The 55934-nt window shown below is 64.2% G+C and carries 56 protein-coding genes (1 of these 56 running past the window's edge); 25 read left to right on the top strand and 31 right to left on the bottom strand.

The features are described from left to right. Positions 1-303 carry the start of an adenine deaminase gene (ade, locus tag ASD80_RS05470; protein WP_413813362.1) on the bottom strand. Its footprint begins 1431 nt before the window's first position, so the window shows 303 of its 1734 coding nt (coding positions 1-303); the start codon lies at positions 301-303; its stop codon lies off the left edge, out of view. A gap of 90 nt (positions 304-393) precedes the next feature. Here ade and ASD80_RS18690 point away from each other — a divergent pair, with 90 nt between their 5' ends. Both ASD80_RS18690 and ASD80_RS05465 read left to right on the top strand, forming a co-directional pair. Further along, entirely contained in the window at positions 394-552 is a 159-nt protein-coding gene (locus ASD80_RS18690) for a hypothetical protein (protein WP_156460337.1), read from the top strand. Then, positions 552-1547 carry a DNA topoisomerase IB gene (locus ASD80_RS05465; RefSeq protein WP_056230068.1) on the top strand — a complete coding sequence of 332 codons (996 nt, stop codon included), beginning with the start codon at positions 552-554 and terminating at the stop codon, positions 1545-1547. The genes ASD80_RS18690 and ASD80_RS05465 overlap by 1 nt, the downstream gene beginning before the upstream one ends. A gap of 71 nt (positions 1548-1618) precedes the next feature. Here the strand turns inward: ASD80_RS05465 and ASD80_RS05460 are convergent, their stop codons facing one another. Beyond that, positions 1619-3844, bottom strand: a complete 2226-nt coding sequence (locus tag ASD80_RS05460; protein WP_056230064.1) for a putative bifunctional diguanylate cyclase/phosphodiesterase — start codon at positions 3842-3844, stop codon at positions 1619-1621. Positions 3845-3993: 149 nt separating this feature from the next. Between ASD80_RS05460 and ASD80_RS05455 the strand changes: the two genes are divergently transcribed. The 4 genes from ASD80_RS05455 to ASD80_RS05440 all read left to right on the top strand — a co-directional run bounded on the left by ASD80_RS05455 (position 3994) and on the right by ASD80_RS05440 (position 6913). Further along, a complete protein-coding gene (locus ASD80_RS05455; RefSeq protein ID WP_056230062.1) occupies positions 3994-5040 on the top strand; it encodes an NAD(P)-dependent alcohol dehydrogenase in 1047 nt (348 codons plus the stop codon). Positions 5041-5187: 147 nt separating this feature from the next. Further along, positions 5188-5973, top strand: a complete 786-nt coding sequence (locus ASD80_RS05450) for an SDR family NAD(P)-dependent oxidoreductase (protein ID WP_056230058.1) — start codon at positions 5188-5190, stop codon at positions 5971-5973. A gap of 54 nt (positions 5974-6027) precedes the next feature. After that, positions 6028-6348 (top strand): DUF2834 domain-containing protein, encoded by a 321-nt coding sequence (locus tag ASD80_RS05445; RefSeq protein ID WP_082555079.1) that lies wholly within the window; start codon positions 6028-6030, stop codon positions 6346-6348. A gap of 73 nt (positions 6349-6421) precedes the next feature. After that, the gene (locus tag ASD80_RS05440; protein WP_082555078.1) at positions 6422-6913 is read left to right on the top strand and encodes an MgtC/SapB family protein; all 492 of its coding nucleotides are present in this window, start codon (positions 6422-6424) and stop codon (positions 6911-6913) included. 289 nt (positions 6914-7202) lie between these two features. On the opposite strand, the gene ASD80_RS05435 is transcribed toward ASD80_RS05440, so the two are convergent. After that, the gene (locus ASD80_RS05435) at positions 7203-7649 is read right to left on the bottom strand and encodes a response regulator (protein WP_056230054.1); all 447 of its coding nucleotides are present in this window, start codon (positions 7647-7649) and stop codon (positions 7203-7205) included. A gap of 282 nt (positions 7650-7931) precedes the next feature. Between ASD80_RS05435 and ASD80_RS05430 the strand changes: the two genes are divergently transcribed. Then, on the top strand, positions 7932-9650 hold the full coding sequence (locus ASD80_RS05430; protein WP_056230051.1) for a hypothetical protein: 1719 nt from the start codon (positions 7932-7934) through the stop codon (positions 9648-9650). Positions 9651-9658: 8 nt separating this feature from the next. Here ASD80_RS05430 and ASD80_RS05425 read toward each other — a convergent pair whose 3' ends face one another. Genes ASD80_RS05425 through ASD80_RS05415 form a run of 3 tightly spaced genes read right to left on the bottom strand, consistent with a single transcriptional unit; the run spans position 9659 to position 12610 of the window. Continuing rightward, entirely contained in the window at positions 9659-9991 is a 333-nt protein-coding gene (locus ASD80_RS05425; protein WP_056230048.1) for an SMR family transporter, read from the bottom strand. Continuing rightward, complete coding sequence (gene murD, locus ASD80_RS05420; RefSeq protein WP_056230044.1) at positions 9988-11289, bottom strand: UDP-N-acetylmuramoyl-L-alanine--D-glutamate ligase; 1302 nt, start codon at positions 11287-11289, stop codon at positions 9988-9990. Before murD ends, ASD80_RS05425 begins: the two co-directional genes overlap by 4 nt. Further along, positions 11279-12610: an endonuclease domain-containing protein gene (locus ASD80_RS05415; protein ID WP_156460336.1), complete on the bottom strand. Its 1332-nt coding sequence runs from the start codon at positions 12608-12610 to the stop codon at positions 11279-11281. The genes murD and ASD80_RS05415 overlap by 11 nt, the downstream gene beginning before the upstream one ends. A gap of 146 nt (positions 12611-12756) precedes the next feature. Here ASD80_RS05415 and ASD80_RS05410 point away from each other — a divergent pair, with 146 nt between their 5' ends. Beyond that, positions 12757-13179: a YciI family protein gene (locus ASD80_RS05410; RefSeq protein WP_056230039.1), complete on the top strand. Its 423-nt coding sequence runs from the start codon at positions 12757-12759 to the stop codon at positions 13177-13179. 177 nt (positions 13180-13356) lie between these two features. Here the strand turns inward: ASD80_RS05410 and ASD80_RS05405 are convergent, their stop codons facing one another. The 5 genes from ASD80_RS05405 to ASD80_RS05385 form a co-directional block, all read right to left on the bottom strand. Next, the gene (locus ASD80_RS05405) at positions 13357-14136 is read right to left on the bottom strand and encodes an enoyl-CoA hydratase-related protein (protein WP_056230036.1); all 780 of its coding nucleotides are present in this window, start codon (positions 14134-14136) and stop codon (positions 13357-13359) included. 19 nt (positions 14137-14155) lie between these two features. Continuing rightward, a complete protein-coding gene (locus ASD80_RS05400; RefSeq protein ID WP_056230033.1) occupies positions 14156-14590 on the bottom strand; it encodes a Zn-ribbon domain-containing OB-fold protein in 435 nt (144 codons plus the stop codon). Then, complete coding sequence (locus ASD80_RS05395) at positions 14583-15725, bottom strand: thiolase family protein (protein WP_056230031.1); 1143 nt, start codon at positions 15723-15725, stop codon at positions 14583-14585. The genes ASD80_RS05400 and ASD80_RS05395 overlap by 8 nt, the downstream gene beginning before the upstream one ends. A gap of 25 nt (positions 15726-15750) precedes the next feature. Then, the gene (locus tag ASD80_RS05390; RefSeq protein WP_082555077.1) at positions 15751-17883 is read right to left on the bottom strand and encodes an acetate--CoA ligase family protein; all 2133 of its coding nucleotides are present in this window, start codon (positions 17881-17883) and stop codon (positions 15751-15753) included. Positions 17884-17960: 77 nt separating this feature from the next. Continuing rightward, positions 17961-19070, bottom strand: a complete 1110-nt coding sequence (locus ASD80_RS05385) for a LacI family DNA-binding transcriptional regulator (RefSeq protein WP_056230025.1) — start codon at positions 19068-19070, stop codon at positions 17961-17963. 203 nt (positions 19071-19273) lie between these two features. Here ASD80_RS05385 and ASD80_RS05380 point away from each other — a divergent pair, with 203 nt between their 5' ends. The 5 genes from ASD80_RS05380 (at position 19274) to ASD80_RS05360 (ending at position 24441) form a co-directional block, all read left to right on the top strand. Beyond that, positions 19274-20245, top strand: coding sequence for a Bug family tripartite tricarboxylate transporter substrate binding protein (locus tag ASD80_RS05380; protein ID WP_056230023.1), 972 nt, complete (start codon positions 19274-19276; stop codon positions 20243-20245). Between the two features lie 62 nt (positions 20246-20307). Continuing rightward, complete coding sequence (locus ASD80_RS05375) at positions 20308-20757, top strand: tripartite tricarboxylate transporter TctB family protein (protein WP_056230020.1); 450 nt, start codon at positions 20308-20310, stop codon at positions 20755-20757. A gap of 3 nt (positions 20758-20760) precedes the next feature. Next, positions 20761-22266, top strand: coding sequence for a tripartite tricarboxylate transporter permease (locus ASD80_RS05370; protein ID WP_056230017.1), 1506 nt, complete (start codon positions 20761-20763; stop codon positions 22264-22266). Between the two features lie 56 nt (positions 22267-22322). Next, entirely contained in the window at positions 22323-23180 is an 858-nt protein-coding gene (locus ASD80_RS05365; protein ID WP_056230014.1) for a fumarylacetoacetate hydrolase family protein, read from the top strand. A 70-nt stretch (positions 23181-23250) separates the two neighbouring features. After that, a complete protein-coding gene (locus ASD80_RS05360) occupies positions 23251-24441 on the top strand; it encodes an MFS transporter (RefSeq protein ID WP_162247321.1) in 1191 nt (396 codons plus the stop codon). On the opposite strand, the gene ASD80_RS05355 is transcribed toward ASD80_RS05360, so the two are convergent. Continuing rightward, complete coding sequence (locus tag ASD80_RS05355; RefSeq protein ID WP_056230008.1) at positions 24438-25331, bottom strand: metallophosphoesterase family protein; 894 nt, start codon at positions 25329-25331, stop codon at positions 24438-24440. The two genes, ASD80_RS05360 and ASD80_RS05355, sit on opposite strands and share 4 nt — an antisense overlap. Before the next feature lie 110 nt (positions 25332-25441). Between ASD80_RS05355 and ASD80_RS05350 the strand changes: the two genes are divergently transcribed. After that, complete coding sequence (locus ASD80_RS05350) at positions 25442-25918, top strand: NUDIX domain-containing protein (protein ID WP_056230006.1); 477 nt, start codon at positions 25442-25444, stop codon at positions 25916-25918. A gap of 145 nt (positions 25919-26063) precedes the next feature. On the opposite strand, the gene ASD80_RS05345 is transcribed toward ASD80_RS05350, so the two are convergent. After that, the gene (locus ASD80_RS05345; RefSeq protein ID WP_056230003.1) at positions 26064-27023 is read right to left on the bottom strand and encodes a glutathione S-transferase family protein; all 960 of its coding nucleotides are present in this window, start codon (positions 27021-27023) and stop codon (positions 26064-26066) included. A gap of 351 nt (positions 27024-27374) precedes the next feature. Between ASD80_RS05345 and ASD80_RS05340 the strand changes: the two genes are divergently transcribed. From ASD80_RS05340 to ASD80_RS05330, 3 genes are all read left to right on the top strand, one after another. Then, complete coding sequence (locus ASD80_RS05340) at positions 27375-27932, top strand: GNAT family N-acetyltransferase (protein WP_082555074.1); 558 nt, start codon at positions 27375-27377, stop codon at positions 27930-27932. 171 nt (positions 27933-28103) lie between these two features. Beyond that, entirely contained in the window at positions 28104-28790 is a 687-nt protein-coding gene (locus ASD80_RS05335; protein ID WP_200950243.1) for a CoA pyrophosphatase, read from the top strand. Further along, a complete protein-coding gene (locus ASD80_RS05330; RefSeq protein ID WP_056229998.1) occupies positions 28787-29956 on the top strand; it encodes a CCA tRNA nucleotidyltransferase in 1170 nt (389 codons plus the stop codon). Before ASD80_RS05335 ends, ASD80_RS05330 begins: the two co-directional genes overlap by 4 nt. Here the strand turns inward: ASD80_RS05330 and ASD80_RS05325 are convergent. The 3 genes from ASD80_RS05325 to ASD80_RS05315 all read right to left on the bottom strand — a co-directional run bounded on the left by ASD80_RS05325 (position 29953) and on the right by ASD80_RS05315 (position 31773). Then, a complete protein-coding gene (locus ASD80_RS05325) occupies positions 29953-30150 on the bottom strand; it encodes a DUF1059 domain-containing protein (protein ID WP_056230146.1) in 198 nt (65 codons plus the stop codon). The two genes, ASD80_RS05330 and ASD80_RS05325, sit on opposite strands and share 4 nt — an antisense overlap. An 87-nt stretch (positions 30151-30237) precedes the next feature. Then, positions 30238-31110 carry an oxygen-dependent coproporphyrinogen oxidase gene (gene hemF / locus ASD80_RS05320; protein ID WP_056229995.1) on the bottom strand — a complete coding sequence of 291 codons (873 nt, stop codon included), beginning with the start codon at positions 31108-31110 and terminating at the stop codon, positions 30238-30240. A 192-nt stretch (positions 31111-31302) separates the two neighbouring features. Beyond that, positions 31303-31773 carry a tRNA (cytidine(34)-2'-O)-methyltransferase gene (locus ASD80_RS05315; protein WP_056230142.1) on the bottom strand — a complete coding sequence of 157 codons (471 nt, stop codon included), beginning with the start codon at positions 31771-31773 and terminating at the stop codon, positions 31303-31305. A 246-nt stretch (positions 31774-32019) separates the two neighbouring features. Between ASD80_RS05315 and petA the strand changes: the two genes are divergently transcribed. The 5 genes from petA to ASD80_RS05290 all read left to right on the top strand — a co-directional run bounded on the left by petA (position 32020) and on the right by ASD80_RS05290 (position 35976). Then, entirely contained in the window at positions 32020-32544 is a 525-nt protein-coding gene (petA, locus tag ASD80_RS05310) for a ubiquinol-cytochrome c reductase iron-sulfur subunit (RefSeq protein WP_056229993.1), read from the top strand. A 14-nt stretch (positions 32545-32558) separates the two neighbouring features. Further along, complete coding sequence (locus ASD80_RS05305) at positions 32559-33809, top strand: cytochrome b (RefSeq protein ID WP_056230139.1); 1251 nt, start codon at positions 32559-32561, stop codon at positions 33807-33809. Positions 33810-33826: 17 nt separating this feature from the next. Beyond that, entirely contained in the window at positions 33827-34672 is an 846-nt protein-coding gene (locus ASD80_RS05300; protein WP_056229989.1) for a cytochrome c1, read from the top strand. Positions 34673-35213: 541 nt separating this feature from the next. Continuing rightward, positions 35214-35408 (top strand): hypothetical protein, encoded by a 195-nt coding sequence (locus ASD80_RS05295; protein ID WP_056229987.1) that lies wholly within the window; start codon positions 35214-35216, stop codon positions 35406-35408. Between the two features lie 34 nt (positions 35409-35442). Then, the gene (locus tag ASD80_RS05290; protein WP_056229985.1) at positions 35443-35976 is read left to right on the top strand and encodes an adenine phosphoribosyltransferase; all 534 of its coding nucleotides are present in this window, start codon (positions 35443-35445) and stop codon (positions 35974-35976) included. 179 nt (positions 35977-36155) lie between these two features. Here ASD80_RS05290 and ASD80_RS05285 read toward each other — a convergent pair whose 3' ends face one another. From ASD80_RS05285 to ASD80_RS05250, 8 genes are all read right to left on the bottom strand, one after another. Then, positions 36156-36560, bottom strand: a complete 405-nt coding sequence (locus ASD80_RS05285) for a GFA family protein (RefSeq protein WP_056230136.1) — start codon at positions 36558-36560, stop codon at positions 36156-36158. 90 nt (positions 36561-36650) lie between these two features. Beyond that, entirely contained in the window at positions 36651-37043 is a 393-nt protein-coding gene (locus tag ASD80_RS05280) for a VOC family protein (protein WP_056229983.1), read from the bottom strand. 95 nt (positions 37044-37138) lie between these two features. Continuing rightward, complete coding sequence (locus tag ASD80_RS05275) at positions 37139-37408, bottom strand: hypothetical protein (protein ID WP_156460335.1); 270 nt, start codon at positions 37406-37408, stop codon at positions 37139-37141. Between the two features lie 131 nt (positions 37409-37539). Next, positions 37540-38541 (bottom strand): TerC family protein, encoded by a 1002-nt coding sequence (locus tag ASD80_RS05270; protein ID WP_056229979.1) that lies wholly within the window; start codon positions 38539-38541, stop codon positions 37540-37542. A 258-nt stretch (positions 38542-38799) separates the two neighbouring features. Further along, positions 38800-39144, bottom strand: a complete 345-nt coding sequence (locus tag ASD80_RS05265) for a hypothetical protein (RefSeq protein ID WP_056229974.1) — start codon at positions 39142-39144, stop codon at positions 38800-38802. Between the two features lie 32 nt (positions 39145-39176). After that, the gene (locus ASD80_RS05260) at positions 39177-39734 is read right to left on the bottom strand and encodes a MaoC family dehydratase (RefSeq protein ID WP_082555072.1); all 558 of its coding nucleotides are present in this window, start codon (positions 39732-39734) and stop codon (positions 39177-39179) included. Further along, positions 39731-40210, bottom strand: coding sequence for a MaoC family dehydratase (locus ASD80_RS05255; RefSeq protein ID WP_056229973.1), 480 nt, complete (start codon positions 40208-40210; stop codon positions 39731-39733). The genes ASD80_RS05260 and ASD80_RS05255 overlap by 4 nt, the downstream gene beginning before the upstream one ends. A gap of 364 nt (positions 40211-40574) precedes the next feature. Next, the gene (locus ASD80_RS05250) at positions 40575-41447 is read right to left on the bottom strand and encodes a helix-turn-helix domain-containing protein (protein WP_056229970.1); all 873 of its coding nucleotides are present in this window, start codon (positions 41445-41447) and stop codon (positions 40575-40577) included. A gap of 103 nt (positions 41448-41550) precedes the next feature. On the opposite strand from ASD80_RS05250, the gene ASD80_RS05245 reads away from it, so the two are divergent. Continuing rightward, positions 41551-43005 carry an alpha-glucosidase/alpha-galactosidase gene (locus ASD80_RS05245; RefSeq protein WP_056229968.1) on the top strand — a complete coding sequence of 485 codons (1455 nt, stop codon included), beginning with the start codon at positions 41551-41553 and terminating at the stop codon, positions 43003-43005. Positions 43006-43318: 313 nt separating this feature from the next. Here the strand turns inward: ASD80_RS05245 and ASD80_RS05240 are convergent, their stop codons facing one another. The 6 genes from ASD80_RS05240 to ASD80_RS05215 form a co-directional block, all read right to left on the bottom strand. Then, a complete protein-coding gene (locus ASD80_RS05240) occupies positions 43319-44326 on the bottom strand; it encodes an ABC transporter substrate-binding protein (RefSeq protein ID WP_056229965.1) in 1008 nt (335 codons plus the stop codon). Between the two features lie 313 nt (positions 44327-44639). After that, a complete protein-coding gene (locus ASD80_RS05235; RefSeq protein ID WP_056229962.1) occupies positions 44640-46007 on the bottom strand; it encodes an alpha-glucosidase/alpha-galactosidase in 1368 nt (455 codons plus the stop codon). A gap of 9 nt (positions 46008-46016) precedes the next feature. Next, positions 46017-47687 carry an ABC transporter ATP-binding protein gene (locus ASD80_RS05230; protein WP_056229959.1) on the bottom strand — a complete coding sequence of 557 codons (1671 nt, stop codon included), beginning with the start codon at positions 47685-47687 and terminating at the stop codon, positions 46017-46019. A 10-nt stretch (positions 47688-47697) separates the two neighbouring features. Beyond that, a complete protein-coding gene (locus tag ASD80_RS05225; RefSeq protein WP_056230133.1) occupies positions 47698-48819 on the bottom strand; it encodes an ABC transporter permease in 1122 nt (373 codons plus the stop codon). Between the two features lie 56 nt (positions 48820-48875). Beyond that, entirely contained in the window at positions 48876-49886 is a 1011-nt protein-coding gene (locus tag ASD80_RS05220; protein ID WP_056229957.1) for an ABC transporter permease, read from the bottom strand. A gap of 220 nt (positions 49887-50106) precedes the next feature. Continuing rightward, positions 50107-52179 (bottom strand): ABC transporter substrate-binding protein, encoded by a 2073-nt coding sequence (locus tag ASD80_RS05215; protein ID WP_056229954.1) that lies wholly within the window; start codon positions 52177-52179, stop codon positions 50107-50109. A 161-nt stretch (positions 52180-52340) separates the two neighbouring features. On the opposite strand from ASD80_RS05215, the gene ASD80_RS05210 reads away from it, so the two are divergent. Together ASD80_RS05210 and ASD80_RS05205 are read left to right on the top strand one after the other, a co-directional pair. Beyond that, entirely contained in the window at positions 52341-53261 is a 921-nt protein-coding gene (locus tag ASD80_RS05210) for a helix-turn-helix domain-containing protein (protein ID WP_056229951.1), read from the top strand. A 68-nt stretch (positions 53262-53329) separates the two neighbouring features. After that, complete coding sequence (locus tag ASD80_RS05205) at positions 53330-54448, top strand: helix-turn-helix transcriptional regulator (RefSeq protein ID WP_056229948.1); 1119 nt, start codon at positions 53330-53332, stop codon at positions 54446-54448. Between the two features lie 104 nt (positions 54449-54552). Here the strand turns inward: ASD80_RS05205 and ychF are convergent, their stop codons facing one another. Beyond that, positions 54553-55650: a redox-regulated ATPase YchF gene (gene ychF / locus ASD80_RS05200; protein ID WP_056229946.1), complete on the bottom strand. Its 1098-nt coding sequence runs from the start codon at positions 55648-55650 to the stop codon at positions 54553-54555. Between the last annotated feature and the right edge of the window lie 284 nt (positions 55651-55934).

Below are 55934 nucleotides of genomic sequence, written 5' to 3'. Positions count from 1 at the left end.
GCAGCGATCGAATTCAAACGGAGTGACCAGCGAGGATTCGATATGCAGATGCGTGTCGATGAAGCCGGGCACCGCGAAGCGTCCCGTGCCGTCGATGACGGTTTTGCCCTCGTAGCCGGCATGGGTGCCCACGATCCGGTCGCCGACAATGGCGATGTCGGTCCTGGTTACGGCGCCGGTGATGACGTCGAGCAGTTGGACATTGCGGATCACCAGATCGGCCGGCGTTTTCCCCTGTCCGGCCATGATCATGCTTGTGAGGGTGGCGGCGTCGGTCATGAAGTGGTCCTTGGTCTCAGTCATGGCCGAAGGTCGGCTCCGGCGATGGCGCCGTCAAGGGCGGAACCACGGACGATGCTCGCCGTTGCCCTCTGACAACCACAGGAGAGCGTCATGGAAACCTATGACCCGCACAAGAATGCGACAGAGGTGCGCCAAGCCAGTCCGCGCAAGATGAACATGCGGGTGCTGGTGCTATCGATGATCGGCATCGTGGTGCTGTTTGCTGTCATCTACCTCGTCTATACGCTCACCCAGTCCAACCCCGCCTGATGCGGCTGGTCAGGGTAGGCCGCGATGAGCTGACACTTGTCCGCCAGCGGCGCGGCAAGGGCTTCTGCTACCGTGATGAGGCGGGCAAGCTGGTCGGCGATCCGGCAACGCGCGCGCGGATCAAGGCGCTGGGTATTCCGCCCGCCTGGCGCGACGTGCGCATCGCCCCCAGCCCCAGGGCCCATATCCAGGCGCTTGGTGTCGATGAGGCGGGGCGCGACCAATATATCTACCATCCGGACTGGGAATTGCGGCGCGACGGCAAGAAGCAGCGCCGGCTGGCGTCACTGACGGCGGTGCTGCCGCGCCTGCGGCGGAAAATCGCCGAGGCGCTGGACGCCGAAGCCGGCAGCCGCGAGCTGGCTTTGGCCATTGCCGTCGCGCTGATCGACAAGACCGCCATGCGGGTGGGGCGGGAGAAATATCTCGAAAGCAGCGGCACCCGTGGCGCCGGCACGCTCTATGCGCGCGATGTGCGGGTCATTGGCGACGAGGTCTGCATGGCCTTCGATGCCAAGGGCGGCAAGCGCGCCGAATACTGCCTCACCGACGCCAGGCTTGCCGATGCCGTCAGCCGCATCAAGGCGTTGAAGGGCAAGCGCCTGCTGGTCTGGCGCGACGACATGGGCAAGGTTCGCCCGATCAAGACCGGGGCGATCAACGCCTGGCTGCACGAACTGGCGGGCACCGATATTGCCGCCAAGGACTTCCGCACCCTGCATGCCAGCGCCATGGCCGGGGAGGCATTGGCGCAGATGGAGGCCGGCAGTTCGGAGACGGCGCGCCGCCGCCAGATGGCGCAGGTGGCCAGGCAGGTGTCCGACGTGTTGCGCAATACGCCGGTGATCTGCCGCAAGTCCTATATCGCGCCATGCCTGTTCAAGCTGTTCGACGCGGGCAAGCTCAAGCAGATGTGGGAAGCCGCCGGCAAGGGCCGCACGGGTTTGCTGGCTCGCGAGAAGCGATTGGGCGTGGTGCTGGCGGCAGTGGCGTGAACTCAGGTGACCCGGTCTGTGCCGACCCGGCTGGAAGTGCCCATTGGCTGACGCCAGCGCTCGAAGCCTTGTCACGCCGCCTTGGTGCGGCGGCGGCGTTCGGGACTGTTGGCCTTGTCGGTGAAGATGGCGGTGATGCGCTCGCCGGCCACGCCGCCCGAAAACAGGAAGCCCTGCAGGGTGTTGCAGCCCAGCCGCCCCAGGATGACGGCCTGCGCCTCGGTCTCGACGCCCTCGGCCGTTACCTCGATTTCCATGGCATGGGCCAGGGTGACGATGGCCTGGGTGATGGCGACCGAGACATGGCCTTCGCTCAACTGGCTGACGAAGGAGCGGTCGATCTTGATGCGGTCCACCGGATAGCGCTTGAGGTAGCTCAGCGAGGAATAGCCGGTGCCGAAATCGTCGAGCGCGATATGAATGCCCGCGGCGCGGAACGTGCGCAGGTTCTGCGCCGAGACATGCTCGTCGTCGAGCAGGATGGATTCGGTGATCTCGAGCTCCAGGTCCACCGGGCGCATGCCGGTCTGGTGCAGGATGTCGAAGACCTGCACCGAAAAGCGCGGATTGCGCAACTGGGTGGGCGAGATATTGACGGCGATGGTGCGGCCCGGCGCTCCGGCCCCCAATTCGCAGGCGCGGCGGAGCACGAACTCGCCCAGGGCTTCGATCAGGCCGGTATTCTCGGCGACCGGAATGAAGCGGGCCGGCGAGATTTGGCCATATTTGGGGTGGTGCCAGCGCGCCAGCGCCTCAGCGCCGATGACCTTGCGGCTGGCCTGGTCGATCAGCGGCTGGAAAGCCACCGAAAGCTGGTCGTCGCGCAGCAGCGCCTCGCGCAGTTCGCCCTCGATGGTATGCTGGAGCTGCAGCAGCTCGTTCATATGCTCTTCGTAGACCACGGCGCGGTTACGGCCGCCGGCCTTGGCCTCGTAGAGCGCGATATCGGCCTTGCGCACCAGTTCGCGTGGCTCGGCATTGCCGCCCGAGGCGTTGACGATGCCGATGCTGACGCCGACATGAGCCTTGAAGTGGTTGAGGTCAAAAGAGCGGCCGATGGCGTCGATGATTGCGGTGGCCATGGTGGCCACGTCCTGGCACCCATCGCGCGACACGGCGAGAATGGCGAATTCGTCACCGCCGAGGCGGGCGATCATCACACCGGGTCCGACAACGGCGCGGATGCGCTGGCCGACGGCACAGATCAGCTCGTCGCCCGCCTGGTGGCCGAGTGTATCATTGACCTGCTTGAAGCGGTCGAGATCGAGCATCAGCAGCGACAATTGCAGGCCGGTGTCCTGGCGGTCGGTCAGCACCCTTGCGAGGTGGACGTCAAAACTCATGCGGTTGGGCAGTCCGGTCAGCCGATCGTGCGCGGCCTGATGTTCGGCATGGCGGCGGCCCGCTTCGAGCGCGGCCGAGGAGCGGCGCAGTTGGCGCAGCAGCAGGAAGACCAGGATGGCGGCCACCGCGAAGGCCGCGGCCAGAGCCGGGCCGGTCTGGCGCAGCATCATCAGGCCGGGGCGATCGCGCTCCCAGTCGAAGAAGGCGATGAAGCGGCCGGCGGCATTGAGAATGGGATGGGTTGCCCGTTCGGGTCCGACGCTACGGGCGAGGCCGAAATGGCCGTCCTCGAACATATATTCGTTGTTGAACTGGCTGGCCGTACGGTCATTGAGGAATTGCACCGCGGCGATCAGCGGCTCGGTGCCGGCGGGCTGCACCACCGCGCCGGTATCGGAGACGATGGTCATGACGCTGACAATGGCGGGCACGCCCTCGACCACGGCGAAGTCGGAAACCGAAACCGGCCTGGGCGGGCCGCCGGGGACGATCGAGGCCGGCACCGCCGCGCGCACGCGATTGACCAATTGCTGCACCGGGCTCGAAATGCGGCGATAGGCCTGCGGCTCCACCGAAACGCCGTCTTCCATCATATAGAGCGGCTGGGCGAGGGCATCGAGCACCACGACCCGGTCGTGGCCGAAGAATTCGTGCATCCACCTGCCCAGGTTGCGGTGGACCCAGTTGACGTTGAACATCAGCCTGGTGTTGACCACGGTGTCGTCGCGTATGGCGACGCTGGCCAGTTCGTGCTCCAGCCGGATGCGGCGCGCCTCGATGACCTGCTCGAACATGGCGCTTTGCCGCTCGAGCGCGCGTTCGTCGATATTGGCCGTGGACCAGAAGATAAAGCCCAGCACCGCCGCGGCCGTGATGACCAGCGCCAGAACGACAGGCAGCAGAACGGCGGCGGAGAATTGCCAGCGTTCGAGTGTCGAGGTCTTGGGCTGCATCAGACGACCGGTTTGAGCTTAACGGAGGCCGACCATACCGTAGGTGAAATTGCGGACTGGTTACCAAGTGGGCCGTGGATTGCCGTGGCGCGGTGCGCTAGCCTGTCTAGGTGCCAGCCCGGCATCTGCTTTCAGCCCATGGAATCGCCATGACCAAAGTCCGCGCCCTCGTTCTTGAACGCCAGCATGAGCTGGCCCTGCGGGATATCGACCTGCCGCTCGATGTGGGGCCGGGCATGGTCAGGATCGCCATTCATACCGTGGGCGTGTGCGGTTCGGACGTTCATTACTACACTCATGGCCGGATCGGGCCCTTCGTGGTCGAGGCGCCCATGGTCCTGGGGCACGAGGCAGCCGGTACGGTGAGCGAGGTCGGCGCCGGGGTGGCCCATCTCAAGGTGGGCGACCGCGTCTGCATGGAGCCGGGCATTCCCGACCCGAATTCGCGGGCCAGCCGGCTGGGCATGTACAATGTCGATCCGGCCGTCAGCTTCTGGGCCACGCCGCCGGTCCATGGCGTTCTGACGCCCGACGTGGTGCATCCGGCCAACTACACGTTCAAGCTGCCCGACAATGTGAGCTTTGCCGAAGGCGCGATGGTGGAGCCCTTCGCAGTCGGCATGCAGGCGGCGGCCAAGGCCAGGATCACGCCCGGCGATACGGCGCTGGTGCTGGGCGCCGGCCCCATCGGCACCATGGTCGCGCTTGCCGCGCTGGCCGGCGGCTGCGCGCGGGTCATCGTGGCCGACCTGGCGCAGCCCAAGCTCGACATCGCCGCGCAATACCAGGGGATTATCCCGGTCAATATTCGCGAAAAGAACATCGTCGAGGAAGTCGGCCGCCTCACCGAGGGCTGGGGCGTCGACCTGGTGTTCGAATGTTCCGGTTCGCCACAGGCCTGGAAGACGATTACCGACCTGCCGCGGCCGGGCGGTGCCATCGTCATCGTCGGCCTGCCGGTCGAACCGACGACGCTGGACATTGCCGGGGCCTCGATCAAGGAACTGCGGATCGAGAGTGTGTTCCGCTATGCCCACCAGTATGACCGCGCCATCGCGCTGATCGCCTCGGGCAAGGTGGACCTGAGGCCGCTGATCTCGGAAACGTTCGCCTTCGCGGATTCCAAGAAGGCCTTCGAGCGCGCGGTGGAGGCGCGGCCGAGCGATGTGAAGCTGCAGATCAGGGTTGGGGGGTAGGGGTGCCACGCCCTCGTGGTTCGAGGCGCTGAAGAAGCGCACCTCACCATGAGGGCTACTCCTGGCGCGATATTCCAGTAGCCCTCATGGTGAGGTGCGAGCCCTTCGCGAGCCTCGAACCACGAGGGCGTGGCACGGAGAAACGACATGGACTTGAATCTGCGCGACAAGGTCGCCGTCATCACCGGCGGCACGGTGGGTATCGGGCTGGCGGTGGCCGAGGGGTTGGCGGCCGAGGGCGCCAATCTCGTGCTGGTCGGTCGCAACAGGCAGCGCGGCGATGACGAAGCGGCGCGCCTGGCCGAAAAGCACGGCATCATCACCACTGCCGTCGCGGCCGATGTGGCCACGGCGGATGGCTGCGATGCTGTTATCTCGGGCGTGGCCAAGGCCTTTGGCGGCGCCGATATCCTCATCAACAATGCCGGCACCGGCTCCAACGAGACCATTGCCGAAGCCGACGACGCCAAGTGGCAATATTACTGGGATCTGCATGTGATGGCCGCGGTGCGCCTGGCGCGCGGGCTGGTGCCGGGCATGAGGCAGCGCGGTGGTGGCGTCGTGCTGCACAATGCCTCGATCTGCGCGGTGCAGCCGCTGTGGTACGAGCCGATCTACAATACCACCAAGGCGGCGCTGATGATGTTTTCCAAGACGCTGGCCAACGAGGTCGTGGGAGACAATATCCGCGTCAACACCATCAATCCCGGGCTGGTGCTGACGCCCGACTGGATCAAGACGGCCAAACAGATTGCCGGCGAAGACGGCTGGCAGGCCCATCTGCAGGGCGTGGCCGACGAGGCCGGCGGCATGAAGCGCTTCGCCACCCCCGAGGAACTGGCGAATTTCTTCGTCTTCATGTGCTCGGACAGAGCGAGCTATTCCACCGGCAGCACCTATTTCGTCGATGGCGGTTGGCTCAAGACTGTCTAGCGCGTCGGCCGAGAATCGCCCATCTGCTGGGGGCAGGGAGTTCTGGAGGCGGTCGTGAAGCGAGCCTATCTGTTCGTCGCCATTGCCGGCGCCGTTGTCGCCTGGGCATTCTTCGGGTCGTTCTTCGCCGTGCATGGCCCCGATATTCCGGCATTCGTGCGGGCGTTGTTTGTGAATGGCGCTGCCGGCGGGTTTGCGGCCGATCTGCTGATGTCGATCGGCATTTTCTGGGTGTGGTCCTTTCTGGACGCGCGCCGGCATGGCGTGCCGCACTGGTGGGTGGTATTGCCGGCTGCCTCGTTTGTCGGGCTGGTGCTGGCCATGCCGCTCTATTTCTATCTGCGCCACCGCCACCTTGACGCGGTGGCAGGCTAGCGTCCGCGCGCCACGGAACCATGCGGCACGCTCCGGGTTGTGATCCAGCGTCACCAGCCCGGACACTTCCCGCATGGATGTCGGCAACGAATTCGGCTTCGTCCAGACTTATCTGCCCCAGCACATCATCGCCATCCGGCTGCTCATCGCCGCCGTGCTCGGCGCCATGATCGGCTTCGAGCGCGAATGGAGCACGGCCGAGGCCGGGTTGCGCACCCATATCCTGGTTTCGGTGGCGGCGGCCCTGTTCACCATTCTCGCCTTCGAGATATTTCACACGATCGGCCCCGACGGTGCCAAGGCCGATCCGATCCGCGCCGTCGAGGCAGTGACGGCGGGCATCGCCTTTCTTGGTGCCGGGGCAATCTTCAAGAGCGGTGGCAATGTGCAGGGGATAACCACCGGCGCCGGCATGTGGCTGGCCGGGGCTGTCGGCGTCGCCACATCGCTTGGCTACTATCTCATCGCGTTCGGCGCGGCACTGCTGGCGGTGGTCGTCCTGGCCGCCCTGCGGGCGCTGGCGCACAACGTCATCCGGGGCGAAGACGACAAAGAGGTGGAATAGGGCATATCGCGGTGGGCCGCGGGGAGAAGCAGAAGTCTTCGGTATCGGCGCTGAGGGACGAGCGCGCTGCCGATCTGCTTCTCCCCCCGTGCGGACGCGACCGGGAGGTGTCGCGACCGCGCCCATGCGCCGCCCCCTTGGAGTAGGGCGGACGCCCTCCTCAGCCGCGGTGCAAGCGGGCCGGGGAGGGATGGAGTGGCCGGAGGGACGCTTGGGAATGCAGGATCGGTCCGCAAACCGTCATGCAGCGCCCCTCCCGGCCGAGGCATGCAACCTGTGGACGCAGGAGCTACATGCCAACCGCATCGAGGCGCTGACTACGCGCCCAGAAACTGACGATGCCCGCCGCTTCGCGCCGGTAGGCGTCGAGTTCGGCATGGCGGAAAAACACGGCGGAGGCGCCGGCCTCGTGCAGGGCATCGCGGCCCGCGCGGTCCAGCGGCTGGGTCATCACCACTACCGGCACGCCTTTCTGGCGGGCCAGCGACTGGATGGACGCTACGAATTCGAGATTGGCCCCGCTATGGGCCTTTAGATCCACGATCAGCAGGCCGGGCCAGTTGGCGGTCGGGTTGGCCAGCACATTGGCCAGCATCAGCCTTCCGTCGGCAGCGCCGCCATACCACTGGATATCGGGCGAGCCATGGGCGAGCAGCATGCGCGTCAGCAGGTGCGCCGAGTGCTGGTCGTCGTCGACAAGCGCCACGAATGGCATGTTTTCCACATAATCGTTCAAATGCGCACCCCGTTGTTCCGGCTGGGGACGGAACAAGCCAAAAAAGGAAACACTCGCCTGCACACCGCGACGGGCGGCGGGCGTTTACTGTTCGAAACTAGGTGGTCAAGAGCTTCGGTCGGGGCCTAACCGAGCCGAAAAAGTGTCGCGTATTGAACGTCGACAACCGGCGTATGATCCAATCGCTGCCTTCGGCATAGGCAAAGTCAGGTAAAGTCGATGTAACACGCCCTTGTGTTTTACATGTAAATCGTCACAATCGATCCGGTTTGGGAGGTGCGGTTGACCGATCCTGCGCCGCAGCGTGAGGCGATCCTGACTGCGCTCGAGCGGCTGCTCGCGTGGCCGGAAATCGCGCGCTCTCCCCAGCTCGGCCGCTTCCTCGGCTATATCGTGCAGCGGACGCTGGAGGGGAGCGAACAGTCCATCAAGGCCTATTCCATCGCCGTGGATGTGTTTGGTCGTACGGCCGATTTCGATCCTCAGGCCGATCCCATCGTACGGGTGCAGGCCCGCAGGTTACGCGCCCTGCTGGATGATTATTATCGCGGGCCGGGCATGGGCGAGGTGATGCAGATTCACCTGCCCGTCGGCCGTTACGTTCCCGAATTTGCCGCGGCACCCGAGCCCGGACAGGTCGAGGCCGGGCCGGATGCGCCGGGGGGAGAGCCGGCACGGCCGGGCGCCTGGAGCTTTGGCGCGTCCTGGTTCATCCTGGCGACGATTGCCCTGGGGCTGGCCATGGCGGCCTATGCGATGACCGCCTGGCGGCCCAATGGACTCAGCCAGACCGGTGCCTTGCAGCGGCCCACCATCACCATTGTCGAGTTCCAGAACCTGGCCACGGCCATGACGCCTCAGGTGGCGGGCCTTGCCATCGAACTGGTCACCGATCTCGAGCAGTTCGGCAGCATCGGCGTGCGCTATGGCGGCGGTGGGGAAGCCAATGTCGCGGTGGCCGGCCTGCCGACCAGCGATTTCGTGCTGACCGGCATCGTCCGGCCCGATGGCCCGGCTGTGCAATATAGCGTTATCCTGACCAACAGCGTCTCCGGTGCCGTGGTCTGGAGCCATACCATTGCCGTGCCGACCAGCGAGGCGATGGGGCCCGATGTGCTCGACAGGGTGTCGAAATCGTTGAGCCTGGTGCTGGGCAGTCCGCGTGGCCCGCTGCATGTCGCGGCGCGGCAATTCCTGGCTTCGACGGCGCCGCTTGACGGACAGATCAATCTCTATCTCTGCCGGGTCTTGTTCGATCTTTATCGCGAAACCGGCAGCGCCAGCGAGGCGGCGCGGGCCGATGCCTGTTATCGGGCGCTGCCCGAGGCCGACAGGGACAGCGCCGCGGCGCTGGCCGCCACGGCAAGCCTGCTGGCCGAACAGGGCGGTGCGGAAGGCGGCGGCGATGCGCCTGCCGGCCGGTTCCGCCTGGCCTCCGCCAATCTCGAACGGGCCATCGGGCTCGATCCGATCAGCGGTTTCGTCTGGGAACAGCAGGGGCGCCTGCATGAGGCGGAGGGCCAGCCGGCGCTGGCCCGTGCCGATTTCAGCTCGTCGGTGCAACTCAATCCGGCCAGCGTCGACGCGCTGGCCGCCTATGCGCGGCTATTGGCGTTCGGCGGCAGTCTGAACGAGGCCGAGGCCATGGCGCTCGACGCGGCGAGGGGCTCGCCCAATCCGCCGGCCTGGTACGAAGGCGTGCCGGCTTTGCTGGCCTTGCGCGATGGCGATTTCGCCAAGGCCATCGACTATGCCGAACTCTATGCCCAGGCCGATCGTGAACTGGGGCCGATCCTGGCGATCATGGCGGCGCAGCGCTCGGGTGAGAGCGGCGTCGTCAACCGCTACCTGCCACAGGTGCTCGACGCAGCCGCATTTCGCGCCAAGGGCGTGCTGCCCCGGCTGCGCGAACGGATCAGCGACGACGGGCTGATGGATTCCATCCGCGACGCCCTGGTGCAGGCCGGCGTGCCGCCAACCGCACTGATCCGCTCATTCTAGCGGAAACCCTAATGCGCTGGTGACTGCGAGAACAGGTTGATCACCAGCACGCCGGCCAGGATCAGGCCGATGCCGATCAGTGCCGGCAGGTCCAGCGTCTGGCCATAGGCGAAATAGGCGATGACCGAGACCAGGATGATGCCGACGCCCGACCAGATGGCGTAGCCGATGCCCACCGGAATGGTCTGCAGGGCCAGCGAGAAGAAGTAGAAGGTGACGCAATAGCCCACCACCACCACGACTGAGGGCACCAGCTGGGTGAACCCCGCCGAGGCGCGCAGGAACGAGGTGGCGATCACCTCGCCGACAATGGCGATGGCCAGGTAGGCGGCGCCGTTCATGCGCCCTCCGAAGCAAAGATGGCCCTGGCCAGCTCGACGAAGCGGCGGCCGCGTTCCTCGAAATTCTTGAACTGGTTGTAGCTCGGCGCGCCGGGCGACAGGATCACCGCATCAAAGGCATCGCGATGTCCGTATAGTGCCTGCATGGCCGTTTCGAGGTCCGGTGCCTCGACGATAGTCAGTTGCGGCGCGGCGCTGCGGGTGGCCGAAGCCAGCCGCGCCCCGGTCACCGGCAGGCAGGCGAGCGTGGTCACACCATAGCCCGCCAGCAGGCCCGCCAGCTCGGCATAGTCCTGCTGGCGCTCATGGCCCCCGCCGATCAGCGCCAGCCGCTGGCCGGCATAGGCAGCCAGGGCCGCCTTGGTGGCTTCGGGCGTGGTCGAGATCGAATCGTTGACGAAGAGCATGCCGCCGACGCGATGCTCTTCCAGCCGGTGGGGCAGGGGCACGAAACCGGCAATGCCGCGCACCACGCCCTCAAGCGTGCCACCCGCCGCCAGCGCGATCTGGGCCGCGAGGTGGGCATTGTCGAGATTGTGCGCGCCCTTGAGTCGTGACGTCGCCACCGCCTTGTCGACGGCGCCGGCTTCGTCCCGCGTCAGGTCGCGGATCAGCCTGCGATGGTCGCGCACCGCCTGCGTCACCAGGCCACTGCCTTTGGCCGCGGTGCCCAGGGCCACCGGAAAGCCGCCGTCGCGATCGATCAGATGCAGCTTGTCCTGGTAGTATCGCTCCACCGTGCCATGCCAGTCGACATGTTCGGGATAGAGGTTGGTCACTGCTGCGATATCGGGCAGGAAGTTCATGTCCGATGTCTGGTAGCTGGAGAGTTCGAAGATCACCACCTGGTGGCGGTCGGCGATTTCCAGCGGGGCCAGGCCCACATTGCCGGCGAGCCCGGCATCGATGCCCGATCTCGATAGCATCAGGTGGACCAGCGTCGCGGTGGTCGATTTGCCCTTGGTGCCGGTGATGGCGATGACGGTGCGCCCGGTGCGATAGACGGCGCCCCACAGGTTGATATTGGAGGTCACCGGAATGCCGGCATCGCGGGCAATGCCGAAGATGTCCTTGTAGCGCGACACGCCGGGGCTCTTGACGATCAGTCCAAAGCGATGCGCGCGGATCGCTTCGGACAGGTCGGCCGGGGCGATGATTTCGGTTTCGGCAATATCGGCGGCGCCGCTGTCGACGGTGACAAAGACTTTCAGCTCGGGCTGGCGCGCCTTGAGGAAGGCGCGGGTCGAGATCGCCTCGCGGCCGGCGCCATAAAGCAAAACCGGCTCCTCAAACCGCATAGGCGGCCACCTTGGCGGCGAGGGCCGGGGGAATATGGTGGTCGTGGCTGTCGGTCAGGCATTCGGCCATGGCCAGTTGCAGCTTGGGCTCGCCATATTGCGCCAGCAGGTCGGCCTTCACCGCCCGCACCACCGCATCCTCGTGCCAGTCGGCGTGGCGGGTCAGCGTATAGAGGCAGGCCGCGGCCTCAAGGATTTCCCCGACGCATTCCCACGGCTTCTGGCCGGCCAGTCCTGCCAGTTCACGGAATGAGCCTTCGTTGGCCGCGGTGTCGAGCAGGTTCTTGCCGAAGATGGACAGTAGCCGATCCTTGGCCATGAAGGGCGCGAAGATCAGGAAGACGAAGTGGCACTTGGGGCATTCCCCACACCATAGCGGTCCGTCATTCCCCGTCAGGCGGAAGTTACGGTTGCAGCTCGAAAATACGCGGTCGAACTTGCTGTCGTGTGTGAATAGCGAGGCGATCCGCGCCTCCGAATAGGGCCGCAGCAGCGAGAAATATTTCAACGCGCCGCCAGTGGCGTCGCCGAGGATCGAGGCGATCAGCAGCTCGAAGCCCAGCGACTTGGAATATTGGTGATTGGTCTCGCGCCCGTCGAAGGTAACATTGCCCTCGCTGGCTGACCGCTCATTGCTGAGCACGATCTGGTTATAGCCATAGAGCAGGGCGCAGAGCGCCGCGATCATCGAATTGATCGCCGTGGACGGCACATGGCCATTGTAGAAGCCCGGCTCCTTGCCCAGCCGGATCATCTCGGCGTCGAGCGTACGGGTGACATAGACCGGCGGCGTGCCGATCTTGTCGACCGAGGTCAGGATCGGCCCCTTGGGATTGACCGCGAAGGGGGTGCAGTCCACTCCGGCATGGGCCAGCAGATCGACGCTGACCAGCGAATCCTTGCCGCCGCCAATGGGCAGCAGCGTGCGGTTGGGCAGCGTCGGGGGAGGTATGGCCTCGCCCGCATCCTCGGCAGCCGTGATGGACAGCTTGCCGAACCGCATCAGGTTGTTGCGGGCATAGAATTCGCCCAGCCCGTTTTCGTAGACGTCGATGGCAAAGGCGCGCTCGGCATCGGTCAGCGGAATGGCCGGTGCGACGATCTCGAACGGCGCCCGCAGCTTGAAATAGCTCACGCCCAGCACGACCGCCGTCAGGTCCAGCAGCTTGGCAAAGGCAGGACTCGCGGCGGCGGCAGCATCCGCGCCGGCCGGCAGGCCGAGGGTTTCGACGAAATGCAGGCCCGCCAGGCGATAGCCAAAGCTGGCCTTCCCCGTCGCCGGGTCGAAAGTCGGGCGCTCGATGAGAAATTGTTCGGTCAAGGCTTGGATCACTCGCGGCGTTCGTTGACCATATAGGTGATTTGCGGCCGTGGCGGGAGTGGGGCAGTTTTCGTGTCGAAATCGGCCGGCCTCGTTCGTCGCGGTATTACAGGGCCCGATTCGGGCCGCCAACACAGGAGCAGACCATGCGCGTGATCGTTTTCGTAAAGGCCACGGCGAACAGCGAGGCGAGCATCATGCCGTCGACCGAACTGCTGGAGCAGATGGGCAAATACAATGAGGAACTGGTCGATGCCGGCATCATGCTGGGCGGCGATGGCCTCAAGCCGTCATCGGCGGCCAAGCGCGTCGCCTTCGATGGCGCCAGCCGCATGGTGGTGGACGGACCCTTCGCCGAAACCAAGGAACTGGTCTCGGGCTATTGGATCTGGGAGGTGCGCGACATGGACGAAGCCGTCGCCTGGGTCAAACGCTGCCCCAACCCGATGATGGGCAAAAGCGAGATCGAAATCCGCCCGGTCTTCGAAATGAGCGACTTCGCCAACGAAATGAGCCCGGAAGCCGAAGAAATCCACAACCGCGTGCGCGACAAGGCCGAAGGCCGGTAGGCGATCAAACCGGCGCGACGGAATGCTTCAATCGTCTCCCTCCCCCTTGCGGGGAGGGATCAAGGGTGGTGGATGTTTAGCCCCGATATCCGGGCCAACCGCCACCCCCTCCCAACCTCCCCGTCAAGGGGGAGGAGCCGCGCGGTGGACGGGGTGAGGCCGTGCCGGCCGCGCCTATCAGCGGTTCTTCCAGATCGGCTTGCGTTTTTCCGCGAAGGCGCGGGGCCCTTCCAGGAAGTCTTCGGTGTCGGGCAGGGTCGAGTGGATGGGATAGCTTGCCCTGATCGCCTCCTCCAGGGTGGGCTTGTCCATCGAGGCATAGACGGCCTCCTTGGCGGCGCGAACGGCAATCGGCGCCTGCTCGAGGATCAGGTCGGCCCAGGCCAAGGCAGCGTCGAGCGCCTTGGATACAGGCACGACCTCGTTGACGAAGCCCAGCCGCCGTCCCTCTTCGGCGGTGACGCGGCGGCCCGTCAGAATGATGCCCAGCGCCTCTTTCTGCGGAATGATGCGCGGCAGCCGCTGCACCCCGCCACCCGAGGCGATCATTCCGACCTTGCCTTCGGGCAGGCCGAAATAGGCGTTTTCGGAGGCGATGATGAGGTCGCAGGCCAGCGCCAGTTCGAACCCGCCCCCCAGCGCCAACCCGTTGACGGCGGCGATGATGGGCTTGTTCAGATCGAAACGCATCGCCAGGCCGCCGAACCCGGTATGGGGCCGCGGTCCGCGCTTGCCGGCGGCCTGGGCCTTGAGATCGTTGCCAGCGGAAAATGCCCGGTCGCCCGCGCCGGTGATGATGCCCACCCACAGATCGTCATTGGCGGCGAAGTCGTTCCACACCGCCTCCAGCTCGTGGCTGGCCTCGCGGTTGAGCGCGTTGACGACCTCCGGCCGGTTGATGGTCACGATCCGGATATGCCCGCGATCCTCGACCTTGCTGTAGACCAGTCCGTCCATCTGATACCTCTCCCGTAGCCTAGGCCGGCGTGCCTGCCGGCGCCCACTGCATCAGCGTTATTTCCCCGTTCGGACCGATCGGCACGAACCTGCCTTCCAGCGCCATGCCGATTACCAGTTGCGATGGCTCGATGCCGGTAACCGAACCGATGATCCGGACATTGGACGGCGTATCGAGCGCCACGATGGCGACAGCATAGGGCGTGTTGGCATAGCCCTTGGTCGTCGGACGCCCGACAATCGTATAGGAATAGACGTGGCCTTTGGGCTCGACCTGCACCCATGTCACCGCGGTCGACCGGCAGTGACGACAGGTGGTCCGCGGCGGCCAGCGGTGCGTGCCGCAGTCTTCGCATTGCTGGATTCTGAGCTGGTGCTCTCTGGTGCCTTCCCAGAAGGGAACGAAGTTGGGGTCCGACAGGTCCGGCAGCGGGATCAGTTCCGGTTCAAACATTTTGCCCTCCAAGAACGGCGAAACTGCCGTCGCCCAATTGCCCCCATCCCGAAACGGCAATCAGCCTGGCATCCGCCACTTGCCGCGGCCCGCATTCGCTGCGGAGCTGACGCACGGCTTCGATCACGTGGTTAAGCCCGGCCTGATGGCCCTCCGAAAGCATGCCGCCATGGGTATTGACGGGCAGCTTGCCGCCCAGGCGAATGCCACCATCGGCGATCAGGGCAGCGCCCTGGCCATGGCCGGCGAAGCCGGCTTCCTCAAGCTGATGCAGCACTTCGAATGTGAAACAATCGTAGATCATGGCCGCGTCGATATCATCGGGGCCAACCCCCAATTCATTCCAGACATCGCTGGCGGCCTGGGTGAGGCCGATATCGAGGAAGGGCTCCCGGTTGGAGATGTCGTCGGGCGATACGCCCTGCGCCTCGGCCACCGACAGGATGCGGATATCGCGCGCCTCGTTGCGCTTCGAGACGATGACCGCGCTCGCGCCGTCTGTCTCGAGGCAACAATCGAACAGGGTATAGGGGTCCGAGATAAGGCGCCCGGCCAGGTACTCATCCATGGTCAGGTCCCGCCCATACATCTGGGCATCCGGATTGAGGTTGGCGTGAGCGCGGGCGGCCAGCGCGATCTCGCCAAGCGTGCGGCGGTCGAGGCCATACTCGTGCTTGTAGCGCTGGCAGAGCAGGGCGTAGCGCTGGGCGGGCGTGTTCAACCCATGCACATGCTCAAGATGACGCCTGAACGGCTGTCCCGGCAGAAATGAAGGGCGATCCGCCTTCCGCAACCCGGAACTCCCCTTGAGGCCCCGGAAGAGCAATACGTGTCTGGCCGCCCCGCTCGCCACGGCGTGCGAAGCGATCCGCAGCGCCGAAACGGCGCTGCACCCGCCCATGTCCACAGTGGTCCTGAACCGTGGCTTGAGATCGAGCTCGGCCTGCAGGACGTCGTCGCCGATATGCCCCGGATAGGGGATCAGGCCGTCGATCTCTTGCGGGTCGATGCCCGCATCCTTCGCCGCGCTCACCACGGCGTCGATCGCGAGCAGGCCCGCCGATCGATCCGCCTTCTTGCTGTATTTCGTGTTGCCGACCCCCGTTATCGAGGCCGTATGGCTTCCACCGAGCACAGTGTCCCTCCTTGTTTTGAGCGCTTCAGTTCCAGATGGCGCGGGCATCGACGATGGAGATGCGACCGCCCGATATCATGACCGGGTTCAGGTCGACCTCCTGCAGCCTGGGGCCCTGGTTGAGCGCCCATTCCGAAAATTTCGTCAGGAACGACACCAGGGAATCGCGGTCCGCCGCCGGTTGACCGCGGTAGCCGGCAAGAATCAGCTTCAATCGATCGTTCCGCTCCAGCAGCGCATTCAGCACGGCTGGTGTCGTCGGCAATGCCGTCGCGGCGACCTCGCCATGGAGTTCCGCCAGGGTGCCGCCCAGCCCGACCACCAGCACGGGGCCGAACGAGGCATCCCGCTTGATGCCGACCAGGATTTCTGCCCCGCGCTCCATGCGCTGGATCAGGACCGAGACGTTGCGGAGCCGCTTGCGATTGGCGATGTCCGTGAATTTGGCAACCGCATCGGCAACCGCCGCCGCATCCCGCAGCCCCACGGCGACGCCGCCATCGTCCGATTTGTGATTCAGGTCGGACGAGCTGAGCTTGAGCACGATCGGAAAACCGATTTCGGCGGCCTGCGCGGCAACCTGTTCGGCGTCGAGACCCGCGACGACCGCGAAATCCGCGCAGGGCAGGCCGGCCTGTCTCAGCTCTTCCAGCGTTTCGGTGACGGTCCACAGGCCGGTCGCGTCGCTGCGGTTCATGGCGATATCGCCCAGGGGGCGGGACAATGCGGCGCTCAGGTCTGTCGCCTCCTGCACCCGCTCCTGGTCCATGCTGAACTGTGCGCACGCCTCGGCCGCCCTTACCGCCAACGGCAGGTCGGCGAATGCCGGAATGCCGCCTTGATCGAGAATGCGGGAAACGCTGTCCGACATGCCGACCCAGGCGACGAAGACGTCCTGCGTGATGTCGGCAGCCGCTGCCACGATTGCCTGCCCCACGGCCTCGCCGAACACGCCCCCCGCGCCCAGGGAGATGAAGAGTGTGTCGATATCGGCTTCCTGTGCCAGGGCGGACATGGCGCGGGAGATTTTCTCCGGATCGCGCCAGACGCCGCCGATATCGGCCGGGTTGCGCAGCCCATGCTGCCCGGTCGCGGCCTCAAGCGCCTCGAGGCCGACCGGCGAGAATTCCGGCAGCTCCCAGCCGATCGCATAGATCTGGTCGGCGCCCAAAGATGCGGCGCCGCCCGAAACGGTCAGCATGGCTGCCCGCCGGCCACGCCCAAGGCCATCGCGCCTGTGCGGGTGTTGCGACAGCGCCTTGGCCGTGCCGAAGAATTCCACGAAACTTTCCGTCTCGATGATGCCGGTTTCGCGCGCGACGCCGGTGAAGACCTCGCGTGTCCCCGCAACGCGCCCGGTATGGGAGGCGACAGCCTCCCGGCCCTTGGCGGACTTCCCGACCTGAAGCAGGATGACCGGCTTGCCGGCAAGCCGCGCGTTCAGGGCTGCTTTTCTGAAGGCGATGCCATCGGCAACGCCTTCCAGGAACAGCATGATGGACTGCACGTCCGGATCGTCCGCCATCGCCTGAAGCAGGTCTTCGGTCCGGGTGGCACTCTCGTCGCCCGTGCTGATCAGCCAGGAAAAGCCGACGGACGATTCGCCGAACCACTGCAGCATGGCCGACAAGGTGGCCCCGCTTTGCGACAGGCAGGCCATGGTGCCGGCGGGTACCTTGCCGCTGGCCGTGCCGGAGGCGAAACTTCCATTGAGGCTCAACTGCCCATTCATCAGCCCCATCGAATTGGGCCCGATGATCCGCATGCCCGATGACTTGGCAAGCTGGGCGATCCGATCGCGGAATGCGCGGCGCTCCTCGTCATTGCCAGCCTCCGCCGAGACGACCACGCAACTGGCGACGCCGAGCGTCGCTGCTTCTTCCAGCGTATCAAGGACGAATTTGGCCGGCGTGACGATGAAGACGAGATCGGGCACCTCGGGAAGGGCGCCGAGAGACCCGAAGACCGGTCGATCGTATAACTGCGTCCCTACAAGCCGGGGGTTTACCGGGAAGACCCGGGCGCTCGTTCCGCCCTCCACCAGGTTGGCGAGGATGCGGGCGCCGTAGTAGTTGCCCCCGGCAATGTCGGATGCTCCCACCACCGCAATGGCTTTGGGTGATGGCAGTGCGGGGCCGGCGGATCGTGCGTGGGTCATGTTGGCTCTGAAGATCGTAGACAACGTTGTCTGGCGTTTATGATGCGGCGCGTCGGGTGTCAAGGGGCGCCCGGCTCTCAGTCGGTGGCGCGCGGCGTTTCGGCCCTCTCCGAACCGGGTCCGGCCGGCGTCTCGATGCGGGCGAAAGAGTCGCCGATGACCAGGGAATGTGGGATGATCTCGCCGGGCGATTGCCCCGACGCAGCGTCCTCCGACATGATGAAATCCAGCGCCGCGTTACCCGCCTGGGCGAAATTCATCTCGACGGTGGTCAGTCGGGGCGAGCTCAGCGTTGCCAGGCGGGTATTGCCCAGGCCCATCACCGATATGCGTCCGGGAATGTCGATTCCCTCGGCGCGGAGATGGTTTACCGCGCCGAAGGCGATGGCGTCAGATCCGCAGATCAAGGCGCTGAAATCGGGGTTGCGCGCCAGCATTTCCGCGGCGCCGATCGCGCCCGCCTCTGCCGTCGAATCGATGTTGGCGATCGCGTAGTCGACCGCGCATCCGGAAAGGTGGCTCGTCAGGGCCTGCATGCGCAGCTTGGTCATTTCGTTGCGGGCCGGCCCAAGCAGGATGCCGATCTTGGAATGTCCGTTTTCGACGATGAATTTGGCGACCGTCATGCCGATTGCCTCATTATCCGCAGAGAATATGGGGACTTCGAGTCCCCTCGGCATCAGTGACGCAACGGCGGTTCCGGTGCGTTTGAGTTCTTCAATGGCTTCGGTCAGGGCCTGATGATGCGTCCATTGGTCGAACCCGCCGCCGGCCAGAATGATGCCGTCGACGCGATATTCCAGCAGCCTGTGCAGGTATTTTATCTCGAGGAGGGGGTCGCGCTGCATGTTGCAGACGATGGCGAAATTTCCGTGCGCGCTTTCGGCGCGCTCGGTCACCGCCTCGGCGATAATGCCGTAATGGGCGTCCATCATGTCCCCGATGATCAGCCCGACCACGCCCTGCTTGCCGCCCCGCAGGCGCCTGGCCACCATATTGGGCACGTAGCCCAGCAATTTCGCCGCGGCTTCCACCTTGTTCTTGAGGGTTTCGTCTACCGGATAGTTCGATTTGCGGAGCACGCGGGCTGCCGTGGCCAGCGACACGCCGGCACTTTGCGCCACGTCGTTGAGGGTCGGGTTCTTCGTTCTCTTGTCTCCAGCCACCTGTACGGTCGTCCACTTCATTGCTGTATGCCGCAAGTCCCGCGCGTCGGGCCGGGCGGCGGCTTGAACCATGCACGATTTGATCGTCTCGAAACAGTATAGACAACGTTGTCCTGCTTCGCTAGAGTCCATCCTCGGCAGGCAGGGACAAAGGGAGCGTTTCGAACTGCCAGCGGATCGACGCGGCATCGCGGATCCGGCATGTATCCAACGGGAGGACCATCATGAAGGGCTTACACCGCGCCTTGGCGCTGGCAACGACACTCATCGCTTTTTCGGGCGCATCCATCGCAACGGCGGCGGCGCAGGATTACCCCACCGGGCCGATCAAGCTCATCATCCCATATGCACCAGGCGGCGGTACGGACGCGGCGGCCGCTGTATTTTCCGACAAGCTGGGTCAGATTCTGGGGCAGCCGATCATCAAGGAAAACCATCCTGGTAGCAACGCGGTCATCGGCACTACGCTGTTGGCCGAGGCGGCACCTGATGGCCAGACGCTCATGGTGGTGACCGGCGCCATAGCCAACAACCCGTATCTCTACGCAAACCTGCCTTTCGATACCGAAGAATTGGTGCCGGTATCCATCCTGACGACCTATCCCTATGTTCTGGCTGTGCGAAGCGATCTGCCGTTCAACACCATGCAGGAACTGATCGACTACGCCAAGGCCAATCCCGGCGTGCTCACGGCAGGCACGCCAGGTCGGGGCGCGGGCGCTCAGCTCGTTCTCGGCCTGCTGAACGAGAGGGCCGGCATTGACATTCGTGACATTCCCTTCAAGGGGGCCGGCGAAAGCCTGAACGCCGTGGCGGGCGGGTTCGTCGATGTCGTCTTCTCCGGATATGAGACGGTGCGCCCTTTCGTGGAAAGCGGGAAGATGAAATTCTTCGCCCAGAGCGGGACTGTGCCGCTGGGTGAGGAGCAGATACCGCCGATCGCCGACACGCTGCCCGGTTTCGAATATCAGAACTGGCTGGCGCTCATCGCGCCTCCGGGCACACCGGAAAATATCACCGACACTCTGAATGAGGGGCTGACCGCGATCTTCTCCGAGCAGGAGGTCAAGGATCGACTGGCCGGCCAGAACATTCAGGGCATTGCGAGCACCGCTGAAGAGGCCAAGGCCTATCTGTCCCGTGAAATGTCAACCAGCCGGTCGATTATCGGGACTCTTGGGCTTCAGCCTGAGTAAAGGCCTGTCGCCCGGGCCGGGGTCCGGGCGACACTATCTGAACCGCAATCCGGGGTATCCAAGTGTTCTCAAAATCGAGCGGCCGCGCGGATCTGGAGGCCGGCCTGTTCTTCACGGGATTCGGCGTGCTCACCGCGGCACTGTCCCTGCAATACCCCCTGGGTACCATCGCCATGATGGGGCCGGGCATGTTTCCCTTCATGCTGGGCACGATCCTGGCGATCCTGGGCCTGGTGATGCTGCTGTCGGGCCTGAGTGGCATGGGCGAGGAATCGCGTTCGCTGCCGCTGGTGCCGACCCTTCTCATTTCCTTGTCGATCCTGGCTTTCGCCGTGCTCCTCGTCAGGGTCGGGCTGGCGGCGGCGATCGTGGCGCAGGTCTTCATCGCGCTTTGGGCGTCCGAGCATTTTTCCTGGAAGCGCGCCGTGGCGTTGAGTCTGGGCCTGCTTGCCTTCTGCTATGTCGTCTTCGTTTATTTCCTCGGCATTTCGGTGCCGCTGCTGGCTGTTTGACCCATGGATCTGCTGACCAATCTGGATATCGGTTTCCAGGCGGCGCTGTCGCTGCACAACCTGACCTTCTGCTTCATTGGCGTCCTTGTCGGTACCGCGATCGGCATGTTGCCCGGCCTCGGGCCGCTGGCGACAATCGCGATGCTCCTGCCGCTCACCTACGCTTTGGAGCCCGTATCCGGCCTCATCATGATCGCGGGCATCTATTACGGCGCGCAATATGGTGGTTCGACAACCGCCATCCTCGTCAACCTGCCTGGTGAATCCTCCTCGGTGGTGTCCTGCCTGGATGGCCATCAGATGGCGCGAAAGGGGCGCGCAGGTGCGGCGCTGGCGATTGCCGCGCTGGGGTCGTTCTTCGCCGGAACGGTCGCCACCCTGCTGATCGCCGCCTTCTCGCCGGTCCTGGCGGAAGTGGCATTCCTGTTCGGCCCCGTCGAATATTTCGCCATGATGGTGCTGGGCCTGACCGCAGCGACCCTGCTCGCGCACGGCTCCTTCATCAAGGGCGTGGCGATGGTGCTGACCGGCCTGATCCTCGGCCTCGTCGGGGCGGACGTGAACAGCGGGACCTATCGGTTCACCTTCGGATCGTTCTCACTGACCGAAGGCATCGAATTCGTCGCTGTGGCCATGGGGCTTTTCGCCTTCACCGACATTGTCGCCAATATCCGAAGCAACCAGGCGCGTGACGTGGCCTCGCCATCGCTTCGCAACCTCATGATGTCGGCAAAGGAATTCAGGCAGGCCGTTTTCCCGGTGATCCGAGGCACGGCGATCGGATCGATGCTGGGCTTGCTGCCTGGCGGCGGCGCGATGATTTCGTCCTTCGCCTCCTATGCAGTCGAGAAACGTGTGTCGAGGCATCCCGAGGAGTTCGGCCAGGGGGCCGTCGCCGGCCTGGCTGGCCCCGAAGCGGCCAATAATGCGGGCGCGCAGACATCGTTCATTCCCATGCTGACGCTGGGCATTCCCAGCAATGGCGTGATGGCACTGATGATTGGCGCACTGATGGTGCACAACATCGCGCCGGGCCCCTTCGTCATGGTTTCCAACCCCGAGGTGTTCTGGGGGCTGATCGCATCGATGTGGATCGGCAATGCCATGCTGGTCGTGCTCAACCTGCCGCTCATTCCGCTCTGGGTTCGGCTCATCCAGGTCCAGTACTGGGTGCTGTTCCCGATCATCCTGGTGGTCTGCTGCGTTGGCCTGTTCAGCATCAACAACAATGTGGTGCCGATCTATTTCGCCGCGGGCTTTACCGTCCTGGGTTGCCTGTTCTGGCGCATGCGTGCCGAGGCCGCCCCCTTGTTGCTGGGCTTCATCCTGGGGCCATTGATGGAGGAGCATTTCCGCAGGTCGCTCCTGCTTTCCAGGGGCGACCTCTCCATCTTCTGGCACAGCCCGCTCTCGGTCGCGATGCTCTCCATCGCCGCGGCCATGTGCCTGGTCATCCTGCTGCCGCAAATCCGCAAGGGCCGAAAGGCTGCCTTCGAGGAAGAAGCGTAAGGGCAGCCGAGTTCTTCGGTATTACCGCCTGCCCCGGCAGGTTCTAGGAGCATGAAATGAGGTTCGTGAGTTTCGACCACCAGGGCCAGCACGGTTTCGGCCTGTTGCGCGGCGAAAAGGTCGTCGACCTGACCGGCAGGCTTTCGCCCGGCGTCGTCACCCTGAAACAGGCGATCGCCGCCAACCTGCTTGCCAAAGCCGCCGATTGGACGGCCTCGGATGGTATTCCCCTCGACCAGGTCCGGCTGCTGCCGGTGATCCCGGACGCGGCCAAGATCCTCTGCGTCGGGCTCAACTACGAGGACCATCGCAACGAGACCAAGCGACCGAATTCAGACCATCCGACGATTTTCACCCGCTTTGCGGATGCTCAGGTCGGTCACGGCCAGCCGCTTGTGAAGCCCACCGCGTCCGATCGCTTCGATTATGAAGCCGAACTTGCCGTGGTGATCGGCAAGCCGGGTCGCGACATCGATGCCGCCCTGGCACTGGACTATGTAGCTGGCTACGCCTGCTTCAATGATGGCTCGGTTCGCGACTGGCAACGGCATACGAGCCAGTTCACGCCGGGCAAGAATTTTCCGGCGAGCGGCAGCTTTGGCCCGGCGCTGGTGACACCCGATGAGGTCGGCGACTACCGCAAGCTGCCGATCCAGCTTCGCCTCAATGGCCAGGTCATGCAGAATGCGAGCCTGTCAGACCTCATCTTTCCCCTCGAAAAATTGATTGCCTATTGCTCCACCTTCACCGCCCTGGCGCCTGGGGACGTCATCGTCACCGGCACGCCCGGCGGCGTCGGCGATCGGCGCGAGCCTCCGGTTTATCTGCAGGACGGCGATCTGGTGGAGGTCGATATCGGCACGGTGGGGCGTCTCGTCAATCGGGTCGTCGCGGCAGCGACGCAGGCTGGATGATGATGCCGGCGCGTGCGCTTTGCCTGACGCCGCCGGGCGCTGGGGGCTATTGCAGATGGGAAAGCTGAGCTTGCGGCTGCCGGCCCCCGACCTCGCCGCCAGCGCCTTCGTGCTCCATGTCCTGCTCCATCAGGTGGTGATCATCGTGGCGCGGGTGACGACGTCCTATCGGGCCGTCGAGATGGGGCTCTCGGACATCTGGATCGGCGCGGTGGGCGCCACCTTCTCGCTGCTGCCCCTGTTTCTCGCGACCCAGGTGGGCGCCAGGATCGACGAGAAGGGCGCGCGGGGCGCGTTCCTCGTGGGGACGGGCGGCGTGCTGGTATCGGCTCTCGGGCTGCTGACCACCGGCAACTCGGTCATTGCGCTTCTGGGGTGGACCGGTTTGCTCGGTACGGGCCATCTGCTCTGCTTGCTGTCGCAGCACGCAACGGCGGCCGATCAGGCGACCGATGCCGCTCGCGGGCGGATGTTCGCCTATTACACCGCGCTTATTTCCTTCGCACAGATACTGGCTCCCCTGGTCGTCGCAGTTTTCGCCGGGTCGGGAGCCCTGCCCGACACCGGGCGGCTGTTCGCCGCCGCGGCAGTCGCAGGGCTTATCAGCCTTGGCTGCGTCCTCTTCATGCGCCATCCCGGCAAACCGGCGCGTGACGGCAAATCGGCGGCTCAACTGCCGATCCGGCAGCTGCTGCGGCAAAAGGGTGTCGTCCCGGCCATCCTGGCTGGAGTGGGGGTCATCTGCGCCATTGACCTGCTGGTGATCTACCTGCCGGTGCTGGGGGCCCAGGCGTTGATCCCGGCCAGCGCCATCGCCGCTTTGCTGATGGTGCGGGCGCTGGCTTCGCTCCTGTCGCGCCTTTGCTTTGGCTGGCTGCTGTCCCGGCTCGGCCGCCGGGTCATGTTGACCGGTTCGCTGCTGGCGACCGGCCTGGGGCTTACGGTGCTGGGTATACCGGTGCCCGGATGGGCGCTTGCATTGGCGATGATATTGATCGGAATCGGCATCGGGATGGCCACGCCCATATCGATGTCGTGGGTCACCAGTGCCGTCCCGCCGACGAGCCGCGGCCTGGTGCTGTCCTTGCGCCTCACCGGCAACCGGCTGGCGCAGTTCCTGTTGCCGATGTCGGTGGGCGTTGTTGCGACGGGCGCGGGCGTGTCGTCGGTGTTCCTGCTCCTGGCGGCAGGGTTATACGGCTCCGCCTATTCGAGCTACCGGGCTCTCCGCCCCAGCGCAGGTTCGGACGCCGCCGGCTAGCAGATCCGCATCTGCAGCCGCATGACGATGTCGCTGCCCAGCCGCTGGAAGCCGTATTCGCGCATGGTGCAGCTCCAGCCGCCATCCCCCGTCCGCTCGATGCGGAACAGGTTGTAGCGCGCCGGATCGTCCAGCGTGCCGCCCTGGGCGGCGCTGGCGGCGGCGACGCCGACCACCGGCACTTCCTTGTCCTTGCCGGGGATGGAATGGATCGAGGAGCGATGGGTATGCCCGTGCAGGATCAGCTCGGCGCCGTGCTCGGCGATGACCTGACGGAACAGCTTGTGCCCTTTGAGCCCGAAGGAAGGGTGCTGCAGTTCCGGATTGGGCGGGTGATGGATCAGCACGGTGCGGAAATAGCCGGCCTCGCCCATGATCCGCAAAATCCGCCCCAGCCGCTCGGCCTGTTTCTCATCGAACCGCCCGATGGCGAGGAAGGGCCGCGTCGGCACGGCGCTTGAACACGAGATGACGGCCAGTTCCCCCACGCGCCGCACGAAGGGAAAGGCGGCATCGTCCAGCGTCTCGCCTTGCAGGTACTCACCCCAAATCTTTTGCGCGGATTCCAGGGCGCCAGGCACGTAGGCGTCGTGATTGCCTGGGCAGGCGGCGACCTTGTCGGAGGCGCCCAGCGCCTTGAGCCATTTGCCGGCGCGATCGATCTCGAAGGGCAAGGCCAGGTTCACCAGGTCGCCGGTAACGGCGGTGAAATCGGCCTTCTGCGTCTGCAGGTGAGCGACGAGACTCGCCAGCGTCTCGCTGTTGAGCTCGTCGTGGCGGCGCAGCTTCCAGTTGAGATAGCCGGTGAGGCGCTTGCCCAGCAGGTCGCGCCAACCGACCTCCGGCATGGGCGACAGATGGATGTCGGAGATGTGGGCGAGGGTGATCATCGGGGGCGTAATGCCAGAAGGGGAGGCGCAAGAAAACGGTCAATCGGGCCCAGGGTCAATTTTGTCGCCATCAAGTCTCTGCTACCGGTAACGGCGCAAGGAGTGTTTCGATGCAGATGAATCGCAGGCAGCGGCTGACCGCCAAGGTGTTCCTGACCCTCAAGGGCCTGTGGCACCGCATGACGCTGGGGAGCCGCGTCATGGTGGTCGATGGCGACAAGGTGCTGCTGATCCGGCACACCTATGTTCCGGGCTGGCAGTTCCCCGGCGGCGGCGTCAGCCCGGGGGAAACGCTCGAACATGCCGGGGCGCGCGAAACGCTGGAAGAGACCGGCTATCGTGTCTTGGGGTCGATGGAGTTGTTCGGCATCTACCACAATTCCAGTCCGGTTACCGACCGGGACCATGTCGCCTTCTACGTGGCGAAAAGGTTCGAAAAGGCCTTCGACCGCAAATCCGACCACGAGATCGCCGAAGTGGGCTGGTTCGACCGCCGCGCCTTGCCCGAAAAGGTGACGCCCGCCACCAGCCAGCGCATCGACGAATATTTCGATGGTGTAACGAAGCGGGATGTGTGGGGGTATTGAGGGTCTTTACCTCTCCCTTGGGGGAGAGGTCGGCGCGCAGCGCCGGGTGAGGGGGCCTTTTCTTTGGCTCGGCGCAAGGGGAAGGCCCCCTCACCCGCCTTGCTTCGCAAGTCGACCTCTCCCCCGAGGGGAGAGGTGAAGAGACTCATTTCAAAAACGGCAGCTCCGGTCCGATTGGAATGATCCGGGTTGGATTGATCGTGATGTGGCTCCAGTAATAGTGCGTCGTGATATGGTCGAGATCGACCGTTTCCTTCACCCCCGGAACCTCGTAGAGCGCCTTGAGGTAGTGGCTGATATTCTTGTAGTCGGCGATGCGCCGCCGGTTGCACTTGAAATGCCCGACATAGACCGCGTCGAACCGGACCAGCGTCGTGAACAGCCGCCAGTCGGCCTCGGTGATGCTGTCGCCCGTGAGATAGGATGTCTCGCCCAGCAGGCCCTCGACCCAGTCCAGCGCCTCGAACAGTTTTGCCACCGCGCCGTCATAGGCCTGCTGCGTCGTGGCGAAACCGGCCTTGTAGACACCGTTGTTGATGTCGTCATAGACGCGGGCATTGATCGTATCGATCTGCCCGCGCAGGGCCTCGGGATAATAATCCTCGCTATTGCCGGTCAGCTCGTCGAAGGCCGAGTTGAACATGCGGATGATTTCAGAGCTTTCGTTGGAAACGATGGTCCCGGTCTGCTTGTCCCACAGCACTGGCACGGTGACGCGGCCGGTATAGTCGGGCACGGCCTCTGCATAGACCTGCCACAGGAAATCCTTGCCGAGCAGCGCGTCGCCGGTCGATCCGGTTTCCGTGTCGAAGCTCCAACCCGTTTCGTCGGGCATCCTGGGTGACACCACCGAGACCGAGATCAGGTTTTCAAGCTCCTTGAGCTTGCGGAAGATCAAGGTGCGATGCGCCCAGGGGCAGGCCAACGACACTAAGAGATGGTAGCGCCCAGCCTCGGCCTTGAAGCCGCCAGTGCCCGAAGGCCCGGCGCTGCCGTCAGCGGTGACCCAGTTGCGGAAGCCGGCTTGGCTGCGCTTGAATTCGCCACCGGTCTTGCTGGTATCATACCATTGGGTGGACCATTTGCCGTCGATCAATTGTCCCAAGATCGAACCCTTTCCGTCATGTTATCGACTCGTTGTGGGGATCAGGTCACCCCCTATCGGTCATTGATGCCTCTCACATAGTGCGGGGCAGCGCGAGCGATAAGGCGGCTCCGCCGTAACGAAGTGTTGTGCATTTCGGACACAGCCGATCTGCGCATCTTGTATTTTGGCCGGTGATCCATGATTTTCGTTTTACGCGAGGCCCCCATGGTGCTAATGCGAATTTCAGGCGTGGAGGCGCCCAGGATGGTGAAGGTTCTGCTGGTGACACGACGACCGTAAGCGGTCTTTCGAAGCGGTGCTCGTTGGGGCGCCGGGTTTGTCCTACGCATTCCATCCTGGATCATCGTCATGACCCTCGTTTCTGCGCCTTCGGCTGCAACTGCTGCTGTCTCCGCTACTCCGCTGCGCGTCCCCACCGTTCGCCCCGCAACGCCTGCCGATGATGGTTTCATCGAGGAATTGCAGGCCATTGCCTTCGGCCCCGGCCGTTTCTCCAAGACCGCGTATCGCATCCGCGAGCGCTTCCCGATCGATACCAGCCTCAGCCTCGTCGCCGAAGTCGATGGCACGGCCTGCGGTTCGGTGTGGATGACCCCGGTTTCCATCGGCGGCTGCAATGGCTGGATGCTTGGCCCGCTGGCCACCCACCCTAATTTCCGCAAGTTGGGCGCCGGCAAGCTCCTGGCCCGCGAAGTCACCAGGCGCGCCCTGGAGCGCGGCGATGGTCTTTTCGTCATGCTGGTGGGCGACCGCGATTACTATTGCCCGCTGGGCTGGGAACCGACGACGCTGGGCAATATCGAATTCCCCGGCCCGGTCGACCCGACCCGCGTGCTGCTATTCGCCGAAGACAAGAGCCTGGCGGCGACGCTGAGCGGTCCGATCGAGGCCTGGCAGCAGGGATGATTTGACGCATCCTGCCTAAACCACCCCCACCCTCATTCCCTCCCCACAAGGGGGAGGGAGGCGATGAACACTGGCCTCTGAGCTGGCGCCTCCCTCCCCTCGATGGGGAGGGACCGAGGGTGGGGTGGGCCGCGAGCACTATGCTCGGATCAACCGCCAAGGAGTAAGGGGGTGCCATTCGCGGGCATCCTCGCCTATCCTCCCCCTCCCGAACCCTTTTCCGGTGCCTCCTTGTCGTCCGATGACGCCATCATCACCCGCCTGGCCACGCGCCTGCTCACCGTTCCACCGCCTTTGCCGGCGGCGGATGCGCTCGTGCCGGATTGGGCGCCCGACCAGCCCTTCGCTCGTCCGCCGGTGCCGGCGGCGGTGCTGATCGCCCTCGTCCGGCGGCCCGAGGGCCATACCGTGCTCTATACCGAGCGTTCGCCGGACCTGCGGGCCCATTCCGGCCAGGTGGCTTTTCCGGGCGGCAAGGTGGATGCCACCGATGCCGATGTTGCCGCCGCCGCCCTGCGCGAGGCCTTCGAGGAAGTGGGCATGGAAAGCGCCGATGCGACAGTGATCGGCTTCATGCCGACCTATTTCACCGGCACCAACTATCTCATCACCCCTGTCGTCGCCACGGTAGAGCCCAGCGGCCCTTTCGTGCCCAATCCGGGCGAGGTGCATTCGGTATTCGAGGTGCCGCTGCAGCGCATCCTCGCCAACGAGGCCTATGGCCAGTTTCGCGTCAAGCGCAATGGCGAGGAACACCGCACCTGGCAGATCGACCATGACGGCCACCGGATCTGGGGCATTACCGCCAATCTCACGCGCCGCCTTCGCGACCTGGCGATGAGCGAGGCCGTGCCGTGAGCGACGGTTTGGCCCAGGCCGAGTGGCTCAACCGACCTGAAACGCAGGCGATCCTTGCCGCGCTGGACGGCGGCAGGCGCCGGACCCGCGTGGTGGGTGGCGTGGTGCGCGACACCATCATGGGCCGGCCCCATAGCGGCGATATCGACATGGCGACAGAGCTGCCGCCCGACGAGGTCATGGTGCGGGCGAAGGCCGCTGGTATCGCTACCTATCCCACCGGCATCGACCATGGCACGGTCACCCTCAGGCTCGGCGATACGCTGGCCGAGGTCACCACCTTGCGGCGGGACGTGCAAACCGACGGCCGCCACGCCGTCGTCGCTTTCGGCACCGACTGGGTCGAGGACGCCAGCCGCCGCGACTTCACCCTCAACGCCCTCTATTGCGCCGCCGATGGCACGCTTTATGATCCGCTTGGCGGCGTCGACGACGCTCGCAGCGGCATCATCCGCTTCATCGGCGATCCCGCCCGGCGCATCGCCGAGGACGGGCTGCGCGTCTACCGCTTCTTCCGTCTCTCGGCCAGCCATGGCGATGAACGGCTGGACCCCGACGGATTGACCGCCTGTGCCGCTGCCGTGGGTCATCTCGGCCACCTGTCGCGCGAGCGCGTCGGCGGCGAGATCATGCGCATGCTGGCTCTGCCCAAGGCGGCGCTGACGCTAGCCGTGATGTCGGAAATCCGCCTGCTGCCGCTCGGCGAGGCCACCCAGCGCGCGCTGGTCGCCTATGAGAGCATTGGCGGGCACAATGTTGCGGCCCGGCTGGCGCTGATCGGTAGCGATGACCTCGATGCGCTGCAATCGGCTTGGCGGCTTTCCAACGAGATGCTGGCCACCGCCCGCTCCATCATGCGCGCCGCGAATCTGCTGGCCGATGACAGGATCGCCGAAGCCGCCTACCGGCACGGCGAAGCCGCCGTCGAAGGTCTCGCGGCTGCCGCGTCCCTCAACCATTGGGGGCCAGCCCGGCTGGCCGAAGCCGCCCGCGTGCTGGGTGCCACGGTCGTCCCGCCATTTCCGGTCAGCGGACACGACCTTGCCGGCCTCGGCGTGGCGCCGGGACCGGCCCTTGGTCAGGAACTGGCCCGCCTCGAACGAGCCTGGATCGAGAGCGGCTTCGCTCTCGGCAAAGGCGAGCTACTGGCGCTTGTCGAGCGCTAGTGCTTCGTCTTCTTGCCATCGTCGGTGTCGACGATGCGCTCCTTGATGCGCTCGATCATATCGGGTCGCACCTCGGTTTCGCCGTGATAGGTCCTGAGATTTTCGACGGCGCGGCGAACCACTTCAGCTTCGCTTTCCGCTTCGGCATGCCAGGTGGCGCCGGGGATCAGCGAACCGGATTCAAATCGTTTCATGTCCATCTCCCTCCGTTCGTGTGCCTGGGCACAACGTCAGGGGAGGGCAGGGGTTCCCTCCCCTTCCTTCCTTCTCCCGGAGGGGGCTTATGGCCAGCGCACTTCCGGCGGCATCGACGACAATATCGAGTTCACATTACCCCCGGTCTTGAGCCCGAACATGGTGCCGCGGTCATAGAGCAGGTTGAATTCCACATAGCGCCCGCGACGGACGAGTTGCTCGTGCCGGTCCGCTTCGGTCCACTCAGTCTCGAAATTGCGCCGCACCAGCTCGGGATAAATCCCCAGGAAGGCCTCGCCGACCGCCTTGGTGAAATCGAAGTCGGTGTCCCAGTCGCCCGTATTGTGGTGGTCGTAGAAAATCCCGCCCGTGCCGCGATGCTCGTTGCGGTGTGGCAGGAAGAAATACTCGTCGCACCAGTCCTTGTAGCGCTGGTAGTCGACGCCCGGCCGGCCCGCGCAGGCGGCCTTCATCGCGGCATGGAAATCCACCGTATCGCGATCGTCCTTCGCCCGCCGGCGATCGAGCACCGGGGTCAGGTCGGCGCCGCCGCCGAACCACTGCTTGCCGGTGACGATCATGCGCGTGTTCATATGGACCGCCGGCACATGCGGGTTCCAGGGATGGACGATCAGCGAAATGCCCGAACTCCAGAATTTCGCGCCTTCTTCGGTGCCTGGCATCTGCTTGGCGAAGTCGGCGGAGAATTCGCCATGCACGGTCGAGATATGCACGCCCGCCTTCTCGAACACCCGGCCATGCAGCATGCCCATTTCCCCGCCGCCCCCCGCCGCGCGGTCCCACGGGGTGATCTCGAATTTGCCAGCCGGCAGATGGGCGTTCGGCCCCTGCACATCGGCTTCTATGGCGTCGAACGCCGCAAAAATCCGGTCGCGCAGCGCGCGGAACCAGGTCTGGGCTGTGGCCTGCTTGGCCGCGATATCGTCTGGAAGTGTCATGGTGGAGGTGGAATGAGAAGTGTCATGGTGGAGGTGGAATGAACTGTCATTTGCGCCCTGTAAACCCGTTGGTCTGTGTTTTCCGCGTCAGCATAGACCCTGACGCATCGCAGGCGTTGATCCAGCGCAAGTCCTCCGGTCGGCCCCGCAAAGCCTCGCCGCCTACGCCAACGCCTTCCTGGGCCAATAGGATCACCGCAGGCCGGCAAAGCCGCCGGTCTGCCGCCTGGCCTCCCCGAGTACCAATGTTGCCGCCAGCGCCACGTTGATCGAACGCATAGCCTCGCGCATGGGAATGCGCACCAATAGATCGCAAGCGTCGGCCACTGCCTCGGGCACGCCGGCGCTTTCGCGTCCCACCATCAGGATGTCGCTGTCCCGGTAGTCAACCGCATAGCTCGAACACTCGGCCTTGGTCGTCAGCAGCACCAACCGCCGGTTCTCCGCATGCCGCCAGGCGTCGAAGGCGCTCCAGCTCACATGCTCCTGCACCATTGCATGGTCGACGTAGTCCAGCCCCGCCCTGGCCAGCGCCTTGGGCGAAAAGGGGAAGCCGGTTGGGTGGATAAGGTGGATCGTCACGCCCAGGCAGGCCCCCAGCCGGATCAGCGTGCCGGTATTGTTGGCGATGTCGGGCTGGTAGAGGGCGAGATCGACCGGCATGGCGGATTCCATCGGTTTTCAGGGCGTCTGGCGATGGTCGGGGCGGGCCGGGACCGTGCGGAGTCGGGTATAGTGTCGCACTTCTTCGGTGTCACCCTTGGGCGCACTGGACAAGTTCCTGTGACAGTGCAAAAAGAACCGCAACTGACGGGCCGCTTGAGGGCGGACGACTGCTGATTCCGCCTATGCGCGGAATGGTATGCTTCGCCGGCCGCGTCTGAAGTGATTGTACGGGGATACGGGACCTTGGCCACGCAAGCTCATCATTCAACATCACGGCGGGATTTCATCTTCGTCGCAACCGGTGCTGTTGCCGCTGTCGGTGCCGCCGCCACGGCCTGGCCTCTGATCAACCAGATGAACCCCGATGCTTCGACGCTGGCGCTGGCCAGCATCGAGTTCGACCTGGGCGCCATCGAGGAAGGCCAGTCGGTGACCATCCTGTGGCGCGGCCTGCCGGTTTTCGTGCGTCATCGCACCCAGGCCGAGATCGACGAGGCCAAGGCGGTGCCGATGAGCGACCTCAAGGATCCGGCGACCGATGAGTCCCGTACCAAGGAAGGCCACGAACAGTGGCTGATCATGATCGCCAACTGCACCCATCTGGGCTGCATCCCGGTCGGCGAATCGGGCGAGTTCGATGGCTGGGCCTGCCCCTGCCACGGCAGCCAGTTCGATACTGCCGGCCGCATCCGCAAGGGTCCCGCACCAACCAACCTGGTCGTTCCGCCCTATGAATTCATCAGCGATACGCTGGTCCAGATCGGTTAGTGGGGGCTTTTCCGATGTCAGAACATTCGACTTACACGCCCGGCTCCGGCATCGAGAAATGGCTCGATGAACGCCTGCCGATCATCCGGTTCTCCAAAGAGCACCTGATGGATTTCCCCACGCCGAAGAACCTCAACTACTGGTGGACGTTCGGCGCGATCCTGGTGATGTGCCTGGGTATCCAGATCGTCACCGGCGTCATCCTGGCGATGCACTACACGCCCAATATCGGCATGGCCTTCGATTCGGTGGAGCATATCCGCCGCGACGTGAATGGCGGTCGCATGATCCAGTCGTTCCACGCCGTGGGCGCCTCGATGTTCTTCGCGGCGGTCTATATCCACATCTTCCGCGGCATGTATTTCGGCTCCTACAAGGCGCCCCGCGAGATCCTGTGGATCCTGGGTGTGCTGATCTTCCTGCTGATGATGGCGACCGCCTTCATGGGCTATGTGCTGCCCTGGGGCCAGATGTCCGGCTGGGCTGCCACCGTGATCACCAACATCTTCGCCGCCATCCCCATCGTCGGTACGCCGCTGCTGGAATTGCTGCGCGGTGGCTTCTCGGTGGGCAATCCCACGCTCAACCGCTTCTTCTCGCTGCATTACCTGCTGCCCTTCGTCATTGCCGCCGTGGTGGCCCTGCATATCTGGGCTCTGCACGTACCGGGCAATAACAATCCCATCGGCGTCGATGTGAAGGACACCAAGCGCGACACGCTGCCCTTCCATCCGTATTACACGATGAAGGACGCATTCGGCATGGTGCTGTTCCTGATCCCGTTTGCCTGGTTCGCCTTCTTCGCGCCCGACATTCTGGGTCATCCGGACAACTACATCCAGTTCAACAGCCAGGTGACGCCGGCCCATATCGTGCCCGAATGGTACTTCCTGCCATTCTACGCCATCCTGCGCGCCATCGACTTCAACCTGCTGTTCATCGACAGCAAGCTGCTCGGCGTCATCTTCTTCGGCGGCTCGATCCTGATCCTGTTCTTCCTGCCCTGGCTGGATACGTCCAAGGTGCGCTCGGGCAATTTCCGCCCGATGTTCAAGTGGTTCTACTGGCTCTTCGTGGTGAACTTCGTGGCGCTCACCTATCTGGGTGCGCAGCCGGCGGAGGGCATCTATGTGATCCTGTCCAAGATCTGCACCGCCTACTACTTCATCCACTTCATCGTCATCCTGCCAGTTCTTGGCCGCATCGAGACGCCCCGGCCCCTGCCGACCAGCATCTCCGAGAGCGTCCTGGGCAAGGCACATTGACGGAAGGGATAGGAACCATGTTCAACACCAAGACTATCCTTGCCGCCGTCGCGCTGGTCGCCAGCCTCGCCCTCCCTGCCGCAGCGCAGGAGGGGCACTCGACCCCGCATATCGACAAGCAGAGCTGGTCGTTTGCCGGCATCTTCGGCACCTATGACCAGAACCAGCTGCAGCGCGGCTTCCAGGTGTTCCGGGAAGTCTGCTCCAACTGCCACAGTGCCCGGCTGATCGCCTTCCGCACCCTGGCGGAAGAAGGCGGCCCCGGTTTCTCGGACGAGCAGATCAAGGCGCTTGCCGCCGAATATGAAATCGCCGACCCCACCGCCGATGGCGGCGTCCGCAAGGGCGTGGCCGCCGATTTCTGGCCCTCGCCTTTTGCCACCGAGCAGGATGCCCGTGACGCCAATGGCGGCGCGCTGCCGCCCGATTTCTCGGTGCTGGCCAAGGCCCGCGGCGTCACCGACGCCTTCCCGTTCTGGATTTTCAACTACTTCACCGGCTATTCGGAAGGCGGCCCGGATTATATCCACGCGCTGCTCAACGGCTATCACGAGGAAGCGCCCGAAGGGTTCGAGCTGGCCGAAGGCAAGTATTACAACGACTACTTCCCCGGCCATGCCATCGGCATGGGCCCGCCGCTGGCCGATGGCCTGGTGAGCTACGAAGTTGCCGAGGGCGAAGCCGAAGTGCCGCTGACCCTGCAGCAATATTCGACCGACGTGGCGGCCTTCATGATGTGGATGGGCGAGCCGCACCTGGCCGGCCGCAAGCAGACCGGTTTCGTCGTGCTGCTGTTCCTCGTGCTGTTCGCCGGCCTGATGTATGCCACCAAGCGCCGCATCTGGCAGGGCATCGAGCACTAAGGCCGCGGCATCCGATTTTATTGAAAGGGCCCCCTAGCGGGGCCCTTTCTGTTTTTGCCACAAGCATCGGACCCCTCCCTCCTCGATCCCTCCCCTCAATGGCAGGGCTATCGCATATGAAAACGGGCAGGCCGCAATGTTTCAGTCGTCTCCCTCCCCCTTGCGGGGCTTGGAGCGACCCGGAGGGTCAAATCGCTCCAGTGGAGCGATTTGAGTGAACAAGGCCATGAGGGCTGTGCCCGAATGGCTGGATTAAGGGTGGGGGGATGTCTGGCCCCGATATCCGGGCTAAACGACACCCCCTCCCAACCTCCCCCGTCAAGAGCCTGCGCTCGGGAGCGCGCAAGCGCTACCCGAGTGGGGAAGAGCCGCGCGGTGGTCGTGACGAGGTCGTGCCAGCCCATATGCGATAGCCCTGCCGTTCAAGGGCGAGGGAAGGACGGCTGAAGCGCCCGCGTCATCACGCGCGCTTCACCCCCCTTGCCATTCACGCTTCGGCCCGCAATATTCCATTGTGCAAATCAGTGACGAGGGAGCCGACATGTCCGCCATTCGCATTGCCGTCACTGTCGTCGGCGCCGCCATCACCATGAGCCGGCATCCGGCCGTTCGTGCCGGCATCAATGCCGTCGCTGCCAATCCCAAGGCGCGCGAAACCGCGATCAGCGTGACCCGCAGCGCTGCCTATAATGCCGGGGTGATCGCGCGTCACATCGTCGGCCGCCGCCCGAGCTGAACCACCCTATTTCCACCCCTTTGACAGGTTTGCCATGCCGCTCGACCTCAAGGCCCTCGTGCGCACGATTCCGGATTATCCCAAGAAGGGCATCCTGTTCCGGGATATCACGACGCTGATCGAGCATCCCGAAGGGTTTAAGGAGAGCATCGAGCGCATTGCCAGCCGCTATCGCGGCCAGGGCATCACCCATGTTGCCGGCATCGAGGCGCGTGGCTTCATCTTCGGGGCCGGCGTGGCCATCGCGCTGGGTGTGGGCTTCATCCCGATCCGCAAGAAGGGCAAGCTGCCCGGCGAGACTATCGGGCAGAACTATGCGCTCGAATACGGCGTCGACACGATCGAGATTCACGCCGATGTGCTGGACAGGAACGACAAGGTGCTGCTGGTCGATGACCTTATCGCCACCGGTGGCACCGCCATCGCCGCCGTCGGCCTGTTGCGCCGCACCGGCGCCGTGGTGAGAGACGCCGCCTTCGTCATCGACCTGCCCGATCTGGGCGGCGCCGACAAGCTCAAGGCCGAAGGCGTCGATGTCAACGCGCTGATCGAGTTTGCGGGGCATTGACACCAGGAGTGGAGCTACCCCTCGCCCCTTGTGGGAGAGGGTGGAAATCCGCGTTCAGTGGATTTCCGGGTGAGGGGTCTGCGCCATCCTATGCTTCAAGGTTGGGGGATAACTCAGCGCCCCTCATCCGGCGCTGCGCGCCACCTTCTCCCACGAGGGGAGAAGGTGAGCCAGTGCCCCTACCAGCTGCTCCGCCCGTCCACCTTCTCTACCGCGATCCCCGACCAGTCCAGGTCGTCCACCAGCCGCAGGTTCACCGCATAGCTGCGCTGGGTGGGCATGCTGCCGGGCGCGAACCCTTCCTTGGTCGTGCCATCATTGTTGTACATCGAGGCCCAGTCGGGTGAATCCCCCCAGGTCTGCATGCCGCAATTGCCGCAGAAATGGTGCCGGTTGATGCCGTCGCTGGCCGAATAGGTCTTTTCGCCGTCCTGCGAGAGGAATTTCATCTCGCCCTGGCCGTAATAGCCCCAGACCGCGCCGGTGCGGGCGCAATAGCTGCAATTGCACTCCTTGGCATGGGCCGGGGGATGGGGCAGCTCGATCTTGGTGGCGCCGCAATGGCAGGAGGCGATGAGGGACATGGCAATGGCTCCGTTCTGGTATGGCCAGACCATCGCGCAGGCGTGCTGACAGGGCCTGTCAGCATGCCGTCGCGGTTTGTTGCGGGCCGATCAGGCGGCCATCGCCTCACTAATATCGACGAGGCAGAACTGGTTGCCTTCGGGGTCGCGCATCACCGTATAGGTGGGCAGCACGCGCACGGTTTCGGCGCCCGCTTCGCGTAGGCGGTCGACGGTTGCGGCGCGATCGCCGACCTCGATATCGAAATGCACGCGATTATTGTCATAGCGCCGGCCCTCGACATTCTGGAAGCAGATGGAGGGGCCAGGGCCATCGACCATCACGGTCGGGTCGGTTTCGGGCGTCAGGCCCAACGCGGCGAGCCGCGCGATCTCGGCCTCGTCATAGGCCCGGATAGCGTAGCCATCGAGCAGGTCGACCCAGAAGCCGGCCAGCTTGGAGGGTTTATCGCAGTCGAACACGATCTCGTGGATCTTGCCCATCGTCTTCTCCTTCTTGTCCTTGCCTGTCTGGCTAGAACGCAAATGCGGCAAGACTGGTGCAGGGGCGACGACCTGCGGGCAGGACGGGGATCGGGTCAGGCGTCGACTGCCGCCAGCGTATCGGGGTCGAAATACTGCATGATGAGCTTGCCATCCACCTCGACATAGGCGCGGACCAGGCCATTCCATTGCTCGACCGAGGTGGCGGCGACGCCCCGGTCCTGCAGGCGGCGCAACACGCTATCGGCGTCGAAGTCCAGCCGGTCCTCATGCTGCTCCATTGCCATGGCCGTAGCGCTCATGGTTGGCAGCGCGGCGACCGCGCCGATGGCCGACAGCAGGACCAATACGGTTCTCGAATTCATCTTGGGGTTCCTTCCTTGCACAGGCAGAAGTCGGGTGCGGGCCGATAAGTTGCAAGGCGCCGCCGGCACGAAGAATTTGCCTTGCCACCCTTGCAAATGGGTCCGGCGCCACCGGGCGCCGGACCGGCGTGTCAATGCGGCGCCTGTTCGGCCCCGATATCGGGCTCATTGCGGGTTTTCCACAGCGAGAAGATCACCCCGCCCGCCAGGATCGACAGCGTCACGATCAGGCTCAGCAGCGTGTCGATATGGATATGCAGCGGCACGAGGAAAATCTTGATGCCCACCAGCACCAGGATGATGGCCAGCGAGGTCTGCAGATAGCGGAAGCGGTTCATCGCGGCGGCCAGCGCGAAATAGAGCGCCCGCAGGCCGAGAATGGCGAAGATGTTGGAGGTGTAGACGATGAACGTATCCTGCGTCACCGCGAATACCGCCGGCACCGAATCCACGGCGAAGATCAGGTCGACTGCTTCCACCATGATCAGCGCCACGGCCAGCGGGGTCAGCCAGGTGACCAGCTTGCCGGTCCTGGCATCGGGCTGCTTCACCGTAAAATTGCGGCCATGCAATTCCCTGGTCACGCGGAAGCGCTTGGTCAGGAACTTGAAGACCGGATTGTTGGCGATATCGGGCGCCTCATCCTGGTGGCTGAACATGCGGATGCCGGTAAAGACCAGGAAAGCGCCGAAGCCGAACAGGATCCAGTTGAACTCGTTGACCAGAGCCGCGCCCAGCCCGATCAGGATGGCGCGGAAGGCGATGACGCCCAGAATACCCCAGAACAGCACGCGGTGCTGATAGATGCGGGGAATGGCCAGGAAGCCGAAAATGGTGGCGATGACGAACATGTTGTCCATCGCCAGGCTCTGCTCGATCAGGTAGCCGGTATAGAATTCGAGCCCTGCCTCGGCGCCGCGCTGCCACCATACGAAGCCGCCGAAGGCGAGCGCTATGGTGACATAGAAGCCGTAGAGCGTCAGGCTCTCGCGCGCGCCGATCTCGTGCTCGTCGCGGTGCAATATGCCCAGGTCGAAGACCAATAGGGCAATGACGATCGCGACGAACGCGACCCAGAAATAGACGGGAGTACCCAGAAAATCGCCCATAAGGGCGCCAAGAAGCGATTCCATCGCCGGACCTTTCTCCATGAAGTTTGGAGCAGCTCCGACATCACGAGGACATAAGTCGTCCTCGCCAGAGGGGCCCGGCGCCGCACCCCTAAAATGCCTGATCGGCGGAAAAGTTCAAGCGGGGGCGGCGGAATGTCGCTTGTACCCATCTCCCTCAAGGGGAGAATCTGGCGCTTGGTGCAATGTGTTGCCACACCCACCAGCCGGATTCCCCCTGTTCGGGGGGAGGTTAGGAGGGGGTATCCTCTAAAAACCACCCTACCGCGGCGTACACAGCATCACGATGGCCTCGGCCGTCTCCAGCTGGATCGCCGTGCCATAGGTGGGGTCGGGGATGATGCGCCCGGCCTGGATGGCTTTCCCTGTGCGCAGGTTGCCGTCGTCGAAGCTCACGCCGTCCTGGTAGCCGGTAATGGTCCCCGTGCCCGAGCTACCGTCATTGGCCGTGGTCGAGGCAAAGCCATAGACCTCGCCATAGATGGTCAGGATCCCCGCCTTGGCGGTGGTGGCATCGCGGCAGGCCCAGTTGCCCGTGAAATTCTGGGCGAAAGCCGGCGAAGCGGTGAGGGCGGTGACGGCGGCTATGAGGGCGATTCGGCGCATGGCCGACAGAGTGCCGGTGCGCCCGCCTGCTTTCAAGAGCCGCGCTTGAACAGCGGCCCGATGAGCGGCTGGCTGGTGAGCCAGAGCAACAGTTTGAGCCGGGCCGGCATGGTGTAGTCGCGCAATTTGGAAAAGCCCACGAGATCGGCGCGATAGACCAGTTCGCCCCGCTGGTTGGTGGCCGTCAGCTTGTTGAACAGCAGGCCCCAGCCGGGAATGGAGTTCGAAGCGCGCTTGCCGGTCACCACCAGTTCATAGGTCACGGTGTCGCCGGGGCGCACCGGCACCTTGAAATCCATCGAATTGACCCCGGGGGAGGGGCCGGAAACGCCGGGCTCCTTGCCCAGCCCGCGCAGGCGCTCCTCCTCGGCAAACAAGGCGTCCACCATCTTGCGGTGGCCGACGCTTACCGTGTGCCAGCCGCTGGCCACCAACCCGCCGAAATGGCTGCTCTGGGCCGCCGCGGCGTCGACGTGGAAATATTGCGGATCGTAGAGCGAGGCGAAGCGGATGATCTCGTCGGCGCCGAACGTGTGGCTGCCGAGCGGGAACACCTCGTCGATGACGATATCCTCGAACCAGCGGGTCATGCCTGTGCTCCCGGCTCGCGCGTATCGATCAGGTTGGCCAGCCGCATGGTCAGCACCGGCTGCTCCTTCTGGTTCCGCACGTCGAAATCGAGCGTCATGATGCCCCATTGCGGATGGCTCTCCGAGCGGCGCAGGTCGGCAATGGTCACCGTGCCGCCGATGGTGTCTCCCACCATGACCGGGTTTTTCCACTTGAGGTCGGTAAAGCCCAGGCCGCCCGCCGAGGCGACCGTGTTGAGGAAGCTGTTGACCAGCATGCGCAGGCTCAGCGCCCCGGTCTGCCAGCCGCTCGATGCCAGGCCGCCCAACAGGCTCGCCTTGGCGGCGGCTTCGTCGAGGTGGAAGGGAAAGGGATCGAATTCGCGGGCAAAGGTGACGATCATCTCCTTGCTCACGCTGGTATGGCCGAGATCGATGACCTCGCCAATGCGCAGATCCTCGAAATGCCGTCGATCCTTGGTGACAGGATTGGTCATTTGCTTGCCCTATACGTCAAGCATGGTTCTGGCATGGGAACCGGGGTGGTGGCAAGGGTTTGGCGCCATGTTGCTCTATTCACCAAGCGGCACCTCCTCCTTGACCGGGAGTGCTCGTTTTGGGCGCTTAGGGTCGGGTTCTTCCCTTCTCCCCTCGTGGGAGAAGGTGCCCGAAGGGCGGATGAGGGGGCGCCGAGCCATCCGCCGTCATTGAAAGCATGGGATGGCGCAGCCCTCTCACCCGGAAATCCGCTGAACGCGGATTTCCACCCTCTCCCACAAGGGGAGAGGGTAAACACTCATGAATCCGAGGTGAACACTGCTCCTTAAGGGGAGGGGGACGACGGAGATAATCGCGTCCCTCTCAAGCCCCCGCCGCCAGCCGGCCCTGCGCGCGAAACTCCAGGGGCGCCAGCCCGCGTTTCCGTCGGAAGGCCTTGGCCAGGTAATTGGCATCGGCAAAGCCTGTCGCCCTGGCGATCGCCACCACGCTCATATCTGTCGCCAACAGCAGCCGTTCGATCCGCTCGATGCGCCGGTCCAGCACGAAGTCCGATGGCGGCGTGCCCACGCTGGCGCCGAACTGGCGAACGAAATGCCCCCGGCTCATCTCGGCGATGGCGGCCAGCCGGTCTACCTGCAAAGCCGTTGCCAGGTTGGCCTCGATATGGGCGATGACCCGGCTCATCGCGGCCGGCAGGGTCCGCTCCGGCACGGCATCGGCCCCGAACACGCCATCATGCAGGGCCGCCATGGCGGCATAGGCGGCGCTCGACGCCTCGCCCGGCGTGATGTCGGCCTTGGCGATCAGTGTGTCGCAGGCCCCCGCCATGCGGTCCACCACCGTTGCCGGCAGGCTCACCACCGGCCCCGCCGCGTCGATGATCTCCCGCGCCAGCCGCAGTGCCTCGCGGCCATTGAGCACCATCCAGAAATATTCCCAGCGCCCGCCCCGCTCCAGCCAGTAGCGATGGGCATGGGGCAGGCTCAGCACCATGGTCTGCCCCGGCACCAGCCGATATTGCGTGCCCGCGAAGTCCAGCCGCCCCTCGCCGACCAATGTGTGCTGGATGACGAGGAAGGGCGCGCTGCCGCGCTGCAATCCGTCCCAGGAATAGACCTCGTTGAGCCGCTGCTCGTAACCGGCGCTTATGGCCATGCAATGCAGCGGTGCGGCGCTCCGGGGCAGCGCCAGCACGCGCAGGTCGTGGCCGTGATCGATCAGGTCAGAGAGCACAAAATTACCCGCAATCGCATAACCTTTCTCTAGCAGCCGCGGCGCGTCAACGCTAGCAGTGTGCTAACCAATTCGCCCCATCGGTGAATGCCCGGAGGAACCTATGTCATTCAAAGTCACGGTCATCGGCGCCGGCTCGATCGGCTTCACCCGAACGCTGATTTCCGACCTGCTCAAGGTGCCGGAATTCGTCACCTGCGAATTCGCGCTGACCGATATCAACCCGCATAATCTGGACATGGTCCGGCAGGTCATCGAGACCATTGTCTCGGTCAACAATCTCCCCGCCAAGGTCACCGCCACCACCGACCGCCGCGCCGCCATCACCGGCGCCCGCTACATCATGAGCTGCGTCCGCGTCGGCGGCCTCGAAGCCTTCTCGACCGATATTTCCATCCCGCTGAAATACGGCGTCGACCAATGCGTGGGCGACACGATCTGCGCCGGCGGCATTCTCTATGGGCAGCGCAACATTCCGGTCATTCTCGATTTCTGCAAGGATATCAGGGAAGTAGCCGAGCCCGGCGCGCTGTTCCTCAACTATGCCAATCCCATGGCCATGAACACCTGGGCGGCCGAAATGTATGGCGGCGTCAATGTCGTCGGCCTCTGCCACGGCGTGCAGCATGGCGCCCACCAGATCGCCACTGTGCTGGGTGTCGACGACAGCGAGCTCGACTATGTCTGCGCCGGCATCAATCACCAGACCTGGTATATCGACCTCCGCGCCAAGGGCCGCAAGATCGAGGCGGACGAGCTGATCGCCGGCTTCGAGGCGCATCCGGTCTATTCCCGCCAGGAAAAGGTCCGCATCGACGTACTCAAGCGCTTCGGCGTCTATTCCACCGAGTCCAACGGCCACCTGTCCGAATACCTGCCCTGGTATCGCAAGCGTCCTGACGAGATCAACCGCTGGATCGACATGAGCGACTGGATCCATGGCGAAACCGGTGGCTACCTGCGCTACTCGACCGAGCGCCGCAACTGGTTCGAGACCGACTTCCCGATGTTCAAGGAGCAGGCCAACAAGCCACTCTCCGAACACAAGCGGACCAGCGAACATGCCAGCCACATCATCGAGGCGATGGAAACCGGAAGGGTCTATCGTGGCCATTTCAACCGCCGCAACAATGGCATCATCACCAATCTGCCGGACGATGCGATCATCGAGAGCCCCGGCTATGTCGATCGTTTCGGCATCAACATGATCGAGGGCATCACCCTGCCCACCGCCTGCGCCGCCACCTGCTCGGTGTCGGTCTCGGTGCAGCGCCTGTCGGTCCAGGCGGCGATGACCGGCAATATCGACACGCTCAAGCTGGCCGTATTGCATGACCCGCTGGTCGGCGCCATCTGCACCCCCGACGAGGTCTGGGCCATGGTCGACGAAATGGTCGTCGCCCAGGCCCAATGGCTGCCGCAATATGTCGGTGCCGTACCCGCCGCAAGGGAACGCATCGCCAAATCCACCGTCAAGACCCGCGACTGGGACGGCGCCGCCCGCAAACAGGTGCGTTCGGTGGAGGAGCTGCGCGAGGTGGTGGGCGGGCACCACTAGGATTTGGCACCATCTTGCCACACCCACTGCGCGGCACCTCTCCCCTCAAGGGGGAGGGTTCACCTTGGGCGCTGGAAGGCAGCGTCATGGGCTTGTGCCCACCCTCCCCCTTGGGGGGAGGGTAGCGCCGCTCGGCCCAAAGGGCCGTAGCAGAGCTGGGGAGGGGGTGCCTTAGTGGTTCACTGACAGACCCCCACCCTCATTCCCTCCCCTCAAGGGGGAGGGAGGCGAAGGAACCGAAGCTCCCGACGCATGGAGCAAGCGCCTGAAGTGAACAGTCCCCCGACTGAGAGAGCCTTCGGATATCCGAGGGTCATTCCGCCTGCGGCACGACCACCTCGGTCGCCACATCGCCATCCACCGCCGCAGCCAGAGCCGGCGGCAGGATATCCAGCAGATACCCCAGCGATAGCGGGGTCTGCCAGCTCATGGCGGCATAGGCCAGGCCCTTGCCGTCGTCGAGCCAGAGCGACCGGCCCTCCTTGGCGAGATCAAGGTTCTGGTAGAGCGGCATGGCCTCCACCTTGGCCTGTTCGCCATTGGCGGCGTCCTCGATTGGCCAGATGGCGACATCCATGTTGAGCAGGCGCATGTTCTCCTGGCTGACATCGATGCGGTTGTCGTCCTGGGCCAGGGCCTGCAATTCGGGCGGGAAGGTGAGGCCCAGATCGATCAGGAACTTGCTGGCCAGGTCGTCCTGGCTCCAGGCGGTGAAGCCGCCTTCTTCCCTGATATAGATATTGGTGCCGGTCTTGCCCGCGAGCTGCGGGAATTCGGCGCGGGCGGCGGCATAGCGGGCGTCGAAGCCGGCGATGATGGCGTCTGATTTTTCGGTATTGCCCGACGTTGCCTGGTCGATGATCTTGAGTTCGGCCTGCCACGGCGCGCCCCAGGCCGTATAGCCGGCCGGCGTCACGATGGTCGGGGCGATCTTGGACAATTCGTCATAAAGCGCTTCGTCCATGGTCACATAGATGCCGATGATCAGGTCGGGGTCCTGCGCCAGCACCCATTCGAGATTGACGCCGCTGGTATCCATCACCTCCGGTTCGGCGCCCACGGCCTGGCGCGCTTCCTCGGCCCAGGGCCAGGTGGCATAGGCGTGGTCGCCCCACCATTCCTTGACGCCCACCGGCGCAATGCCCAGCGCGTAGAGGAAATCCTGCTCATGCATGCCCACCGAGACGACGCGCAATGGCTGCTCGGGAATGGTGGTGGTGCCGTAGATATGCTCGACGGTGACGGGGAAGGACTGCGCGGCGGCCGGCGCGACCAGGCCGGCAGCCAGCGCCAGGCCGATGAAAAGACGACGTGTGAACATGATGCTCCCTCAAGGTAGGTGAGGGGGTTTTTATATTGGTGACTATAATTGTCAATTTATACTGATGGAGCAAATTGCAGGCTGCGATTGATCCCTGGTCCTGCCCCACCCACCGGCTCCTCCCGCGGGCCTGACCCGCGGGTCACTCTCCCCACGGCACAAAGCGGCGAGAGACCCCCGGATCAAGTCCGGGGGAAGCGATTGTGGGTGGGATGGATCGAGGGCGTTCCAGCCATCCCCACGAACCCAAACGGCCCCGACGCTTGCGCGCCGGGGCCGTCCTTGGAAGCAGGGAGGACATTTGCGCCGCGAATTACGCTACGCGCTGCTTCCGGGAGCCACGGGCCCATTCGGGCAGCATGCTGCCATGGGCTTCGGTCAGGTCGTCGACGAGGTTCCAGATTTGCTCCAGATCCAGCTCGGCGGCGGTGTGGGGGTCCATCATGGCGGCGTGATAGATGTGCTCGCGGTTCTCCTCCATCAGCGCGCGAACCGTCAGTTCCTGCACGTTGATGTTGGTGCGGATCAGAGCCGTCAATTGTGGCGGCAGTTCGCCGATATAGGTGGGCTGCAACCCGTTGTCGTCGACCAGGCACGGCACTTCGACGGCCGCATTGTCGGGCAGGCTGGTGATGACGCCGTTATTGCGCAGGTTGCCGTAGATCACCGAAGGCTCGCCCGTCCACACTGAGTTGACGATGGAACTGGCATATTCCTTGGACTGCTTGACCTCGATGCGGTCGGCCTTGCGGTAGTCTTCCGAGGTCTGCTTCCAGCGGGCGATCTGTTCGACGCAGCGTTTTGGGTATTCATCGAGCGGAATACCGAATTTCTCGATGATGTCTTCGCGCCCTTCCTTGATGAAATAGGGCGTATATTCGGCGAAATGTTCAGAGCTTTCGGTGACGAAATAGCCGAGCCGCGTCAGCATTTCGTAGCGCACCTTGTTGGGGCAGCGCGGGTTCCAGGTCGGCTTGGGCGCGCGGCCTTCGCGATAGGCTCGAACCAGGTCGGGATAGAGGTCGCGATAGGACCCGTCGGCCTGGCGGTGCTCGAACTTGAGGTAGAAGGCCATGTGGTTGATGCCGGCCGAGCGGTAGCGGATTTCCTCGTAGGGAATGCCGAGATCGTTGGCCAGTTCCATGGCCGTGCCCTGTACCGAGTGGCACAGGCCTACCTGCTTGATGCTTGGGTATTTCTCGGAGATTGCCCAAGTATTGATCGCCATTGGGTTGACGTATTGCAGCATGATCGCGTCGGGCGCCACCTGCAGCATGTCCTCGCAGATGCTCCACAGATGCGGCACGGTGCGCAGGCCGCGCATGATGCCGCCGACGCCGAGCGTGTCGGCGATGGTCTGGCGCAGGTTGTATTTCTTGGGCACGTCGAAATCGATCACGGTCGAAGGTTCGTAGCCGCCGATCTGGAAGCAGACGACGACGAAATTGGTGCCGTCGAGCGCCTTGCGCTGGTCGAGATAGGTTTCCACCGTCGCCGATACGCCGAGCGTGGCGATGAGCTTTCTGGCGATGACCTCGCTTTCCTCCAGCCGCACTGGGTTGATGTCCATCAGCCTTATCGTGGCGCCGGCCAGGGCAGGGCGCTGCAGGATATCGCCGACGATGTTCTTCATGAACACAGCCGAGCCGGCGCCGATGAAAGTGATCTTGGGGTTTGCCATTCAATGCTCCTAGGCGGCAATTTCGAACGCGGCGCGCACCAGTCGGGCCGTGTATTCGGTTTGAGGATTGGTGAGGACATCGGCCACCGGCCCCTGCTCGACGATCTTGCCATATTGCATGACCATGACACGATGGCAGAGGGCGCGCACGACTTTGAGATCGTGGCTGATGAAGAGGTAGGAGAGGCCCTTTTCATCCTGCAGCTTGCGCAGCAGGTCGATGATCTGGGCCTGTACGGAAAGGTCGAGCGCCGAGGTCGGCTCGTCCAGCAGGATGAATTCAGGCTCAAGCGCGATGGCCCGGGCGATGGCGATGCGCTGGCGCTGGCCGCCGGAAAATTCATGCGGGAAGCGCTGCAGGATGGTGTCGGGCATGCCGGCATCGCGCAACGCCTGCCTGACGCGATCGACGCGCTCGCGGCTGTCGGTGCCGATCCGGTTGACGATCAGGCCCTCCTCGATGATCTGTCGGATCGACATGCGCGGATTGAGGCTCGCAAAGGGGTCCTGGAACACGATCTGCATGCGGCTGCGCAAGGGGCGCATGGCATTGCGGTCCTTGGTGTCGATGCGCTCGCCGTCGAACCAGATTTGTCCGCCCTGGTTGCCGATCAGCCGGATCAGCGCCTGGCCGAAGGTGGTCTTGCCCGAGCCGGATTCCCCCACGATGCCCAGCGTCTCGTGGCGCATCAGCTTGATGTCGAGATTGTCGACGGCCTTGAGCTCGAAGAAATCGGGCTTGAAGAAGCCGCCGCGCTTGAGGGTGAAGCTGACCTTGACCTCCTGGCCCTCCAGCACGGTCTCATGCGCGCCCTCCTGGAGGGGGAGCGCCGTGCCCTTGGGCTCTGACGCCAGCAGGTGTCTGGTATAGGCATGGCTGGGATTGGCGAACAGAGCCTCGGTGGCATTGTGCTCCTGCACGCGGCCGTTCTGCATCACATAAACATAGTCGGAAAACTGCCGGACGATGGTCAGGTCATGGGTGATGAGGATCACCGCCATGCCGTATTTGTCCTTGAGATCCTTGATCAGGTTGAGGATTTGCGCCTGCACCGTCACGTCGAGCGCCGTGGTGGGCTCGTCGGCAATCAGCACGTCCGGGCGATTGGCGAGCGCCATGGCGATCATGACGCGCTGACGCTGCCCGCCCGAGAGCTGGTGCGGATAATTGTTGAGCCGGGCCCGGGGTTCCGGAATCTGCACCTCGGCCAGCAGCGCCTCGGCTTTCTCCATCGCTTCCTTGCGGCTCATCCGGTTATGCAGGTGGATGATTTCGCAGAGCTGCTGGCCGATGGTGTAGACCGGGTTCAGCGAGCTCATCGGCTCCTGGAAGATCATGGCGATGTCATTGCCGCGCAGCTTGCGCATATCGCGGTCTCCCATGGCCACGATGTCCTTGCCCGACAGGGTGATCCGGGTCTTCGGCAGGATGGTCGCCCGCTTGGTCAGGAGCTTCATCAGCGTGCGGGCGGTCACGGATTTACCCGAACCGCTCTCGCCCACCAGGGCGATGGTCTCGCCTTTGTGGAGCTGGAAGGAAACATCGCGTACGGCATTGACCACGCCGCCCTCGACCTTGAAATCCACCCCGATATTGCGGGCGTCGAGGATCAGTTCGCGGTCGTGGAGACCCAGGTCGTGGCGGGTGTCGGAAACAGGCGTGAAGCTGGTGTCGGTCATTGCCTGATCCTCAATAGGGGTCGATGGCGTCGCGCAGGCCATCGCCCAGCGCATTGAAGGCGAAGACGGTGATCAGCACGAAGACGACGGGGCTGAGGATCCACGGATAGGAGCCGATCACCGAAAAGGTGCCGGTATCCTGCAGCATCAGCCCCCAGGAGATCAGCGGCGGTTTCACCGCAAAGCCGAGAAAGCCCAGGAAACTTTCCAGCAACACCACCGAGGGCACGGCCAGCGTCACCGCCACGATGACGTGGCTGAGCACATTGGGCAGGATATGCCGCGTGATGATGCGGCTATCGGTGGCGCCCACGGCAATGGCGGCGCGCACATAGTCGATGCGGGCCAGTGCCAGCGTCTTGGAGCGCACTTCCCGGCTCAGTTGCGCCCAGCCCAGCACCGCCATGACGAAGATGACGAAGCTCAGGAATATGTTGGACGGCGCCGTCACCGGGATCAGCGAGGTCAGCGCCAGGTAGAGCGGCAGTTGCGGGAAAGCCAGCACGAATTCGACAAAGCGCTGCACCCAGGCATCGAGCCGTCCGCCGATATAGCCCGAGCTGATGCCGACCAGCGTGCCGACAATGGTGGTGATGGTGACCACGGCCAACGCGATCATCAGCGAGATACGCGAGCCGATAATGCCGCGTGAAAGGATGTCGCGCCCGAACTTGTCGGTCCCCAGCAACTGGATCGGCCGCCCGTCGACCGAGCCGAAGAAGTGGATATTGGCCGGGATGAACCAGAGCAGGTGGTAGCTGTAGCCGCTGACGAAGAAGCCGGTGGGGGTCGGGTTGTCCTTGACCAGCCCGGTCAGCGGCTGGAAGGTGATGGGGTCGAACTCGCCCGTGTCGCCGATCGGGTAGACATAGGGGATGAGGCTGAAATTGCCATCGGGATCCTCGAAGGCGATGACGTCCGGCGGAGCGAAGGGCAGGTTGGCCGCCTTGGGGTCCATCGGCGCGAAGAAATCGGCAAAGACCGAGACCACCAGCAGCAGCACGACCAGCACCAGCCCGATCATGCCCATGCTCGAGCGGCGGAAGCGCCGCCAGACCAGCGTCGCATAGCCCTCGTTGCCGCTCCCGTAGCGCGTCAGGACCGGCGCGGCGTCCTCGGCACCCGTGGGCATCGGGCCGCCGGCGGCGTCGGCGGGCAGGGGGATGGACGAGCGTGTATCGAGATCGGTCATTCGGCGCCTCCACCGAGGCGGATGCGGGGATCGAGCGCCACCAGCAGCAGGTCGGAAATGATGTTGCCGACGATCAGCGTGGCGGCCAGCACCAGCATGAAGGTGGCGGTGACATAGACGTCGCCGACGCCCATGGAGCCGACAATGGCCGGGCCGACCGTGGCCAGGCCGAAGACGATGGCCACTTCGATTTCGCCGGTCAGCATATAGGGCAGCACCACGCCCTGATAGGCGACCAGCGGATGGAGCGCATTGGGCACGGCATGCTTCATGATCACGGCGCCTTCCGGCAGGCCCTTGGCCCGCGCCGTCTCGACATATTGGCTGTTGAGCACATCGAGCAGGTTCGCCCGCATCACCCGCATATTGTAGGCCAGCCCGCCGAAGGTGGCGATGAAGATGACCGGCCAGATATGGGTCACGAGGTTGACGAACTTGTCCCAGCTCCAGGGCGCGCCGCCATAACGGGCCGAGAAGAACATGCCCACCTCGCTGACATTGAGCCGGAACACCAGGAAATAGAGGATGATGATGGCCAGCAGGAACCGCGGGATGGTCATGCCGAGAAACGAGATGATGCCCAGCCCGGTATCGACCCAGGAATATTGCCGCGTGGCCGCCAGGATGCCCAGCCCGATGCCGAGCAGCGAGGCCAGCAGGTGGCACACCAGCGCCAGAGCGATAGTGGCGGGCAGGCGCTCGGCCACGACCTGGCCGACATCCTTGTTGTAGAAGAAGGAATGGCCGAAATCGAAGCGGGTCACGATGCCGCCGATCCAGCGGAAATACTGGACGATGATGGGATCGTTGAGGCCATGGGCCTCGCGATACAGTTCGGCCTGCGCTTCGGCCACAGTGGGGGCCGCACCGCCCTGGTTGATCAGCATGGAGCGGATGGTGTCGCCATAATCGCCCGGCGGCGCCTGGATGATGGCGAAAGTCACCACGCTGAGCAGGAACAGCAGCGGGATGGCGCCCAATATGCGCAAGGTCAGAAATCGAAGCATGGCGGCCTCTACACAAGGCGCTTCATCACGCGCCGGAATCTCGGTTCATCGCCTCCCTCCCCCTTGAGGGGAGGGACTGAGGGAGGGGGTCTTCGGTAGACCACAGGGTTACCCCCTCCCCAGCTCTGCTACGGCCCTTTTGGGCCTAGCGACGCTACCCTCCCCTCAAGGGGGCGGGTAGCCAAGCCCACACACTGGCGCGGGCCGGGCCATGGTCAGCCTACACCGGACCCGCGCCGCCCGGTTCGCCCGGAAGCGTTTCGGGGTGCAGTTCGTAGTCGGCCTGCTTGTCTGCCGGCACGAACACGCGCTCGCGGATGATGTTGTCCTCCGCCCAGTTGAACATGAAGATCGGGGCACCCGCCGGGATATTGGCGAAGCGCTTGTTGATGATCAGCGCACCTGGATATTGCGTCAGGCCCACCGAATAGACGTTCTCGGTGAAGACGTTCTGGAAGGTCTTCATCAATTCGGCCCGTTCGGCATTGTCGCTGGTGGCGACAAAGGCGTTCACCGTATCGACCAGTTCCTGCTCGAAGGGCAGGATATCCACCGTTCCATCCGTGCCGGCGCGGTGGAAGTAGCTCGTCTGCGGACCCGTGGGGGCGAGGAAGGTCGTGCCCTGCACCACCGAGACCATTTCGGCGCCCTGGCGGCGGACATGCCAGTCGAACTGGCCGGCCTGCTGCATGTCGTCACGCGACGTTCCCGCCTGGAAATTGGCGATGACGCGCAGGCCGAGCGGTTCCATCATGGCGATGACGCCTTCGGCCAGGTTGGTGTCGGTCGCATAGTCGGTATTGGCGAGCAGGGTGATTTCCACGTCGGCGCCGCCATCGGGCAGGTTGCGCACGCCGTTGCCGTCGGTATCGATGAGGCCGATGCCGTCGAGCAGGGCGTTTGCCGCGTCGAGATTATACGGGTAGTAGACCGTCGAAGCCTTGTCGTAATAGGCCGTGCCGGCATACAGGCCGCCCGGATAGATGGCGGTGAACGGACCGCGGACCAGCGAGTCGCCCAGGCGCTGGCGATCGATGGCGATCGAGATGGCCTTGCGGAAATCGAGGTTGCGATTCAGTTCGTGGATGGCCTGGCCGCGGGCATCGGGTTCACCCCAGCCATTGGCCGAGAGGTTGAATTCGAGCGCATAGCCGATGGTGCGGGCGCCGAATTGCAGGCGGGCCGGGGCCGAATCCTCGGCCGAGCGCTTCAGCGCCTCGACATAGCTTTCGGCCTGTTCAAGGTTGGAGAAGTCGCCCGAACCGGCAACGGCCTGCACGTCGCGGTCGGCCCAGGTGCTGAGACGATAGTGCATTTCGTTGAGGTAGGGGAGCTGGTTGCCGGCCTCGTCGACCTTCCAGTAATAGGGGTTGCGGCGCATCACCACGATGTCGTCCGGCCGGTATTCCACCGGCACCCAGGCGCCCATCACCGGCATGTTCATATATTCCGGCGGGAAGGCGTTCTTGAATTCCTCATAGGTGTTGTCGGCGTTGTATTTGGGGTGCTGGGGCTTGAGGATGTGGCTCGGGCCGGGGCAGAAGGTGCCGTAGGCCATGGCATAGAGATACTGCGTCGGCCGGACTTCCTTGAAGGTCCACTTGATGGTGTAGGGGTCGAGCGCTTCGAGCGTCGTGCCGACGCCGAAGGTCTCCGGCGTGCCGCCATTGAGCGGGGAGACGTTGGGGTCCATGATGGCGTCGTTCCAGTAGAACATCACGTCATCGGCGTCGAAGGGGTCGCCGTCGGACCATTTGGCGCCCTCGATCAGGTGCATGGTCAGTTCGTGCCCGTCCTCCGACCATTCCCAGCTCTTGGCCAGGTTGGGCAGCGGCTCGAGTTCGTCGGCCTTGACCTCGAAGAGCGGGCCGGTGCGGGTCAGGCATTCGGAAAGGCCGATATCGATGCCGCCCCAGCCCTGGTTCTGGCCGGCGGTATAGTTCCAGCCTTCGGGCCGGCCGCCAATGACATGGCGCATCGTGTCGCCATAGACGCCGATGCCGTCGGGCATGTTGGCGGTCTTGAACACCAGCGGCTCCTTGGGCAGGCGCTCGGCGACGGGCGGCAGGGTGCCGGCATCGACATATTTCGCGGTGACCCAGTCGGGTTCGTGATATTCCGGCAGCGCCTTGTATTCCTGGATATCGGAGACGCTGACGAAGACCGGTTCGCTCTGCGCGGCGAATTCGGGGGGATCGGGCAGCTCGCCCGTCAAGTCCTGAGCCTGCACCGCAAGCAGCGAGACGCCCAGCATCAATCCTGCCCCGCCAAGGGCATAAGCATGCTTTCTCATAAAACCTCCCATTTGCAACGGAACGGCGCATTGGCCGCTGGCCGGACACTCCCTTCCGGCATGTTCCGTGCTGACGGATAAAAGCCTACGCCTTGCCATCGCCGAAACAATCCGGAATGATAGAGACTTGTTCCGGGTTTCAAAGAAATCGGCGGATAAGTATGATTGTTGAGACAGCCATCCTGCCCCGTCGTGCGCGCGAAAAAGCGCCGCGTCCGACGCCCCGCCCGGATCGGAGTTTTTATTCCTCCGGCAAGGCCTTCGGGCGCTTCGGCATCAGGTCGTTTCCGCCCCAGATCATGCCGCGGCCCCATAGCCATGGCCATATCGAGTTCAACTGGCTGACGCGCGGCACCATGGACTATGCCTTCGATGGCGGCCCGGTGGCGGTCGGCTCGAACCGGCTCGTGGCCTTCTGGGCCGGTATTCCGCACCAGACCGTCGGGCTCGACGATATCGGCGACGGCCGCCAGCTCAACATCTACCTGCCGATGGACGCCTTCCTCGAAATGCCGCAGCTCGGGCGGCTCACCGAGACGCTGATGGGGGGCGGGGTCATCCAGCTCAATCCCGATTGCATCGGGCTCGAAACGCTCGATCGCTGGCACCAGGACTATCGCAGCGGCAATGCCCTGCGCACCGATATCGTACGCGCCGAGATCGGCACCATGTTCCGCCGCGCCGCCATTACGGGCTGGGATACGCTGCTGCCGGCCTGGGTGGAACGCACCGGCACCCGCACCCGCACCGGCTCGCCGGTTCGTTACGTCGTCCGCATGGTGCGCCATATCGTGGAAAACATCACCGATCCGCTCAGCGCCGAAGACATTGCCAGGGTGGTGGGACTGCACCCCAATTACGCCACTAACCTCTTCACCAAGGTCATGCACATATCGGTGCAGAAATTCGTCACCCGCATGCGCCTCATCCGCGCCCGCTCGCTGCTGTTCGATGGGAGTCTCTCCATCGCCAACGTCGCCTTCCATGCCGGCTTCGTCAGCCAGACCCAGTTCTACGAACATTTCCGCAAGGCCTATGGCATGACGCCCAGCCAGATGCGCAAGGACACGATCGAGGGCTAGTCAGTTGACCGGGGGCTATACTGGTGCGTTATTTGCGCCCAGATATCGCTTGTGGGCTCGGAGGGAGCATGGCGGGGGGACTGTCGGACGAAGACTATGCCGCAGTCGAGGCGGCGGCCTATGAGGCCGCCGTCGTGCCGGAGCTGTGGCCGAACGTGCTGGCCACGCTGGGTACGATCAGCAATAGCGCCGGTGGGGCCTTGCTCTGCCTCAATGAGCGTGGGCCCCACCTGGTCCATGCGCCGGTGCTGGACAGGGCAGCGAAGCGGTTCCTGTCGGAAGGCTGGATTGCCCGCAACGGGCGCGCCGGCAATGTGATGGCCAAGGGCATGGTGGGGGCGCCGCGTTTCGTCAACGAGGACGACTATTTCGGGAGCCTCGAAGAGGCCGAGCAGGACCCTATGGTCCGCGACCTGTTCCGGGCCGAAGGCTTCGGCTGGGCCGCCGGCTTCCTGACGCAGTTGCCGCATGGCGACCTGGTGGTGATGAATGTCGAGCAATATTACGAGCGGGGCCCCATTCGCGGGGATGACCTGGCGCGGCTCGACAGCCTCTATCCGCATCTGGCGCGGGCGGCCATGCTCAGCGGAAGGGCGGATTTCGAGCGCGTGCGCACGGCCATCGAAACGCTGACGGCCTTGGGGCTGCCGGCGGCGGCGCTGACACCCAGCGGGCGCGTCGTGCTGGCCAATGACGATTTCAACGCGGCCGGCCACGTCTGGGCGACGCGGGGCGGTGACCGGCTGGGCCTGCATGACCACGCGGCCGACGCCATGCTGTCCGATGCGCTCGACGCGCTCAAGCTCGCCCGCAGCCCGCGCTCGGTGCCCATCCGGGCCGAGCCGGGCGGGGCTATCACCGCGGTCGTCCAGGTGGTGCCGATCCGGCGGCAGGCACATGACATTTTCGGCAGCACGGTGGCCATTGTCGTGCTCAGCGAGCCCAAGGCCGGCATGGCCGGAGCGACCATGGTGCAATCGCTGTTCGACCTGACACCGGCCGAAATCGGGGTCGTCCAGGCCATCGTGGCCGGGCAGACCATCGCCGGGATCGCCAAGGCAACCAGCCGGAGCGTCGAAACCATCCGCAACCAGCTCAAGACCGCCATGGCCAAGACCGGCTGCACGCGGCAGGTGGAACTGGTGCTGCTGGTGCGGCAACTGACGGATCACATGCCGCGGGGGTAGAGGGATCGAACGTGCGGCGCATCCGGGCCATTCGGGCGTAGCCCTCATGGCCTTAGGACCTAAAATCGCTCCACCGGAGCGATTTTGCGGCTTTGCCGCCGGTCCTAAGTATTAAACTTGAACAGCATGACGTCGCCGTCCTTGACGACGTATTCCTTGCCTTCGTCGCGGGCCTTGCCGGCTTCCTTGGCGGGGACTTCGCCGCCCAGCGTCACGAAGTCCTCGTAGCCGATGGTCTGGGCGCGGATGAAGCCGCGCTCGAAATCGGAATGGATGACGCCGGCCGCGGCCGGGGCCTTGTCGCCCTTGTGGATGGTCCAGGCGCGGGTTTCCTTGGGGCCGACGGTGAAATAGGTCTGCAGCCCCAGCAGCGCATAGGCCTCGCGGATCAGCCGGTTGAGCCCGGCTTCGTGCAGGCCCAGCGATTCCAGGTATTCGGCCTGTTCCGCGTCGGGGAGCTGGGCGAGCTGGCTTTCGATCTCGGCGGAGATGATGACCACGCCGGCATCGTGCCCCTTGGCATAGTCTTCGACTTGTCTGCTCATGGCATTGCCATTTTCGGCCGAGCCTTCGTCGACATTGCAGACATAGAGCGCCGGCTTGCTGGTCAGCAATTGCAGCTCCTGGAAGGCCTTTTCTTCCTCGGCATCGCGCTTGACGAAGCGGGCCGACTTGCCGTCGCGCAGCAGCACCAGCGACCGATCGATCAGCTCGAGCGTCAGCTTGGCATCCTTGTCGCCGCCCTTGGCCTTTTTCTCGACGCCGGCGCGGCGCTTCTCGAGGCTTTCGAGATCGGCCAGCATCAGTTCGGTCTCGACCACTTCGGCATCGGCCAGCGGGTCGACCTTGTTGGCGACGTGGATGATGTTGTTGTCCTCGAAACAGCGCAGCACATAGGCGATGGCGTCGCATTCGCGGATATTGGCGAGGAACTGGTTGCCCAGCCCTTCGCCCTGCGAAGCGCCCTTCACCAGCCCGGCAATATCGACAAAGCTCATGCGCGCCGGCAGGATGTTGACCGACTTGCCGATGGCGGCCAGCTTGTCCAGCCGCGTATCGGGCACCGACACCTCGCCCACATTGGGCTCGATGGTGCAGAAGGGGAAGTTGGCGGCTTGGGCGGCCGCGGTGCGCGTCAGCGCGTTGAAAAGGGTCGACTTGCCGACATTCGGCAGGCCGACAATGCCCATCTTGAAACCCATGGGGAAGCTCCGAAAACTGTTGGCCTCCACTTGGTTCGGATCGGCGCCGATGTCAATGCGGCCTGACGTTCGCCTGACCTGCCGGCCCTGGTGGGGTGTCAGGAGCACCGGACCATTCTCTAAACTCGATCGTCACCCTCGGGCTTGACCCGAGGGGCCCTATACTTGCGGAGTGATCGGTAAGTGCAGAGCCCTCGGGTCAAGCAACTGTGGATTGTTTGACGATAGCATTGAGGATGGTGATGAACTTTCTCATTGCAGCGTTGATGGCGAGTTTGAAGGGT

It is taken from the genome of Devosia sp. Root635, from assembly GCF_001427605.1.
Classification (GTDB): domain Bacteria; phylum Pseudomonadota; class Alphaproteobacteria; order Rhizobiales; family Devosiaceae; genus Devosia.
This window is presented reverse-complemented; position numbering and strand designations above follow the sequence as displayed.

What these genes read in the sequence shown, in the direction of transcription:
- ASD80_RS18690 (WP_156460337.1), top strand. Translation starts at nt 394, where the DNA reads ATGGAAACCTATGACCCGCACAAGAATGCGACAGAGGTGCGCCAAGCC.
- ASD80_RS05465 (WP_056230068.1), top strand. Translation starts at nt 552, where the DNA reads ATGCGGCTGGTCAGGGTAGGCCGCGATGAGCTGACACTTGTCCGCCAG.
- ASD80_RS05460 (WP_056230064.1), bottom strand. Translation starts at nt 3,844, where the DNA reads ATGCAGCCCAAGACCTCGACACTCGAACGCTGGCAATTCTCCGCCGCC.
- ASD80_RS05455 (WP_056230062.1), top strand. Translation starts at nt 3,994, where the DNA reads ATGACCAAAGTCCGCGCCCTCGTTCTTGAACGCCAGCATGAGCTGGCC.
- ASD80_RS05450 (WP_056230058.1), top strand. Translation starts at nt 5,188, where the DNA reads ATGGACTTGAATCTGCGCGACAAGGTCGCCGTCATCACCGGCGGCACG.
- ASD80_RS05440 (WP_082555078.1), top strand. Translation starts at nt 6,422, where the DNA reads ATGGATGTCGGCAACGAATTCGGCTTCGTCCAGACTTATCTGCCCCAG.
- ASD80_RS05425 (WP_056230048.1), bottom strand. Translation starts at nt 9,991, where the DNA reads ATGAACGGCGCCGCCTACCTGGCCATCGCCATTGTCGGCGAGGTGATC.
- murD (WP_056230044.1), bottom strand. Translation starts at nt 11,289, where the DNA reads ATGCGGTTTGAGGAGCCGGTTTTGCTTTATGGCGCCGGCCGCGAGGCG.
- ASD80_RS05410 (WP_056230039.1), top strand. Translation starts at nt 12,757, where the DNA reads ATGCGCGTGATCGTTTTCGTAAAGGCCACGGCGAACAGCGAGGCGAGC.
- ASD80_RS05405 (WP_056230036.1), bottom strand. Translation starts at nt 14,136, where the DNA reads ATGGACGGACTGGTCTACAGCAAGGTCGAGGATCGCGGGCATATCCGG.
- ASD80_RS05400 (WP_056230033.1), bottom strand. Translation starts at nt 14,590, where the DNA reads ATGTTTGAACCGGAACTGATCCCGCTGCCGGACCTGTCGGACCCCAAC.
- ASD80_RS05390 (WP_082555077.1), bottom strand. Translation starts at nt 17,883, where the DNA reads ATGACCCACGCACGATCCGCCGGCCCCGCACTGCCATCACCCAAAGCC.
- ASD80_RS05385 (WP_056230025.1), bottom strand. Translation starts at nt 19,070, where the DNA reads ATGAAGTGGACGACCGTACAGGTGGCTGGAGACAAGAGAACGAAGAAC.
- ASD80_RS05380 (WP_056230023.1), top strand. Translation starts at nt 19,274, where the DNA reads ATGAAGGGCTTACACCGCGCCTTGGCGCTGGCAACGACACTCATCGCT.
- ASD80_RS05370 (WP_056230017.1), top strand. Translation starts at nt 20,761, where the DNA reads ATGGATCTGCTGACCAATCTGGATATCGGTTTCCAGGCGGCGCTGTCG.
- ASD80_RS05365 (WP_056230014.1), top strand. Translation starts at nt 22,323, where the DNA reads ATGAGGTTCGTGAGTTTCGACCACCAGGGCCAGCACGGTTTCGGCCTG.
- ASD80_RS05355 (WP_056230008.1), bottom strand. Translation starts at nt 25,331, where the DNA reads ATGATCACCCTCGCCCACATCTCCGACATCCATCTGTCGCCCATGCCG.
- ASD80_RS05350 (WP_056230006.1), top strand. Translation starts at nt 25,442, where the DNA reads ATGCAGATGAATCGCAGGCAGCGGCTGACCGCCAAGGTGTTCCTGACC.
- ASD80_RS05340 (WP_082555074.1), top strand. Translation starts at nt 27,375, where the DNA reads ATGACCCTCGTTTCTGCGCCTTCGGCTGCAACTGCTGCTGTCTCCGCT.
- ASD80_RS05325 (WP_056230146.1), bottom strand. Translation starts at nt 30,150, where the DNA reads ATGAAACGATTTGAATCCGGTTCGCTGATCCCCGGCGCCACCTGGCAT.
- hemF (WP_056229995.1), bottom strand. Translation starts at nt 31,110, where the DNA reads ATGACACTTCCAGACGATATCGCGGCCAAGCAGGCCACAGCCCAGACC.
- ASD80_RS05315 (WP_056230142.1), bottom strand. Translation starts at nt 31,773, where the DNA reads ATGCCGGTCGATCTCGCCCTCTACCAGCCCGACATCGCCAACAATACC.
- ASD80_RS05305 (WP_056230139.1), top strand. Translation starts at nt 32,559, where the DNA reads ATGTCAGAACATTCGACTTACACGCCCGGCTCCGGCATCGAGAAATGG.
- ASD80_RS05300 (WP_056229989.1), top strand. Translation starts at nt 33,827, where the DNA reads ATGTTCAACACCAAGACTATCCTTGCCGCCGTCGCGCTGGTCGCCAGC.
- ASD80_RS05295 (WP_056229987.1), top strand. Translation starts at nt 35,214, where the DNA reads ATGTCCGCCATTCGCATTGCCGTCACTGTCGTCGGCGCCGCCATCACC.
- ASD80_RS05290 (WP_056229985.1), top strand. Translation starts at nt 35,443, where the DNA reads ATGCCGCTCGACCTCAAGGCCCTCGTGCGCACGATTCCGGATTATCCC.
- ASD80_RS05285 (WP_056230136.1), bottom strand. Translation starts at nt 36,560, where the DNA reads ATGTCCCTCATCGCCTCCTGCCATTGCGGCGCCACCAAGATCGAGCTG.
- ASD80_RS05280 (WP_056229983.1), bottom strand. Translation starts at nt 37,043, where the DNA reads ATGGGCAAGATCCACGAGATCGTGTTCGACTGCGATAAACCCTCCAAG.
- ASD80_RS05275 (WP_156460335.1), bottom strand. Translation starts at nt 37,408, where the DNA reads ATGAATTCGAGAACCGTATTGGTCCTGCTGTCGGCCATCGGCGCGGTC.
- ASD80_RS05270 (WP_056229979.1), bottom strand. Translation starts at nt 38,541, where the DNA reads ATGGAATCGCTTCTTGGCGCCCTTATGGGCGATTTTCTGGGTACTCCC.
- ASD80_RS05265 (WP_056229974.1), bottom strand. Translation starts at nt 39,144, where the DNA reads ATGCGCCGAATCGCCCTCATAGCCGCCGTCACCGCCCTCACCGCTTCG.
- ASD80_RS05260 (WP_082555072.1), bottom strand. Translation starts at nt 39,734, where the DNA reads ATGACCCGCTGGTTCGAGGATATCGTCATCGACGAGGTGTTCCCGCTC.
- ASD80_RS05255 (WP_056229973.1), bottom strand. Translation starts at nt 40,210, where the DNA reads ATGACCAATCCTGTCACCAAGGATCGACGGCATTTCGAGGATCTGCGC.
- ASD80_RS05245 (WP_056229968.1), top strand. Translation starts at nt 41,551, where the DNA reads ATGTCATTCAAAGTCACGGTCATCGGCGCCGGCTCGATCGGCTTCACC.
- ASD80_RS05240 (WP_056229965.1), bottom strand. Translation starts at nt 44,326, where the DNA reads ATGTTCACACGTCGTCTTTTCATCGGCCTGGCGCTGGCTGCCGGCCTG.
- ASD80_RS05235 (WP_056229962.1), bottom strand. Translation starts at nt 46,007, where the DNA reads ATGGCAAACCCCAAGATCACTTTCATCGGCGCCGGCTCGGCTGTGTTC.
- ASD80_RS05230 (WP_056229959.1), bottom strand. Translation starts at nt 47,687, where the DNA reads ATGACCGACACCAGCTTCACGCCTGTTTCCGACACCCGCCACGACCTG.
- ASD80_RS05225 (WP_056230133.1), bottom strand. Translation starts at nt 48,819, where the DNA reads ATGCCCACGGGTGCCGAGGACGCCGCGCCGGTCCTGACGCGCTACGGG.
- ASD80_RS05220 (WP_056229957.1), bottom strand. Translation starts at nt 49,886, where the DNA reads ATGCTTCGATTTCTGACCTTGCGCATATTGGGCGCCATCCCGCTGCTG.
- ASD80_RS05215 (WP_056229954.1), bottom strand. Translation starts at nt 52,179, where the DNA reads ATGAGAAAGCATGCTTATGCCCTTGGCGGGGCAGGATTGATGCTGGGC.
- ASD80_RS05210 (WP_056229951.1), top strand. Translation starts at nt 52,341, where the DNA reads ATGATTGTTGAGACAGCCATCCTGCCCCGTCGTGCGCGCGAAAAAGCG.
- ASD80_RS05205 (WP_056229948.1), top strand. Translation starts at nt 53,330, where the DNA reads ATGGCGGGGGGACTGTCGGACGAAGACTATGCCGCAGTCGAGGCGGCG.
- ychF (WP_056229946.1), bottom strand. Translation starts at nt 55,650, where the DNA reads ATGGGTTTCAAGATGGGCATTGTCGGCCTGCCGAATGTCGGCAAGTCG.